Annotated in this window: 52 protein-coding genes (2 of these 52 cut by a window edge); 18 read left to right on the plus strand and 34 right to left on the minus strand. The window is 70.5% G+C overall.

All coding sequences use genetic code 11. The annotated features are described in order from the left end of the window. Nucleotides 1–547: the 5' portion of a VOC family protein gene (locus AC1DS4_RS04900; protein WP_477615133.1), read on the minus strand. It extends 167 nt beyond the left edge of the window; 547 of the gene's 714 nt are visible here — the first part of the coding sequence; its start codon is at nt 545–547; the stop codon falls past the left edge of the window. Nucleotides 548–644: 97 nt separating this feature from the next. On the opposite strand from AC1DS4_RS04900, the gene AC1DS4_RS04905 reads away from it, so the two are divergent. The 3 genes from AC1DS4_RS04905 to AC1DS4_RS04915 all read left to right on the plus strand — a co-directional run bounded on the left by AC1DS4_RS04905 (nt 645) and on the right by AC1DS4_RS04915 (nt 3227). Further along, complete coding sequence (locus AC1DS4_RS04905; protein WP_477615132.1) at nt 645–1058, plus strand: MmcQ/YjbR family DNA-binding protein; 414 nt, start codon at nt 645–647, stop codon at nt 1056–1058. 40 nt (nt 1059–1098) lie between these two features. Continuing rightward, complete coding sequence (locus AC1DS4_RS04910) at nt 1099–2619, plus strand: 1,4-alpha-glucan branching protein domain-containing protein (protein WP_477615131.1); 1521 nt, start codon at nt 1099–1101, stop codon at nt 2617–2619. Nucleotides 2620–2795: 176 nt separating this feature from the next. Next, nucleotides 2796–3227, plus strand: a complete 432-nt coding sequence (locus tag AC1DS4_RS04915; protein ID WP_477624364.1) for a hypothetical protein — start codon at nt 2796–2798, stop codon at nt 3225–3227. Nucleotides 3228–3275: 48 nt separating this feature from the next. On the opposite strand, the gene AC1DS4_RS04920 is transcribed toward AC1DS4_RS04915, so the two are convergent. From AC1DS4_RS04920 to AC1DS4_RS04935, 4 genes are read right to left on the minus strand one after another with little or no spacing between them, the layout of a single operon-like run. Beyond that, complete coding sequence (locus AC1DS4_RS04920) at nt 3276–3950, minus strand: acyltransferase (RefSeq protein ID WP_477615129.1); 675 nt, start codon at nt 3948–3950, stop codon at nt 3276–3278. Between the two features lie 35 nt (nt 3951–3985). Beyond that, entirely contained in the window at nt 3986–4933 is a 948-nt protein-coding gene (locus AC1DS4_RS04925; RefSeq protein ID WP_477615128.1) for a class I SAM-dependent methyltransferase, read from the minus strand. A gap of 3 nt (nt 4934–4936) precedes the next feature. Continuing rightward, on the minus strand, nt 4937–5731 hold the full coding sequence (locus AC1DS4_RS04930) for an enoyl-CoA hydratase/isomerase family protein (RefSeq protein ID WP_477615127.1): 795 nt from the start codon (nt 5729–5731) through the stop codon (nt 4937–4939). Further along, complete coding sequence (locus AC1DS4_RS04935) at nt 5728–6216, minus strand: T3SS (YopN, CesT) and YbjN peptide-binding chaperone 1 (protein WP_477615126.1); 489 nt, start codon at nt 6214–6216, stop codon at nt 5728–5730. The genes AC1DS4_RS04930 and AC1DS4_RS04935 overlap by 4 nt, the downstream gene beginning before the upstream one ends. A gap of 115 nt (nt 6217–6331) precedes the next feature. Between AC1DS4_RS04935 and glgX the strand changes: the two genes are divergently transcribed. Beyond that, complete coding sequence (glgX, locus tag AC1DS4_RS04940) at nt 6332–8488, plus strand: glycogen debranching protein GlgX (RefSeq protein ID WP_477615125.1); 2157 nt, start codon at nt 6332–6334, stop codon at nt 8486–8488. A gap of 43 nt (nt 8489–8531) precedes the next feature. Here glgX and AC1DS4_RS04945 read toward each other — a convergent pair whose 3' ends face one another. The 8 genes from AC1DS4_RS04945 to AC1DS4_RS04980 all read right to left on the minus strand — a co-directional run bounded on the left by AC1DS4_RS04945 (nt 8532) and on the right by AC1DS4_RS04980 (nt 14465). Beyond that, entirely contained in the window at nt 8532–8720 is a 189-nt protein-coding gene (locus AC1DS4_RS04945; protein WP_477615124.1) for a hypothetical protein, read from the minus strand. Between the two features lie 100 nt (nt 8721–8820). Then, entirely contained in the window at nt 8821–9288 is a 468-nt protein-coding gene (locus AC1DS4_RS04950) for a methyltransferase family protein (protein ID WP_477615123.1), read from the minus strand. A 10-nt stretch (nt 9289–9298) separates the two neighbouring features. Then, a complete protein-coding gene (gene bioD, locus AC1DS4_RS04955) occupies nt 9299–10042 on the minus strand; it encodes a dethiobiotin synthase (RefSeq protein WP_477615122.1) in 744 nt (247 codons plus the stop codon). Then, nucleotides 10035–11159 (minus strand): 8-amino-7-oxononanoate synthase, encoded by a 1125-nt coding sequence (locus tag AC1DS4_RS04960; protein WP_477615121.1) that lies wholly within the window; start codon nt 11157–11159, stop codon nt 10035–10037. The genes bioD and AC1DS4_RS04960 overlap by 8 nt, the downstream gene beginning before the upstream one ends. Before the next feature lie 12 nt (nt 11160–11171). After that, on the minus strand, nt 11172–12521 hold the full coding sequence (locus AC1DS4_RS04965; protein ID WP_477615120.1) for an adenosylmethionine--8-amino-7-oxononanoate transaminase: 1350 nt from the start codon (nt 12519–12521) through the stop codon (nt 11172–11174). Continuing rightward, entirely contained in the window at nt 12514–12711 is a 198-nt protein-coding gene (gene bsaP, locus AC1DS4_RS04970) for a biotin synthase auxiliary protein BsaP (protein ID WP_477615119.1), read from the minus strand. The genes AC1DS4_RS04965 and bsaP overlap by 8 nt, the downstream gene beginning before the upstream one ends. 13 nt (nt 12712–12724) lie before the next feature. Continuing rightward, nucleotides 12725–13741, minus strand: a complete 1017-nt coding sequence (bioB, locus tag AC1DS4_RS04975) for a biotin synthase BioB (protein ID WP_477615118.1) — start codon at nt 13739–13741, stop codon at nt 12725–12727. 70 nt (nt 13742–13811) lie between these two features. Further along, nucleotides 13812–14465 (minus strand): TetR/AcrR family transcriptional regulator, encoded by a 654-nt coding sequence (locus AC1DS4_RS04980; protein ID WP_477615117.1) that lies wholly within the window; start codon nt 14463–14465, stop codon nt 13812–13814. A 59-nt stretch (nt 14466–14524) separates the two neighbouring features. Here AC1DS4_RS04980 and AC1DS4_RS04985 point away from each other — a divergent pair, with 59 nt between their 5' ends. From AC1DS4_RS04985 to AC1DS4_RS04995, 3 genes are read left to right on the plus strand one after another with little or no spacing between them, the layout of a single operon-like run. Continuing rightward, nucleotides 14525–15412 (plus strand): glutamate-cysteine ligase family protein, encoded by an 888-nt coding sequence (locus AC1DS4_RS04985; RefSeq protein WP_477632561.1) that lies wholly within the window; start codon nt 14525–14527, stop codon nt 15410–15412. Next, nucleotides 15409–16380 (plus strand): glutathione synthase, encoded by a 972-nt coding sequence (gene gshB, locus AC1DS4_RS04990; protein ID WP_477632560.1) that lies wholly within the window; start codon nt 15409–15411, stop codon nt 16378–16380. The genes AC1DS4_RS04985 and gshB overlap by 4 nt, the downstream gene beginning before the upstream one ends. Next, nucleotides 16377–16775: an MAPEG family protein gene (locus AC1DS4_RS04995; RefSeq protein ID WP_477632559.1), complete on the plus strand. Its 399-nt coding sequence runs from the start codon at nt 16377–16379 to the stop codon at nt 16773–16775. The genes gshB and AC1DS4_RS04995 overlap by 4 nt, the downstream gene beginning before the upstream one ends. 33 nt (nt 16776–16808) lie before the next feature. On the opposite strand, the gene AC1DS4_RS05000 is transcribed toward AC1DS4_RS04995, so the two are convergent. From AC1DS4_RS05000 to AC1DS4_RS05020, 5 genes are all read right to left on the minus strand, one after another. Continuing rightward, nucleotides 16809–17141: a hypothetical protein gene (locus AC1DS4_RS05000; RefSeq protein WP_477615113.1), complete on the minus strand. Its 333-nt coding sequence runs from the start codon at nt 17139–17141 to the stop codon at nt 16809–16811. A gap of 26 nt (nt 17142–17167) precedes the next feature. Continuing rightward, on the minus strand, nt 17168–17881 hold the full coding sequence (locus tag AC1DS4_RS05005) for a spermidine synthase (protein WP_477632558.1): 714 nt from the start codon (nt 17879–17881) through the stop codon (nt 17168–17170). An 87-nt stretch (nt 17882–17968) separates the two neighbouring features. Then, on the minus strand, nt 17969–18451 hold the full coding sequence (locus AC1DS4_RS05010; RefSeq protein ID WP_477632557.1) for an Hcp family type VI secretion system effector: 483 nt from the start codon (nt 18449–18451) through the stop codon (nt 17969–17971). A gap of 115 nt (nt 18452–18566) precedes the next feature. Next, nucleotides 18567–19145: a hypothetical protein gene (locus tag AC1DS4_RS05015; RefSeq protein ID WP_477615110.1), complete on the minus strand. Its 579-nt coding sequence runs from the start codon at nt 19143–19145 to the stop codon at nt 18567–18569. Between the two features lie 142 nt (nt 19146–19287). Further along, entirely contained in the window at nt 19288–20493 is a 1206-nt protein-coding gene (locus AC1DS4_RS05020; RefSeq protein ID WP_477632556.1) for a thioredoxin domain-containing protein, read from the minus strand. A gap of 203 nt (nt 20494–20696) precedes the next feature. Here AC1DS4_RS05020 and AC1DS4_RS05025 point away from each other — a divergent pair, with 203 nt between their 5' ends. Then, complete coding sequence (locus AC1DS4_RS05025; protein WP_477632555.1) at nt 20697–21305, plus strand: hypothetical protein; 609 nt, start codon at nt 20697–20699, stop codon at nt 21303–21305. A 294-nt stretch (nt 21306–21599) separates the two neighbouring features. On the opposite strand, the gene glgP is transcribed toward AC1DS4_RS05025, so the two are convergent. Further along, nucleotides 21600–24179 carry an alpha-glucan family phosphorylase gene (gene glgP / locus AC1DS4_RS05030; protein WP_477615107.1) on the minus strand — a complete coding sequence of 860 codons (2580 nt, stop codon included), beginning with the start codon at nt 24177–24179 and terminating at the stop codon, nt 21600–21602. Between the two features lie 131 nt (nt 24180–24310). Between glgP and AC1DS4_RS05035 the strand changes: the two genes are divergently transcribed. Genes AC1DS4_RS05035 through pgm form a run of 5 tightly spaced genes read left to right on the plus strand, consistent with a single transcriptional unit; the run spans nt 24311 to nt 33953 of the window. Further along, entirely contained in the window at nt 24311–26437 is a 2127-nt protein-coding gene (locus AC1DS4_RS05035; RefSeq protein ID WP_477632554.1) for an alpha-1,4-glucan--maltose-1-phosphate maltosyltransferase, read from the plus strand. Further along, nucleotides 26437–28146, plus strand: coding sequence for a maltose alpha-D-glucosyltransferase (treS, locus tag AC1DS4_RS05040; RefSeq protein WP_477615105.1), 1710 nt, complete (start codon nt 26437–26439; stop codon nt 28144–28146). The genes AC1DS4_RS05035 and treS overlap by 1 nt, the downstream gene beginning before the upstream one ends. Then, on the plus strand, nt 28139–29575 hold the full coding sequence (locus AC1DS4_RS05045; RefSeq protein WP_477632553.1) for a maltokinase N-terminal cap-like domain-containing protein: 1437 nt from the start codon (nt 28139–28141) through the stop codon (nt 29573–29575). Before treS ends, AC1DS4_RS05045 begins: the two co-directional genes overlap by 8 nt. Beyond that, on the plus strand, nt 29572–32313 hold the full coding sequence (gene glgB, locus AC1DS4_RS05050; RefSeq protein ID WP_477632552.1) for a 1,4-alpha-glucan branching protein GlgB: 2742 nt from the start codon (nt 29572–29574) through the stop codon (nt 32311–32313). The genes AC1DS4_RS05045 and glgB overlap by 4 nt, the downstream gene beginning before the upstream one ends. Further along, nucleotides 32310–33953 (plus strand): phosphoglucomutase (alpha-D-glucose-1,6-bisphosphate-dependent), encoded by a 1644-nt coding sequence (gene pgm / locus AC1DS4_RS05055; protein ID WP_477645999.1) that lies wholly within the window; start codon nt 32310–32312, stop codon nt 33951–33953. The genes glgB and pgm overlap by 4 nt, the downstream gene beginning before the upstream one ends. Before the next feature lie 295 nt (nt 33954–34248). Here the strand turns inward: pgm and AC1DS4_RS05060 are convergent, their stop codons facing one another. Genes AC1DS4_RS05060 through AC1DS4_RS05075 form a run of 4 tightly spaced genes read right to left on the minus strand, consistent with a single transcriptional unit; the run spans nt 34249 to nt 38308 of the window. Further along, nucleotides 34249–35559 (minus strand): ATP-grasp domain-containing protein, encoded by a 1311-nt coding sequence (locus AC1DS4_RS05060; protein WP_477615101.1) that lies wholly within the window; start codon nt 35557–35559, stop codon nt 34249–34251. A 44-nt stretch (nt 35560–35603) separates the two neighbouring features. Continuing rightward, entirely contained in the window at nt 35604–36602 is a 999-nt protein-coding gene (locus tag AC1DS4_RS05065) for a co-chaperone YbbN (RefSeq protein ID WP_477632550.1), read from the minus strand. 15 nt (nt 36603–36617) lie between these two features. Next, on the minus strand, nt 36618–37619 hold the full coding sequence (locus AC1DS4_RS05070; protein WP_477632549.1) for a DUF8094 domain-containing protein: 1002 nt from the start codon (nt 37617–37619) through the stop codon (nt 36618–36620). Continuing rightward, on the minus strand, nt 37616–38308 hold the full coding sequence (locus AC1DS4_RS05075) for a hypothetical protein (protein ID WP_477632548.1): 693 nt from the start codon (nt 38306–38308) through the stop codon (nt 37616–37618). The genes AC1DS4_RS05070 and AC1DS4_RS05075 overlap by 4 nt, the downstream gene beginning before the upstream one ends. 147 nt (nt 38309–38455) lie before the next feature. Between AC1DS4_RS05075 and AC1DS4_RS05080 the strand changes: the two genes are divergently transcribed. Beyond that, nucleotides 38456–39097 (plus strand): TetR/AcrR family transcriptional regulator, encoded by a 642-nt coding sequence (locus tag AC1DS4_RS05080; RefSeq protein ID WP_477615097.1) that lies wholly within the window; start codon nt 38456–38458, stop codon nt 39095–39097. Nucleotides 39098–39155: 58 nt separating this feature from the next. Here AC1DS4_RS05080 and AC1DS4_RS05085 read toward each other — a convergent pair whose 3' ends face one another. The 8 genes from AC1DS4_RS05085 to AC1DS4_RS05120 form a co-directional block, all read right to left on the minus strand. Further along, nucleotides 39156–40895, minus strand: a complete 1740-nt coding sequence (locus AC1DS4_RS05085) for an acyl-CoA mutase large subunit family protein (protein ID WP_477632547.1) — start codon at nt 40893–40895, stop codon at nt 39156–39158. Nucleotides 40896–41086: 191 nt separating this feature from the next. Further along, the gene (locus AC1DS4_RS05090; RefSeq protein WP_477615095.1) at nt 41087–41602 is read right to left on the minus strand and encodes a MarR family winged helix-turn-helix transcriptional regulator; all 516 of its coding nucleotides are present in this window, start codon (nt 41600–41602) and stop codon (nt 41087–41089) included. Between the two features lie 10 nt (nt 41603–41612). Then, nucleotides 41613–42356, minus strand: a complete 744-nt coding sequence (locus AC1DS4_RS05095) for an ABC transporter ATP-binding protein (protein ID WP_477632546.1) — start codon at nt 42354–42356, stop codon at nt 41613–41615. After that, nucleotides 42349–43224: an ABC transporter ATP-binding protein gene (locus AC1DS4_RS05100; protein WP_477632545.1), complete on the minus strand. Its 876-nt coding sequence runs from the start codon at nt 43222–43224 to the stop codon at nt 42349–42351. The genes AC1DS4_RS05095 and AC1DS4_RS05100 overlap by 8 nt, the downstream gene beginning before the upstream one ends. A gap of 20 nt (nt 43225–43244) precedes the next feature. After that, a complete protein-coding gene (locus AC1DS4_RS05105; protein WP_477632544.1) occupies nt 43245–46364 on the minus strand; it encodes an FtsX-like permease family protein in 3120 nt (1039 codons plus the stop codon). A gap of 177 nt (nt 46365–46541) precedes the next feature. Then, complete coding sequence (locus tag AC1DS4_RS05110) at nt 46542–46850, minus strand: thiamine-binding protein (RefSeq protein WP_477615091.1); 309 nt, start codon at nt 46848–46850, stop codon at nt 46542–46544. Nucleotides 46851–46914: 64 nt separating this feature from the next. After that, nucleotides 46915–47922, minus strand: a complete 1008-nt coding sequence (locus AC1DS4_RS05115; RefSeq protein ID WP_477632543.1) for a GNAT family N-acetyltransferase — start codon at nt 47920–47922, stop codon at nt 46915–46917. A gap of 71 nt (nt 47923–47993) precedes the next feature. Then, nucleotides 47994–49496, minus strand: a complete 1503-nt coding sequence (locus tag AC1DS4_RS05120; RefSeq protein WP_477632542.1) for a serine/threonine-protein kinase — start codon at nt 49494–49496, stop codon at nt 47994–47996. 102 nt (nt 49497–49598) lie between these two features. On the opposite strand from AC1DS4_RS05120, the gene AC1DS4_RS05125 reads away from it, so the two are divergent. Continuing rightward, the gene (locus AC1DS4_RS05125) at nt 49599–50066 is read left to right on the plus strand and encodes a group II truncated hemoglobin (protein ID WP_477632541.1); all 468 of its coding nucleotides are present in this window, start codon (nt 49599–49601) and stop codon (nt 50064–50066) included. A 68-nt stretch (nt 50067–50134) separates the two neighbouring features. On the opposite strand, the gene meaB is transcribed toward AC1DS4_RS05125, so the two are convergent. Together meaB and AC1DS4_RS05135 are read right to left on the minus strand one after the other, a co-directional pair. Next, nucleotides 50135–51097: a methylmalonyl Co-A mutase-associated GTPase MeaB gene (gene meaB / locus AC1DS4_RS05130; protein ID WP_477615087.1), complete on the minus strand. Its 963-nt coding sequence runs from the start codon at nt 51095–51097 to the stop codon at nt 50135–50137. After that, nucleotides 51098–52321 (minus strand): acetyl-CoA C-acetyltransferase, encoded by a 1224-nt coding sequence (locus tag AC1DS4_RS05135; RefSeq protein WP_477615086.1) that lies wholly within the window; start codon nt 52319–52321, stop codon nt 51098–51100. 272 nt (nt 52322–52593) lie between these two features. Here AC1DS4_RS05135 and AC1DS4_RS05140 point away from each other — a divergent pair, with 272 nt between their 5' ends. Genes AC1DS4_RS05140 through AC1DS4_RS05150 form a run of 3 tightly spaced genes read left to right on the plus strand, consistent with a single transcriptional unit; the run spans nt 52594 to nt 54405 of the window. Then, the gene (locus AC1DS4_RS05140; protein ID WP_477615085.1) at nt 52594–52866 is read left to right on the plus strand and encodes a hypothetical protein; all 273 of its coding nucleotides are present in this window, start codon (nt 52594–52596) and stop codon (nt 52864–52866) included. Continuing rightward, nucleotides 52866–53183 (plus strand): hypothetical protein, encoded by a 318-nt coding sequence (locus AC1DS4_RS05145; RefSeq protein WP_477632540.1) that lies wholly within the window; start codon nt 52866–52868, stop codon nt 53181–53183. Before AC1DS4_RS05140 ends, AC1DS4_RS05145 begins: the two co-directional genes overlap by 1 nt. A 10-nt stretch (nt 53184–53193) precedes the next feature. After that, entirely contained in the window at nt 53194–54405 is a 1212-nt protein-coding gene (locus AC1DS4_RS05150; protein ID WP_477632539.1) for a hypothetical protein, read from the plus strand. A gap of 92 nt (nt 54406–54497) precedes the next feature. Here the strand turns inward: AC1DS4_RS05150 and AC1DS4_RS05155 are convergent, their stop codons facing one another. Continuing rightward, a protein-coding gene (locus tag AC1DS4_RS05155; RefSeq protein ID WP_477632538.1) for a hypothetical protein crosses the window boundary here: on the minus strand, nt 54498–57671 show its 3' portion. The gene runs 639 nt beyond the window's last position; the window shows 3174 of its 3813 coding nt (coding positions 640–3813); its start codon lies off the right edge, out of view — the gene reads right to left on this strand; its stop codon occupies nt 54498–54500.

Genomic DNA, 57671 nt, shown 5'->3' on the forward strand with positions numbered 1-57671 from the left:
TCCTCGTGGGCTTGGGAGCCAGCGGCGGACCTCCCCAGGCGACCTTCGTCCCTCCCACGGGCGACTGGACGGCCGTCTCCCCGTCCTGGTCCCACACCAACGGCCAGCCGAGCACCTGGCTCCAGAACACGCCAACGTCGCGGGACCCTTCGCAGGCCAGCTCACCGAGGAAACCGCAGCCCGCGAGGAACGAGCTGTCCGGCGCGATGACGCAGAGCTCGTTGCCCTCAGGGTCCGCCAGGACCACGTGCCCCTCTTCGGGCAGCTGGCCGACGTCGAGGTGGTGGGCGCCGAGGCCGAGTGCCTCGTCGACGATTCGCTGCTGGTCGTCGGCGTCGACGCTCGTGAGGTGCAGGTGGATGCGGTTCTGCAGGGTCTTGACCGACGTGCTCGACACGAAGCGCAGGCCGACCTGGGTCTCGTCGGCCGCGAGGAACAAGCCCCCGCCGTACTCCTCCACCGGCCGCACGAGCAGCGAGCCCCAGAACTGCGCCAGTGCTGCGGGGTCGTGTGCGTCGAAGTCGACCCCGACGAGTCTGGAAGGCATTCCCGAACCGTGTCACGGGCGCGGGGCTCAGGCAAACGGTTTCCGGCGGTCCGGTCAGCGAGTGGGGTTGTCGGTGGCCCGGACTAGGGTCACGGCCGTGGGTGACGTCGACGTCGATCTCGACCCGGCCCTGGTGGCCCGGGTCGCCGCGATCTGTCTCGCCCTGCCCGAGGTGCACGAGCAGGACGCCTGGATCGGCGTGCGGTGGCGGATCCGTCAGCGCACCTTCGCCCACCTCGCCCACGTCGACCCCCGCGGCGGCTCGGTGTTCGGGCTGGCCGCGCGGCTGGGCAGTCCCGCCGACGTCATCACGTTCCGCTCCTCCGGAGAGGAGCTCGAGGCCCTGGTCCACTCGGGGCTGCCTTTCTACAAGCCGGACTGGAGTCCGCACGTCATCGGCATGGTGATCGACGACGACACCGACTGGGACGAGGTGGCCGAGCTGATGGCCGACAGCTACTGCCTCATGGCCCCGAAGAAGCTCGCCCGCCTCGTCCAGCCACCGCCCTGACCCGCCAGGCTCGCCGCCCGGTGCGGCAGACTGGTGGCTTGTGACTCCCCCCGTGCCGGGCGCGTTCTGCCTCGTCCTGCACTCCCACCTGCCCTGGCTTCCCGGCCATGGGGTCTGGCCACTGGGCGAGGAGTGGCTGTTCCAGGCCTGGGTGGAGTCCTACGTGCCTCTCGTCGCAGAGCTGGACTCCCTTGCGGCAGAGGGCCATCGCGACGTGCTGACCCTCGGCGTCACCCCCGTGCTCGCCGCCCAGCTCGACGATCCACGGATGCGCCGTGACGCCGCGACGTGGGCTGGACTGTGGGGCATGCGCGCCCGCGAGATGGGCTTCGACGTCGACCCGCACCGCCGGTCGACGGCGGAGCGGGAGTATGCCGGGGCGTCCGGCGCGGCGAGCCTGCTCGAGTCACGGTGGCGTGCGGGCGGGTCGCCGGTCCTGCGCGGCCTGCGTGACCAGGGAGTGGTGGAGCTGCTGGGCGGCCCGAGTGCGCACCCGTTCCTCCCCCTGCTCCTGCCCGAGCTCGCGGCGCTCGCGCTGCAGGCGGGCCTGGCCGACAGCGCCTGGCGGCTCGGCGAACGGCCTCGCGGGATCTGGTCACCCGAATGTGGCTGGCACCCGGCCCTCGCGCAACCGTTCACGGACGCCGGCGTCGGGCACTTCGTCGTCGACGAGCAGACCGTGCGCGACTCCGGCGGTCATCCCCACGCCGCGTGGCGGGTGGCCGGGACCGACATCGTGGCAATGCCCCGCAACCTCGAGGTCACCAACCTCATCTGGTCCTCGCGCAGCGGCTACCCGGCCTCACCGGTCTACCGCGACTTCCATGCGCGCGAGGAGTTCACCGGCATCAGGTTGTGGGCGATCACCGAGCCCGACGTGGACGTCGACCGCAAACGGCCCTACGACCCCGACGAGGCGCGCGACCAGCTGGACCATGACGTGGCGCACTTCGTCGACGCCGTCCGCGACCAGCTGCTGCACGCGCACGAGGTGCGCGGCGAGCCGGGACTGGTCGTCGCGGCATACGACACCGAGCTCTTCGGGCACTGGTGGCACGAGGGACCGGTGTTCCTGGGCAAGACGATCCGGGCCTTGCGGCGGGCCGGCATCACTGTGACCACGCTCGAGAAGGCCCTCGCCGGTGGCCACGTCGCGGGCGACCTCGACCTCGCGCCCGGCTCGTGGGGCGCCGGCAAGGACTACTCGGTGTGGGATGGCCCGGCCGTGCGCCAGATCGCGCACGAGAACGAATGGCTGCAGCGTCGCTGGCTCGACGTGCTCGGCCGCGAGCGCGCTGCAGGGCGGTTGCGCACGCGACGCCCCGACCTCGACCAGCTGCTCCAGACCCTGTGGCACGCGCTGTCGAGCGACTGGGCGTTCCTCGTCACCCGAGGGCAGTCCGTCGACTACGCCCGGCGTCGTGCCGACGAGCACCGACGCGACTTCCACATCCTGGCCCAGCTCGTCGAGGACGGCCGCCGTGCCCAGGCGGTCGACGAGGCCAGGCGACAAGGCCTGCGGGACAACGCCTTCCCCGCACTGGACGCCCGCCTCGGGTGAGTCCCGAGCACGTCGGGGCGAGGGCCGCCTCCCCCGTGTGTCCTAGGTGGTTCCCGCGATGCGAGGGCCCACACGATGCCATCCAATGGAGGAGGCCCGGCGCCCGCCGGTCACCACGTCCATCGAGAGGCCTGGTCATGTCGAAACAGCAACGCATGGCCGCTGCAGGGGCAGCCATGGCACTCGCAACCATCGGGCTCGGGGTCGGCTCCGCCCCGGCTGCCGAGCCGACGCCATTCACCATCACGGAGACCTTCGACGCGTCTGTCGAGGGTGACCCCACCTTTACCGCGACGGGAGGCCTCTGCGCGTCAGGCACCCTGTCCGACGACGTGCGGGTCTTCGCCGGCAACCCGGTGAAGCCCAAGGCGGCGCTGCTGATCCGGACGGTCTACACCTGTGCGGACGGCAGCGGCGAGTTCTACGCGCAGAAGCACGTCTTCATCGTGTTCGGCGAGACCGGACTCACCAACACCGGGCCGGTGAGCCTGATGGGGGGCACGGGGCGCTACGACAAGCTCAGCGGCCACGGCGTCGACGTCGGCGCCCAGGACTTCGAGTCGGGCACCGGCACGGGGGTCGTGACGGGCGTGCTCTCACTCGGGTGAGCTCTGTGGACGCGCGCCTCGCGCCTGGGCGGGGCGCGTGTCCGCTGCTCATTCGCGGGTCTTGACGACCCTGCCCGGTATGCCGGCGACGACCGAGCGCGCCGGGTACTCACCGCGCGCGACGGCGGAGGCCGCGACCACGCTCTGGTCGCCGATGTCGACGCCCCGGGTGACGACGACCTTGGTGCCGAGCCACACGTCGTCGCCGATGCGCACCGGCGTCTTGACGATGCCCTGGTCCTTGATCGGCACCTCCAGCGACGTCGTCACGTGGTCGAAGTCGCAGATGTAGACGTCGTCGCCGAACAGGCAGGCCTGCCCGATGGAGATGTCGATCCAGCAGTTGATCGTGTTGCGGATGCCGATGACCGACTTGGGGCCGATCCGCAGGGTGCCCTCGTGCGCCCGCAACCGGGCGTGCGCCCCGACGTGCGTGTAGGCGCCCACGACCAGCCGGCCGTAACCCTCGCGCACCTCGAACCGGACGTCCGGACCGATGAAGCACGGCCCCTCGAACCGCAGCGAGGGGTAGCGGGCACTCGCCCGCGCCATCCGCAGGTAGCTCAGCAGGTGATGGCGGGTGAAGGCTCGGTTGGCCATCGCCCAGCCCACCCAGCGGGCCCACGCGAGAGGTCGGGGCAGTCCGAACGGCCCGTGCTCGGAACGCTCGCCGTGGTCGGAGGGCGACATGTCCGCGTCGGCTGCCGAGGTCTCGTGGCTCATTCCGGATCGGTGCACGTCGCTGCGAGATCGAGCGGTCAGGGCTTCACGCCGGTGATACCGACGTTGTAGAAGAACCGCGCGGGCACGGCCTTGGCGAGGACCCGGTCGACCGCCGACAGCCGTTTCCAGGTGCCGTAGGCGAACATCGCCCAGCTCCATCCCAGCACGCCGGGCTTCACCGCCGCTTCGAAGGTCCGGATCGGCCAGCCGGCAAAGGCCGCAGTGAGCTCCTCGGTCTGGGTGCGCACCCCGATGGCACCCGCTCGCAGAGCCGTCCGGGCTAGCTCGTCCGGGTCGAACGTGTGCAGGTCGACGACCGCCTCGAGGGCGGCTGCGCGGGACGACTCGTCGAGGGCTTCCTGGTCCTTGGCCCACTTCTCACGCAGGGGTGAGAGCTGGGTGACGGCTTTGGTCGCGTGCCACGTGAGGCTTCCGAGCGTTCGGGCGTACCTGTCTCCCACCCTGGTCGGCTCGCCGGCGACAACGAACCGCCCGCCGGGCTTCAGCACCCGGAGGATCTCGCGGAACGCCGCCTCGACATCGGGAATGTGGTGGATCACGGCGTGGCCGACGACGATGTCGAACATGTTGTCGTCGTAGGGAATTCGCTCCGCGTCCGCGACCCTGCCCTCGACGGAGAATCCCAGCATCTCGGCGTTGGCCCGTGCGGCCTCGACCATCCCCGGCGACAGGTCGGTCACGTGCACGGCGTCGAGGATCCCGGCCTGCTTGAGGTTGAGCGAGAAGAATCCGGTGCCCGCCCCGAGCTCGAGCGCCGTGGCATAGGGCAGCGGGTCGGGCGAGCCGGTGATGGCCTCGAACCGGTCGCGGGCGTAGTCGATGCAGCGCTCGTCGAAGGAGATCGACCACTTGTCGTCGTAGGTCTGCGCCTCCCAGTCGTGGTAGAGCACCTGGGCCAGCTTGTTGTCGGCGTAGGCAGCGGCCACCTGCTCGGCCGTGGCCGCTCTGGTCGGGGGTGCCATCGCTCAGGCGCCCTCGAACTTCGCCTTGCCGGGGCCGTTCTCGACGAAGGACTTCATGCCGATCTCACGGTCCCTGGTCGCGAACAGCGAGCTGAACAGCATCCGCTCGATCTCCAGCCCGGTGTCGAGGTCGGTCTCGAGGCCACGGTCGATCGCCTCCTTCGCCGCGCGGATCGCGTAGGCGGGGCCTCCGACGTACGGAGCCAGCCGCGCCTTCGCGGCGGCATACACGTCCTCGGCCTCGACGACCTCGTCGACGAGCCCGATCGCGAGCGCCTCGTCGGCGGACACGAACCGGCCGGAGAAGACGATCTCCTTGGCCTTGGCCGGCCCGACGAGGCGAGCCAGCCGCTGGGTGCCGCCGGCACCGGGAATCACGCCGAGCAGGATCTCGGGCTGGCCGAGCTTGGCGTTCCTGGCAGCGACACGGAAGTCGCACGCGAGGGCCACCTCGCACCCGCCGCCGAGGGCGTAGCCCGTGATGGCGGCGACCGTCGGCTTGGGAATCCTGGCGATGGTGCGGGTGAAGTCCTGGAGTGAGCCGGAATGGTCGGCCATGTCCGTGTAGGACATCCGCTGCATCTCCTTGATGTCCGCGCCGGCAGCGAAGACCTTCTCGCCGCCATAGAGGATCACCCCGGAGACGTCGCGGCGCTGGCCGGCCTCGACGGCCGCCGCCGAGAGGGCGGTCTGCACCTCTGCGTTGAGCGCGTTCATCGGCGGACGGTTGATCCTGATCGTCGCGATGCCGCCCTCGACCTCGAGGGAGACGACGCTGGTGGAGGTGCCCTCGCTCATGCCGGGTCGCCCTCGGGAGCGGGCTGGCCGGCTCCGGGGCCGGAGTCGTCCCCGCCGCCCATGATCCGCTCGTGCCACATCTGCACGCCGGCCAGGACCAGCTGGATCGAGACGTTCACGAGGGCGGGCACGTTGCTGGCCTGGTCGACGATGTGCTCGCTGGTCACGACCAGGGTGTCGTTGGCGAGGCCGGCCTTGACGACGTTCATCTGCAGGGTGATCTCGTTGCAGGTGGCCAAACGCGTCAGCGGGTCGCTGGGAACGGTGTCGCTGATGGCCCACTGGCCGAAGACGCGCATGATCTGGAAGTCGCCCTCGGTGCACCGCACGAACAGCTGCTGCTCCTGCACGCTGAAGGCGACGTCGCCGTCGTTGTCCACGTTGGGCGCCAGTCCCTGGTCGATGAGGGCGTCCAGGACCCGACCGCGGAGCGGGTGCTCGTTGGCGGGGGGCGGGAAGTTGGGCAGCGAGGTGGGGTCGGTCATGCGAGGACCTCCCGGGGACACGACAGGGGGACGAGCGAGGCTCGGAGGGTCGAGGCGGAAGGCCGGATGAGGTCCGTCATGTGCCCAACCGTAACCACTGCCTAGGCTGAGGGCCATGTCGCACGCCCCGCGCCCGCGTGACCTTCCTCCCACCCTGGGCATGACCCTCGTCGAGGGCGGGGCGGAGTTCGCCGTCTATGCAGGTCACGCCGACTCGGTCGAGGTCTGCCTCTTCGACGCAGGCGACCAGGACGGCACCACGGAGCGTCGCGTGCCGCTCACCGAGCGCACCCACGGCATCTGGTTCGGCTTCCTCCCCGGCGTCGTGGCCGGTCAGCGCTACGGCCTGCGCGCCGACGGACCGTGGCGGCCCGCCGAGGGCTTGCGCTACAACCCCGCCAAGGTGCTCCTCGACCCCTACGCCCGCGCCATCGAGGGTGACGTGTCGTGGACGCCGGAGGTGTTCGCCCACCGCGTCGGCCACCGGCTCAAGGGCGACGACCTGGTCCTCAGCCCGCTGGACAGCGCCGGGTCGGTGCCGCGCTGCGTGGTCATCGACGAGGGCTTCGACTGGGGCGACGACTCCCCGCCGCACACGCCGCTCGCCGACACCGTGGTCTACGAGACCCACGTGCGCAGCCTGACCATGCAGCACCCCGAGGTGCCCGAGCACCTGCGAGGCACGTATGCCGGCCTGTGCCACCCCTCCGTCATCGCCCACCTCAAGGCGCTGGGAGCGACCGCGGTCGAGCTGCTGCCCGTGCACGCCTTCGCGTCCGAGCCCGAGGTGGTCCAGCGCGGGCTGACGAACTACTGGGGCTACAACACGCTGGGCTTCTTCGCCCCGCACTCGATGTACGCCTCGGCCACGGACCCTCAGGGCGCCCTCGACGAGTTCAAGGGCATGGTGCGGCTGCTGCACTCCGAGGGGATCGAGGTCATCCTCGACGTCGTCTACAACCACACCGCCGAGCAGGCCGGTCGCACCGGGGCGTCGCTGTCGTGGCGCGGGCTGGACAACCGCGCCTACTACCGGCTGGACGAGCGCGGACAGGACATCGACGTCACCGGCTGCGGCAACACCCTCGACCTGCGGCACGCGATGGTCTGCAAGATGGTCCTCGACTCCCTGCGGTACTGGGCCAACGAGTGCCATGTGGACGGCTTCCGGTTCGACCTCGCGGTGGCCCTGGGGCGCGGCCAGAACGACGACTACGACCCCAACCACCCGTTCCTCGTCGCGTTGCGCACCGACCCCGTGCTCTCCCGCGTCAAGCTGATCGCCGAACCCTGGGACGTGGGCATCCACGGCTGGCGGACCGGCCAGTTCCCGCCGCCGTTCGCCGAGTGGAACGACCGGTTCCGCGACTCGGTGCGCACCTTCTGGCTCGACGACCTCAAGGCACAGTCGGCGGGCCACCACCAGGGCCACGGGGTGCGCGAGCTCGCGACCCGCATGGCCGGGTCGCAGGACCTGTTCGGCTCCCGCGACCGCGGACCTGTCGCGTCGGTGAACTTCGTGGCGGCACACGACGGCTTCACGACGGTGGACCTGACTCGCTACAACTCGAAGCACAACGGCCCCAACGGCGAGGGGAACCGTGACGGCAGCGACAACAACCGGTCCTGGAACCACGGAGTCGAGGGACCCGAGACCGGCCCTGCCGAACCGGAGGTCGAGGAGGCCAGGCGCCGCTCGACGCGCAACCTGCTCGCAACGACGCTCCTCGCCACCGGCGTACCCATGCTCAACGCGGGCGACGAGTTCGGCCGCAGCCAGGGGGGCAACAACAACCCCTACTGCCAGGACAACGAGACGTCGTGGTTCGACTGGCGTCTGGAGGGCTGGCAGCAGGACCTCCTCGCCACCACGCGGTTCCTCACCCGCCTGCGTGCCGACCACCCCGTGCTGCGCCAACGCACCTTCTTCACCGGCCGCGAGGTGCACGAGGACGGGTCGACCGACCTGGCGTGGTTCGCAGCCGATGGCGAGCTGATGGAGAACGGGCGGTGGGAGGACCCCTCCACGCGCACCCTGCAGATGCTGCTCAACGGCGCCTGGGTCGGTCACGCGTCGGTGCTCGTGGTGCTCCACGGCGGCCGCGACCCCGAGAAGGTGACGCTCCCCGAAGTACCCGGCCTCACGGCATACCAGCTGTTGTGGGACTCGACCGACGAGCGGCCCGCCCCCCCGGCTCCACCGACCCCCCCGGGTCCCGTCGAGATCGGCCCGACCTGCATCCAGGTCTATCGCGCGACCGACGCCACCTGAGCGGATCCCGAGCCGTCCCGGGGACTGCGGCACCCGTGAGCGGTCAGTTCCAGGATCCCCCGTTGCCCCAGCCGGGCCCCGGACGCACGTTCGGCGGTTGGCCGTCCACGCGCTCGTCCTGCCACTCCCCGTTGTCACGACCCCGGACCCGGTTGACGGCGCCGAGGACCAGCACCGCGAGGAAGGCAGCGGCCCCCAGGCCGAACAAGGTGTACAGGATGACTGCGAACATTCGCCACGACCTCCCCGAGACGAACTGTCTGCCCGTCCCTCGTGAATCTACCTCCTGCTCGGCTGCGGGCGTAGGGAATCGGTGACGACCGCTGCCCCGGTCAGAGCCAGCGACGCACGCGCCGCGTGTAGTCGTCATAGGGGGCGCCGAACCGCTGGCGCAGGAAGCGCTCCTCGGGGCGGATCGCACCCCACAGGACTAGCAGCACCGCGGCCGGGAAGAGCATGAGCGCCCAGAAAGTGGGCACCAGCAACGCCACCGCGAGGTACAACGCGAGGAGGCCGACGTACAACGGGTTGCGGGACAGGCGGTACGGCCCCTCCTGGATCATTGCGTGCGTCGCCTGCCCCGGCAGCAGACCAGTCTCGTGACGGCCGAACAGCCAGAGGGACCAGCCGTTCCACACGACGAAGAACAGCAGCAGGGCCCAGCCCACGGGAACCCGCCACGCGCCGAGGTCGACCGGGTCTCCCCAGAGCGCGGTGGCCAGCCACCCCACGAGCAGGGGCGCGCCGATGGCGACCGGCGGCCAGAGCCGGAACGAGACTGTTTCGTCGGAGCCGCTCACGACGTGACGCCTAGGTCCTGAACAGCCAATGCGGCGCCTGGTCGCGGAACTCGTCGCTGGTCAACGCGCCGGCCCCCTCTGGCAGGCGCCCGAGGACCGGTGCGCCGGCAACCCGCGGCAGGTCGAACAGGTTCGTCTGCTCGGCAAGGTCTGGGTCGTCCGGGTAGGACCCCACCACGAGGCCCAGCAGCGGCAGGTCTCGGGCGGCGAGGGCTTCGGCAGTGAGGGCGGTGTGGTTCAGGGTGCCGAGTCCAGGGCTCACCACGAGGACGTAGCCGGCGCTGACTCCCTTGTAGCGCAGCGCTGTTCCCAGGTCGGCCAGGGTCCCTCCGCGACTGTCGAGGCGAACGAGGAGGCCACCGGCGCCCTCCACGAGCACGACATCGACCTCGTTGGCGATGGCGGAGATCGACCGTGAGTGCTCAGCGACGGGGGGCAGCGTGATCTCCTGCAGCCTGGCCGCCGTGTCCGGCGCCAGCGGCGCGTGCAGGCGCACGAACTCGTGGAGGGTGACACCCGGGTCGTCGCCGAGGAGTGCCTGCACGACCTGGAGGTCGCCGTCCTCGTCGGCGCTCACCCCCGTCTGCAAGGGCTTCACCACTGCCACCGCGGCGCCCCGTCTGCGTAGCATCACGGCGAGGGCGGCCGTCACCACGGTCTTGCCGACCCCCGTGCTGGTGCCCGTGACGAGCACGACCTTGGGCAGCGAGATCGGGTCGGACGCGATCGGCTCAGGCGAGATCGGCTCAGTCATGGGAGACCAGGGCACGAAGCACCTCGATGGCATGGTCGAGGACGTCGGGACCATGGTCGGCGTGAGCCGTCAGCCGGAGCCTCGAGCTGCCGTCCGGCGTCGAGGGCGGACGGAAACAACCGATGCGTATGCCGCGTTGCTCAGCGTGGGCGACCGCTGCGACCGCTTCGTCCGGTCCCGGCATGGTGACCGAGAGGACCGCTCCCGCAGGGGCGGCGACCCCGCAGGCCGCGGCGAGCAGCGCGGAGTTCGCCCGTGCGGCGGCAGGTAGACCGGAGTCGCGGGCCAGGACGTCGAGCGCTCCGAGCGCGGCGCCCGCGGCGGCCGGCGCGAGCCCCGTGTCGTAGATGAAGGGCCGTGCCGTGTTGACGAGGTGGTCGCGCACGGCATCGTGGGCCAGCACCGCCCCGCCTTGGGCTGCAAGCGATTTCGACAACGTCACCGTCACCACGACGTGCTCGCGGGCCATGAGGCCGGCCTGGGCGGCTCCGCCCTGACCGTGCTCCCCCACGACGCCGAGTCCGTGGGCATCGTCAACGACCAGCACAGCCCCGAGCTCCTCGGCGAGATCCGCGAGAGGGCCAAGTGGGGCGGCGTCGCCGAGGACCGAGTACACGGACTCCACCACGACGATCGCCCGGGGTTGCCTGCGGGCGGCGAGCAGCTCGCGCACGTGCGCGAGGTCGTTGTGGCGGCTGACGGCCACGGCGCCTCGGCTGAGGCGGGCACCGTCGATGAGGGAGGCGTGCGCGTGGGCGTCGCTGACGATGAGGGTCTCGGGGTCCGACAGCGACGTGAGCACCGCGAGGTTGGCGTGGTATCCCGTCGACAGCACGAGGGCCGAGGGCGCCCCAGTGAGGCGGCACAGGGCGCGCTCCAGCTCTTCGTGGACCTCCAGCGTGCCGGTGACCAGCCGTGACGCCCCGGCCCCACCGCCGTAGGTCTCGGCGGCGGCGACGGCACCCGCGATCACGGCCGGGTGCTGGCGCAGTCCCAGGTAGTCGTTGCCAGCGAGATCGACGAGCTCACCGGACTTGAACGGCCTGACCTCGCGGCGAAGTCCCTTGCGGTCACGCTCGTTGGACCGGTCGGCCAGCCAGTCGAGGAAGGTGCTCACGACGTCATCCTCTCAGCCGTGGACCGTGGCAACGGCCTGCACCATGGCGTCGCAGATGGTGCCCAGGTCCTCGGGAGTCGTGACGTAGGGCGGCATCGCGTAGACAAGATCGCGGAACGGTCGGATCCACACCCCTCGGTGCAACGCGGCCGCCGTGAGGTCGGCGACGCGGGCCGGCTCTCGCAGCTGGATCACGCCGACGCCGCCGAGGACGCGCACCTCGGCCACGGCATCGACGTCCTCGGCCGGCTTGAGGCCTGTGGTGAGTCCGGTTTCGAGACCGCGCACCTGGGTGCTGAAATCGTTGTCCTGCAAAAGGTTCAGACTGGCCAGCGCGACCGAGCAGGCCAACGGGTTGGCCATGAACGTGGGGCCATGCATGAGCGCACCTCCGGCCCGCTCGCTGCTCACGCCCTCGGCCACAGCCTCCGTGCACAGCACGGCCGCCAGGGACACGTAGCCGCCAGTCAGAGCCTTGCCCACGCACAGGATGTCCGGGACGACGTCAGCCCGCTCCATCGCGAAGAGGGTGCCCGTGCGCCCGAAGCCGGTGGCGATCTCGTCGAGGATCACCAGGGCCCCGTGCTCGCGCGCCAGCTCGGCAAGGACCTGCACCACGTGGGGGCTGTGGAACCGCATTCCCCCGGCGCCCTGGAGCAGTGGCTCCAGGATGACGGCGGCGACCTCGTGCGCGTGCGCGGCATACCGGCTGCGGGTCTCCCGCTCCCACGCCACCATCGCCGGGTCGTCTGCCGGCACATCGACACCGGCCGGGGGGACCGGTGCGAAGACGTGCTCCGGGAGGATGCCGGTGAACAGGGAGTGCATCCCTCCGACCGGGTCCGTCACCGACATCGGGGAGAAGGTGTCACCGTGGTAGCCACCGCGGATCGTGAAGAAGCGCGTGCGCCGCGAGCCGGCGCCGACGTGGAACTGGAGGGCCATCTTCATGGCCACCTCCACTGACACCGAGCCCGAGTCCGCGAAGAACACTCGCTGCAGGTCGGGCGGGGTCAAGGCCACCAGCCGCTCGGCCAACCTGACCGCGGGCGCATGGGTCAGGCCGCCGAACATCACGTGACTCATCCGCGAGAGCTGGACGCGCACCGCCGCGTCGAGCTGCGGCACGGCGTAGCCGTGGATGGCACACCACCACGACGACATCGCGTCGATGGCGTCCAGTCCCGAGCCGTCCGGCATACGCAACGACAGCCGCACGCCCGACGCCGACTCCACGAGGTACGGCGCGGAGGCCGTGCCGGCCGACGAGTAGGGGTGCCAGACGTGGTCGCGGTCGAACGCCATCAGACGGTCGAGGTCGGCCGTCCCGCCAGCCGTGCCGTCGGCCATCCCGTCAGCCACCACTGCGGGTCTCTCCGTGGACCGCGCACTGCGCGGACCAGCCCCGAGGGAGGACCTGCACCTTCATCCGTCGACGGCACTGACCACAGAACCGGGGCGGTTCCAGCGCGAGGGCACGGTCGCAGGCGGAGTGGTCCGCCTCCTCCCGCGCCCGGCCGCAGCGGCCGCACCAAGGGTCCTCGCCCGGCATACCCGTCCCGCTCTCAGAACGTCTCGCTCAACGCCTTGATCGGCATCTCGAGCTCCGCGAGCAGGCTGAGGTCTTCCTTCGGGTCCCGGCCGAGCGTGGTGAGGTAGTTGCCGACGATGACGGCGTTGATCCCGCCGAGCAGGCCGTCACGGGTGCCGAGGTCGCCCAGGGTGAGCTCGCGCCCGCCGGCGTAACGCAGGATGGTGCGCGGCAGCGCGAGACGGAACGCGGCAATCGTGCGCAAGGCGTCGCCCGAGTCCATGACCGGCAGGTCGCCGAAAGGGGTGCCGGGACGCGGGTTGAGGAAGTTGAGCGGCACCTCGTGCGGGGCCAGCTCGCCCAGCTGGGCGGCCAGCTCGGCGCGCTGCTCGAGCGTCTCGCCCATGCCGACGAGCCCGCCGCAGCAGAGCTCCATGCCGGACTCCTTCACCATGAGGCAGGTGTCCCACCGCTCCTCGAACGAGTGCGTGGTCACGACCTGCGGGAAGAACGAGCGCCCGGCCTCGAGGTTGTGGTTGTACCGGTGCACGCCCATGTCGACCAGGTCGTCCACCTGGTCCTGCCTGAGCATGCCCAGCGAGGCGGCCACCTGGATGTCGACCTCCGCCTTGATCGCCGCCACGCCCTGTCGCATCTGGGCCATCAGGCGCGCGTCCGGCCCGCGCACCGCGGCCACGATGCAGAACTCGCTCGCCCCCGTCTCACGGGTCTGGCGCGCCGCGCGCACCAGCTCGGGGATGTCGAGCCACACCGAGCGCACCGGCGAGCTGAACTGGCCGGACTGGCTGCAGAAGTGGCAGTCCTCGGGGCAACCGCCGGTCTTGATGGAGACGATGCCCTCGACCTCGACCTCGGGTCCGTTGAACTGGAGCCGGACCTCGTGGGCAAGGGCCAAGAGCTCCTCGAGCTGGTCGTCCGGCGTCCTCAGCACGTCGAGGATCTGGTCGTAGGACAGGGGCTCACCGCGCTCGAGCACCTGCTCACGGGCGACCTGGAGGATCTCGCTGGCAACCGACTCCTCAATTGTCATGAGCCAGAGTCTGTCTCATGTGGGCGAGTGTCGTCAGCCAGTCTCACGCGCCGAACGTGCATGGCGAAGGTCACGTCTGGCCGTCCCTGAGCAGTTGCTGGGTCGCGGTGGACAGGACCCACTCGTAGTACCTCCGCTGGCTCCACCTCCGCATCCGCCGCAGCGTGCGGAACACCCCGGGAGACGTGAGGGTGTACATGATGTCCGCGGCGTCCGCAGCGCCCAGGCCCGGTCGGAGCTCACCTCGGTCGTGGAACCGCTGCGCCAGCCGGAGGTTGAGCTCGTAGGCGGCCTCGTTGCCGCGGGTGACGGTGCGTGCCAGGCCGGGGTCGACGCCCGGCACGGAGTCGCCCATCAGGATGAGGTCGCCGGCCCGGTTCATCAGGTCGGTCGCGCCCTTGAGGTGAGCGGCCAGCGCCTCGCGCGGGTCGTCGATGGACCGCGCGGCAACCGCTTCGGGCCGGTCGACCGCCCGCACCCGGGACTCGTCACCCATCGTCAGCATGGCGATCGTGTGCCGGAGCAGGCCGAGCTTGGTGCCGAAGCCGTCATAGAGGGTTCGCTCTCCCACACCTGCGCGGTCGGCGACGTCCTTGAGCGTCGTCCCCTGGAACCCGCGCTCGACGAAGAGGTCCAGCGCTGCCTGGCGGATGCGAGCGCGTGTCTCCTCGGCCGCGGCCGTGCGGGCGGGCGAGCGGTAATGCCTCTTGACAGGTTCGGCCACGAGGGCCACTCTAACGGTAATTGACCGCAGTGCAACTGCGATGAAATGGAGAAGGACCGATGAGGGAAGCAGTGATTCGGGCGTTCAGCCCCACTCCCGGGCCGCGACGCATCGGCGTGGAGCTCGAGATGCACGTCCTCGGCACGCCCCGCATCGATGAGCAGCTCGCCGAACGCGGCCACCCGTCATACGAGCCCGGCGGCCAGCTCGAGCTGAGCCTGCCGCCGCAGACCTCCGTCGAGGCGCTGATCCGTGAGGTCGACTGGAGCCTGGGCAGCGTCGCCGACAGCGCCGAGGTCACTGAGGTGGCGCTGACCGGCGTGGACCCCTGGCGCTCCCTGGCGCAGGTTCCCCTCGCCCTGCCGACGCCGCGATACCTGGCGATGCAGGACCTGTTCGACCGCACCGGCGACTCGGGACGGCGGATGATGCGACTGACCGCCTCGTTGCAGGTCTGCGTGGACCTGGTGCCCGGCCCCGCCGGTCGCGAGCAGTGGCTGGTCGCCAACCTCGCCGGGCCGGCCTTGGTGGCGGCCTTCGGCGGCTCGCTCGAGCGCACCCGCATCTGGCAGGGGATCGACCCGGCCAGGACCGGCTACGACGGCCGCCACCTGGACGTGCACGACCACATCGGCGCGTATGCCGCGTTCGCCTGTGCCGCCGAGCGGTTGCCGATCCCGGAGGCAGAGGACGACCAGTACCACCTCGGAACGATCTTCCCGCCGGTTCGCCCCCGCGGCGGGTACCTCGAGCTCCGGTACCTCGACTCCCAGCGACCGACGACCGAGCTGCTGGGCACCATCTGGGCCCTGATGTATGACGAGCGGTTGCGTCGCAACGCGCTCGACCTGCTGCTCCCCACGCTTCCGACGTACTGGGACCAGTGGCAGGCGGCCGACCCGAGCCAGCTCCTGGACCTGGTCGGCGCTGGGGAGGTGGCGGCGTGAGGACCGTGTTCGTGGTCGACCCGCTCCACGGGCTCGACGCCTCCCTCGACACGAGCGTCGGACTGATGCACGCCGCACAGGAGCTCGGCGTGGAGGTGTTTGCCGCCGAGGCACGAGACCTCGAGATCGTCGACGGACGCGCCGTGGCCCGGGCTCGCGCGCTCAAGCTCGCGCCGTCCACCCCAGCGGCCGGGTGCCGCTGGACCGTTCCGGACCCGTGGTACGACGCCGGGCCCGAGGAGCTGGTGCGGTTGGAGGACGTGCGCGCAGTGTTCATGCGCCTGGAACCTCCGGTCGACCTGGACTTCCTCGCCGCGACCTACGTGCTCGACCACGTCGACCTCAGCGGCACGGCGATCGTCAACGCCCCGGGCGGCCTGCGAGCCTGCAGCGAACACCTGCTCGGGCTGTCCTTCCCGGACCTCGTGCCACCGACGGTCGTGACCGCGCACGGCGAGACGATCCGCTCCTTCCTGGCCGAGCACGGGCGCATCGTCGTGAAGCCGGTGGACGGGTTCAGCGGACGCGGTGTCTTCCTGCTGTCGCACCACGATCCCAACCTCGCGTCGATCATCGAGACCTCCACGTCCGGGGGAGCTCGAGCGGTGGTCGCGCAGCCCTACCTGGCGCAGGTCGAGGCCGGAAACAAGCGGATCTACGTGCTGGACGGCGTCGCTGTCGGTGCCAGCATCAGGCATCCGGTGCCGGGTGACTTCAGGATCGTCAGCCCGGACGGGCCGGCCGAGCTCACTCCTCGAGACCTCGAGATCGTCGACCGCCTGGCTCCCACCCTGCGCGCCCACGGCCTGCGTTGCGTCGGCCTCGACGTCATCGGCGACCACCTCATCGAGGTCAACGTCACCTCACCCGGGGCGCTGCGCAAGGCCGACGCCCTGCTGGGCACGACGTACTGCGCCGACCTGGTCTCACACGTCCTCACCCACACCTCATGGAAGGCACCGTCATGACCACAGCCATCGTCTGCTCAGCCATCCTGGCCGCCGCGATCTTCGTCCTCGGCTTCAACGTCTCCCTGAACCGTGGCTACGCAGCCAAGCGCGGCGGCAGCCAGATGCCGACTGATCCTTCAGACCCGCTGCTGATCGCCCAACGGGCGCACGGCAACGCGACCGAGTACGTCCCGACCCTCATCGCCCTCTTCTTGCTGGTGGGATGGCTCTCGCCCGGGCCCTGGGCGTACGGGCTCATCGTCGCCGCCACCGCGTCCCGCCTCCTGCACGCCTACTCGATGCTCAGGTCCACGACCCTGGCGTCGGAGTCCGCGCCACGCATGACGGGCGCGATGGGAACCTACGCGTTCGGGTTGGCCCTCGCGGTGACCGCCGGGGTCGCGGCGTTCTGACCGTCGCGGCGTCCTGACGGTCGCGGCGCCTTCTCAGAGCTGCAGGATCCTCGCCGAGACCTCGTATGCCGCGGCCACACCTTTCGCGTCATGCAGGTCCCCCGGCGCCTCCAGGGCTGCCAGTGCATGCGCGCGCACCGCCGAGCCTGGGTCCGGTGCAACGAGGTCGAGGCACAGTCCAGCGACCACGGCGTCGGCGTCGTGTTCGTCCAGACCATCGAGGGCGAGGCCGTTGTAGAGCAACGTCGCCGCCTCCAGGAACACCTCCCGAGCCATCTCGAGGTCTACCTCCGGCCGTGCCTGTGCGACTGCCTCTGCGGTTGCCAGGAGCTGGTCGAACGGCGGGTCCACCGCGCTGGGCTGCATGGCGCGAGCCTCTCAGGGTGCACTCCTCACGACAACCGAATAAGCCTTCGCGGGCGGACCGCCAGGTACACGGTGTTGGCCGACTCGCCGCCCGTGAGCGGGTTGGGGAACGACACCACATGGGCGTCGGCGCGCTCGAAGGCCTCGCCCATTCGCCGCACCACCTCGGGTTCGGGTGGCTCGTCGGACCACAGCGCGAACGCCCCGTCGTCGGCAAGCATCGCGCCCACCCGCGCGAAGCCCTCGACCGTGTAGAGGTCACCATGGTCGTCGCGCAACAGCCAGTCGGGGGCGTGGTCGATGTCTACGAGCACCGCGTCATAGGTGCGGTCGGCGCGGCCGGAACGCACCACGTCGAAGAAGTCGTCGGGCACCAGGCGTACGCGCGGATCGGCGGCCAGTCCGTGGGTGTCGGGCAGCAGGTCGCGCTCGTGCCACGAGATGACCATGGGAAGGGCCTCGACCACGGTCAGCTCGGCGAGCCGGTCGTCCTCGAGAGCGGCCACCGCGGTGTAGCCGAGCCCGAGCCCGCCCACCAGGACTGTCAGTGACGCGCCTGTCACGGCCGCGAGGCCGATCCGCGCCAGCTCCTGCTCGCCCGCGGTGAACTGGCTGGACATGAGGAAGTCGTCCCCCAGCTTGACCTCGTACACGTCCCGCTCCGTCACGCGGTCCCAGCGCTGGCGAAGGCTGATCTCACCCCAAGGGGTGTCGCCCCAGTCGAGCTCCTGGATCCTCACCCACCGAGACTAGTGCCGGGGTGGGCGTGCGGCAGTTGTCGGACCACGCGAGGGGAGGTGGGGCAGGACCAGGCGGTGGCGCCCTGGCTAGCCCGCCTTGTTCGTCTTGAGGTCGTACGTGAAGTGGATCCCAGCCTCCAGCGAGCCATCCGCCTTCTGCGGCTTGTACTCCAGGTCGACCTTTGCGAACGACATCCCGACGCTCTCCATCGTGGCGTCCCCTTCGGCACTGACGCTCGTGGAGACGCTCGTCACGAGGAGGTCTGTCAGCGTGATGACGAGGTACTCCTGCTGGCCCTTGCCGGCCTTGCGCACCGTGATCGTCGCGTCCTTGACGTGCTCACCCGTGGCGCACGCCTTCATCAGGAGCGGAGAGGCCTTGTCGACGTGGTGGGTGAAGGTGAGGTCCTGGAAGCTCGCCTTGCCTGCCCCGCCCCCTCCCCCGTGACCGGCGGTGCCGGACTGGGACACCCCCCACGACCACGACAGGACCTCGATCTCGTCCTTGTGCTTGGCATCGCGGGACTCACCCTTGATCGTGCCGATCCTGGCGAAGATCGAGCTGGCCATCACACCGTCTCCTTGGCTGGGCTCACGGACTACCCCAAGGTCGACCTGTCGGTGTTCGCTGTCAACCTCGGCGGGCAGCGTGACGCGGGCCCGGTCCTCGCTCCCTCCGGCCCTTTCAGTGCCCGGCGGGGCAGGTCTGGTCCAGCCACGTCAGGACCTCTGGCGCGGGGGGAGGCAGCTGGTCCAGCGGCTCCGCGCCGTCGAGAGTCCGCAGCTGCGCCACCAGTGCGAGGGCGTGATCAACCGGGCGGTTGGGGACGTCCTGATCGGCGTCGTCGACGATCTTGAGCTGCAGTCGCCCGGAGAACAGGGTGAGCTGGCCGTCGAGCACCACGGTCGGCACCGACAGCCGGGGCTCGAGCCGCGCACAGGGAAAGCCGGCCGGCAACCGCTCCCAATCCTGGGTGCTGACAAAAGCCGGGGGCACGCAGTAGCCCTCGCGCCCCGGGTCGCAGGGGCCGTAGTGGGCCTCAATATTGATCAGCGGTCCCTGGTTGTCGATCTTGACGATCCCGTCGAACCCGTAGCCCGCGGCCTTGGGCCCCAGGTAGTACGCGATCCGCCCCTCAGCGGCCAGTTCTGTGGCAAACCGGGACAACTGATCCGGAGGCGCGCCTGTCACCACATCCCCATCCACCCGGGATTCCTCGGCGGAAGGCGCCGTGCCACACGCACACAGGACCAGCGTCAGCACACCAATGACCGCAGGTGAGCCGTATCGCCAGGAGGGCCGGCGGGCACGGAGGCGTGCGACTGGCGTGCGAAGCATGGTGGCTCCCAGTGGTCGTTCAGATCTGTGGCGGGTGGGCGGGCGCTGGCCGTCGGGTCAGGCTTCTTCACCCGATGGAGGCGAGTGCCTGCCTCAGCTGCGCTGGGGTCGGTGCCGAGTTGTAGCTGACCTTCACGGCCCCGTCCTTTCCGACGAAGGCCATGGTCAGCTGCTTGGTCAGGCCAAGGGCGTTCCGCAGCGTGGGTGTGGGGTCGTTGGCGATCGGCAGCGTGACGCCCGGTGGGACCAGCGGGAGCCCTGGCTTGCCCCTCTCGCCCACCTGGACCGCGAGCACGGGAGGCGTCGTGCCGTTTGTTGTCATCTGTTGGAGGGTCTTGAGGGCGGACAGGCAGCCGGCGCAGGAGTCGGGCGAGTCCCAGTAGGTGTCTGAGTTGAAGAATGCGAGGACGTACGAGTGTCCGGCGTAGGTGGCCGAGGTCGCCCTTCCGGTGGTCAGCATCGCGAGGTTGAACGGCGGCACCTGCACAGTGCCCCCGGACGATGGTTTGCGCGCAGCGATGACCGTGGCACGTGAACCGGCCGGAGGAGTCGTGGAGAAGGTTGCCTTGTCCGGGCTCGGACGCTGCGTGAAGGTTGCTGCGTGCAGGCCCCCCGTCTCCAGCAGGACTCCCGTGTCCTTGTCGAACCAGTAGTCGGCGCTGGAACCGTCTTGCTGCTCAGTGGCGACCGTTGCGCACCGGTACCCGGCCGCGTCTCGCTTCAGGATGACTCGACCCCGACCAAGGGCGTGGCAGGTGGTACCCGTCGTCGGTCCCATCAGCTCCCGGGACAACAGACCCAAGCCAATCCATGCATCGGGGTGTTCGTTCACTGCCTCGTAGAGGACGTACTGCGGGCCCCCCATCGAGTCGAAGGTGAGCAGCCTCGTCCCGTCCCAGGTCTGCCTGACGACCTCCTCAGGGTCCTTGGCATTCGGGTCGTTGAACAAGGAGATGGTCACGGACGCCCCAAGCCCGGAGGCAGCGATGACCGTCATCTCGACTCGTCCCGAGGACTCACCGCCCTCGCCTCCTGCGTCCTGCACGAAGGTGACCTCGGCGACCGGCGTCGAAGGGGCCTTGGTGGCAGTGGTGGGCGCCTCGGCCCTCGCGGTAGCGCTCTTGGCGACCGGCGCGTTGGCGTCTGACCCTCCGCAGGCCGTCATGGTCGTCCCGATGAGGGCCAGCGTGAACGCCCCGCTGGCCAACCTCGCCCCTCGCCGCGCCCACAGGGTGGCGCTCGGTGGCGTTTCGTCGCGTGGTGTGGGAAGCATCTCGTCGCCTTTCATGGCCGGTGCGCTGCTTCAACGGTCCCGCCAGCAGCCGTTCCCGTCGTCCTCCTCAGGGACCGCCTTTCGTCAGTTGTGGGGCCACAGCTGTGGACCCCAGGGCGACCCCTGCGCCGCGGGGGCAGATGGGCGACGATTGGCCAATGGACCACGGCGACCGTGATATCCGAGTCGTGAGGCTTCTGGGCGTGGGGTTTGCACTCCTCTTCACCGCATCGGCGACCGCCTTGCTCGGGGACGTGGTTGGCGCGTTCGCGGATGCCGCTTCGTCGTTCACCTACTTCGACAGTTCGGTCGAACGGCTACGGCATGCTGCGGGCGGATACCTGCTGACACTCTCGGGCCTTCTCTTCATCGCCTTCGTCGTACGCATGACGCAGTCCCTCGACGCTCCTGGCTCCCCCAGCACCGAGAGCCTCGTGGCGCGCCTGGCTGCAACAGCCTTCGCAGCGCTCGCCGGTGTGGCTGCCGCGGCGTTCGCGACGGTCTCGCTCAGCGTCGAGTTCGGTCGACTCACCGGCGACCCGGGCATCGAACAGGGACGGGAGCTCCTACCCCAGCTGGGATATGTCGTGATGTTCGTCCCGGCGGCGCTCTGCGCGGGGGTCACCGTCCTCCTGCTCGCTCGACGTTCGGCGCGGACGAGGCAGCTGCCTCGATGGATGTGCGCTGCCGGGTACCTCGTCGCGACGGCGCAGCTCTTCAGTCTCTACACGGTGCCCCTGCTCCTCGTACCGCTGTGCGTGCTGGCCGCGGGCATGAGCCTTCGCCATTCGTCCGCGGGGACGCAGCGCTGACCGTCCTCGACCTCACGTGCAGCCGCAGGCTGCATGCGTGGGAGTGACATCGGCGCCCCCGATCGTCAGGGAGCTCGCTCCCGCGGGCGTGCCAGCGGGCCCGCCGAGGTGCGGCGGGCTGTGGGGCGGGGTCATGGTCGCCAGGGTGGGGATGGCTTTGACCTTGGGGCTGTGGTCTCGAGCTGATCCCAGACGTTGTCCGCAGGGGCCAGGCATGGGTATGCCGCGTGCGGACGTCCGCACGCGGCATACCTTGCTGCTGTTTGCCTGGCCGTTGACGACCTCAGGCGCGCCTCAGGCGTTGGCGACGAGACCGAGCTCGCTGGTGCTGGCCAGGCCCGAGTGCTTGGGGAGCACTCGGACGGTGTAGCCAAACGAGCCGGTGCGAGCCAGCGCGAGGTCGCCCGCGAACTGGTGACGGCCACCTTCGTAGGACTCGACGAGGACCAGCGACTGGGTGTCGACGTCACTCAGGTCGTCGCTGTCGTGGGCGTTGCCGTGCACGACCTGCACATCGACCTCGTCCGGCGTCAGGACGCCGAGCGAGACATAGGCGCGCACGTGGAGGGTCTCGCCGATCTGCGGGCTGTCCGAGACACCCGAGGACTCGACGTGGTCGACGTGGACGGTCGGCCAGGCCGCCTTGACCTTGGCCTTGTAGGCCGCCAGGTCGCGGGCACCGACGAAGGTCTTGCCGTTGAGCGACCACCCGGCTCGGGCGGCGGGCCCGTAGAGCTGCGTCGTGTAGTCGCGCACCATGCGGCTGGCCAGGACCTTGGGCCCGAGGGTCGACAGCGTGTGGGTGATCATCGAGATCCAGTTCTGCGGCAGGCCCTCGGCGTCGACGTCGTAGAACCTCGGGGCGACCGAGTTCTCGATCAGGTCGTAGAGCGCGGACGCCTCGATGTCGTCGCGGCGCTCGGGGTCGTCGACACCGTCAGCGGTCGGGATGGCCCAGCCGTTCTCGCCGTCGAACCACTCGTCCCACCAGCCGTCCAGAATGGACAGGTTGAGGCCACCGTTGAGGGCGGCCTTCATGCCCGAGGTGCCGCACGCCTCGAACGGGCGCAGCGGGTTGTTGAGCCAGACGTCGCAACCCGGGTAGAGGTACTGCGCCATGGCGATGTCGTAGTTCGGGAGGAACACGATGCGGTGGCGGATCTCCGGGTCGTCGGCGAAGCGCACCATCTGCTGGATGAGCTGCTTGCCGGTCTCGTCGGCGGGGTGGGACTTGCCGGCGATGACGAGCTGGATCGGGCGCTTGGGGTCCAGCAGCAGTCGCTTGAGGCGCGCGGGGTCGCGCAGCATCAGGGTGAGCCGCTTGTAGGTCGGCACGCGGCGGGCGAACCCGATCGTCAGCACGTCGGGGTCGAGGATGTCGTCGACCCAGCCGAGCTCGGCCGGGCTGGCGCCACGCTTGGTCCACGACGACTTGGTGCGGCGACGCGCCTCGACGACGAGCTGCTCGCGCATGTCGCGCTTGGTCGCCCAGATGGCGTCACGCGGGACGTCACCGATGCGATCCCAGGCGTTGTCGCGCTCGATGTCGGTGGTGCCGAGGTGCTTCGCGGCGACCTCGTAGACCTTGCGGTCCACCCAGGTGCCGGCGTGGACGCCGTTGGTGACACTGGAGATCGGGACCTCGTCGTCGTCGAAGCCCGGCCACAGCCCGTCGAACATCTCGCGGCTGACGACACCGTGCAGCTGGGACACACCGTTGGCGCGCTGGCCGAGGCGTAGGCCCATGACGGCCATGTTGAACATGCCGGGCTGACCACCCGGGTAGTCCTCCGCACCCAGGGTCAGCAGCCGCTCCACGGGCACGCCCTCGACGGCGCGGTCGCCACCGAAGTGACGCGTGATGAGCTCGGCGTCGAACCGGTCGATGCCGGCGGGGACCGGGGTGTGGGTCGTGAACACGGTTGCCGCGCGGACGGCCTCGAGGGCCTCGTCGAAGGTGAGCCCGGCCGACTGAGTCAGCTCGTGGATGCGCTCGACGCCGAGGAACCCGGCGTGCCCCTCGTTGGTGTGGTAGACGTCCGGCACCGGCGCTCCGGTCAGTCGCGACCACAGCCGAAGGGCACGGACGCCACCGATGCCGAGCAGCATCTCCTGCTGGAGTCGCTGCTCGCCGCCGCCACCGTAGAGGCGGTTGGTGATGTTGCGCGCAGCGTCGTCGTTCTCAGGGACGTCCGAGTCGAGCAGCAGCAGCGGGACGCGTCCGACCTGGGCGCGCCAGACGTGGGCGTGCAGCTCGCGACCACCGGGCAGGTCGAGGGTGATGACGCAGGGGGTGTCGTCGTCCTCGCGCAGGAGGCTCAGGGGCAGCTCGTCGGGGTCCAGGACCGGGTAGGTCTCCTGCTGCCAGCCGTCGCGGTTGAGGCTCTGCTTGAAGTAGCCGGTCTTGTAGAAGAGACCGACACCGACGATCGGGACACCGAGGTCGGAGGCCGTCTTCAGGTGGTCGCCCGCGAGGATGCCCAAGCCACCCGAGTACTGCGGCAGCACCTCGGTGATGCCGAACTCGGGGCTGAAGTAGCCGATCGCCTTGGGGGCTCCACCCTCGACCTCGCCCGCCCACGCCTGGAACCAGCGCGGCTCCGTCAGGTAGGTGTCGAGGTCTGCCTTGGCTGCCGAGACGGCCGCGACGAAGTCGGTGTCGCCCGCGAGGTCGGTGAGCTCCTGCGGGGACAGGGCCGAGAGCAGCCGAACCGGATCCTTGCGGACCTTGTTCCAGCGCTCAGGGTCGATGCGCTGGAACAGGTCTCGGGTGGGTGGGTGCCAGCACCACCGCAGGTTGCTGGCCAGATCGCCGAGAGCGGCAATGGGCGCGGGCAGAACTGTACGGACGCTGAAGCGTCGGATCGCCTTCACGTGGGGCATCCTAAGCCCTCCAGCCCAATCCCAATGACGCGTTCTTGCAGAACTTTCAAAAAGTTTCAGCAACCGGGCCATCTGGGATCTGGGGAGGTGCGCGGGGCCCCAGACCGAGTAGCGTCGGGCGCGTGACAGCGACGCCACGTGCAACCAGACCTGACACTCCCGCCGCATCCCCCGCCAAGGGCACCAGCAAACGGCAACCGGGCGCGAGCACTCCCACGACAGCCTCAGCCCAGGCGCCGACCACGACTCCCCCACAGACTCCCATCGGCCGCATCCCGGTCCAGGACGTCAGCCCCGTCGTCGACGGCGGCGCCCGCCCGGCCAAGGCCGTCGTGGGCGAGCAGTTCACGATCGGCGCCACCGTCTTCCGCGAGGGACACGACGCGGTCAACGCCTCCGTCGTCCTCGTCGCGCCCGACGGCTCAGAGCGCGTCACCGCGATGACCTCGACCAACCCCGGCCTCAACACCTGGGCTGCCGTCGTCGAGCCCGACACCGAGGGCTGGTGGACCTACCGCGTCGAGGGCTGGTCCGACCCCTACGGCACCTGGGACCACGATGCGTCGATCAAGGTCGCCGCCGAGATCGACACCGAGCTGATGCTCGAAGAAGGCGCCCGCACCCTCGAACGGGCCCTGTCCGAGGTCACGCGCACCAAGGAGCAGCAGGCCGTCCTCAAGGACGCGGTCACTGCCCTGCGCGACACCCGCCGCCCGCCCCTGGCCCGGCTGCACGCCGGCACCGACCCCTCGGTGCGCGCCGAGCTGGCCGCCCGCCCGCTGCGGGACTACGTGAGCCCGTCCACGGCATACCCGTTGCTCGTGGAGCGTGAGAGAGCCCTGTATGGCGCGTGGTACGAGATCTTCCCGCGGTCGGAAGGTGCCGTGCAGGACCCGGCGACCGGAAAGTGGAAGTCCGGCACCCTGCGCACGGCGGCCGAGCGGCTGCCCGCGATCGCTCGGATGGGCTTCGACGTTGTCTACCTCACGCCGATCCACCCGATCGGCACGACGGCGCGCAAGGGTCCGAACAACACCCTCGGCGCCGGCCCCGACGACCCGGGCAGTCCCTATGCCATCGGCTCCCCCGACGGCGGACACGATGCGATCCACCCCGACCTCGGGACATTCGCCGACTTCGACTACTTCGTGGCGCAGACGCACGAGCACGGCATGGAGGTGGCGATGGACATCGCGCTCCAGTGCTCCCCCGACCACCCGTACGTGAAGTCTCACCCGGAGTGGTTCACCACCCGGGCCGACGGCACCATCGCGTACGCCGAGAACCCGCCCAAGAAGTACCAGGACATCTACCCGCTCAACTTCGACAACGACCCGGTCGGGTCGTACGCCGAGATGCGCCGCATGGTCCAGGTGTGGATCGACCACGGGGTCAAGATCTTCCGGGTCGACAACCCGCACACCAAGCCGGTCGAGTTCTGGCAGTGGATCATCGCCGACGTGGGCCGCGACCACCCCGACGTGATCTGGCTGGCCGAGGCGTTCACCAAGCCCGCGATGATGCACTCGCTCGGCAAGGTCGGTTTCCAGCAGTCCTACACGTACTACACCTGGCGCAACCAGCGGTGGGAGCTCGAGGAGTACGTCAAGGAGCTCGCCGGCGACGCCGCGGCCTACATGCGGCCGTCGTTCTGGCCCACGACGCACGACATCCTCACGCCCTACATGCAGTTCGGCGGCCCCTCGGCCTGGAAGCTGCGCGCGGCCCTGGCCGCGACCCTGGTCCCCACCTACGGGATCTACGCCGGCTACGAGCTCATCGAGCACGTCGCCCGTCCCGGTGCAGAGGAGCAGATCGACAACGAGAAGTACCAGTACAAGAACCGGCACTGGGAGGACTACGAGCCCGGTGGGGCCAAGGAGGGGCAGTCCCTCGCGGGCTACCTGACGATGCTCAACCAGATCCGGCGCGAGCACCCGGCGCTGCACTGGCTGCGCAACATCACCTTCCACCACGTCGACGACGAGAACATCATGGCGTTCTCCAAGCGGAGGATCCTGCCCGACGGCACGGACGACACCATCGTGGTGGTCGCCAACCTCGACCCGCACAGCACGCGCGAGTCGGCCATGCATCTGGACATGCCCGCGCTCGGCCTCGACTACCACGACGGGATCGCAGCCCAGGACCTGGTGACCGGGGCGTCGTGGCACTGGGGGGAGCACGTCTACGTCAGACTCGGTCCCGAGACCGAGCCCGTCCACATCGTCGCAATCCGGAGGTTCTGATGCAGGGTCTCAACCTCGCCCAACCCGGTCTGAAGAACGACCCCGAGTGGTTCAAGACCGCGGTCTTCTACGAAGTCCTCGTCCGCGGTTTCGGGGACTCCAAGGGCTCGGGCTCCGGCGACTTCACCGGACTGATGGGCCGCCTCGACTACCTCGCCTGGCTGGGCGTCGACTGCCTGTGGCTGCCGCCCTTCTACGCCTCGCCCCTTCGTGACGGCGGCTACGACATCGCCGACTACACCGCCGTCCTCCCCGAGTTCGGCACGCTGCCTGACTTCCAGGAGCTCGTCTCCCAGGCCCATGCCCGGGGGATCAGGGTCATCACGGACTTCGTCATGAACCACACGAGCGACCAGCACCCCTGGTTCCAGGCGTCCCGGTCCGACCCCGAGGGTCCCTTCGGCGACTTCTACGTGTGGTCCGACACCGACGAGCCCTACTCGGACGCGCGCATCATCTTCATCGACACCGAGGTGTCGAACTGGACGTTCGACCCGGTGCGCCGGCAGTTCTTCTGGCACCGGTTCTTCGGCCACCAGCCCGACCTCAACTTCGAGAACCCCGCCGTCCACGAGGCGATGTTCGACGTCGTGCGGTTCTGGATGGACATGGGCATCGACGGCTTCCGCCTCGACGCGGTCCCCTACCTCTACGAGGAGGAGGGCCACAACTGCGAGAACCACCCGAAGACCCACGAGTTCCTCGCCAAGCTCCGCAAGATGGTCGACACGGAGTACCCCGGTCGGATCCTGCTCGCCGAGGCCAACCAGCCCCCGGCCGACGTGGTCGACTACTTCGGCACCGAGGAGGAGCCGGAGTGCCAGATGTGCTTCCACTTCCCCGTCATGCCGATGCTCTACTACTCGCTGCGTGAGGAGAAGGCCGCCCCGATCATCGACGTGCTGGCCGACACCCCCGAGATCCCGCCCGGCACCCAGTGGGGCACGTTCCTGCGCAACCACGACGAGCTCACCCTCGAGATGGTGACCCCGGAGCAGCGCGCCGCGATGTACGGCTGGTACGCACCCGACCCCCGGATGCGCGCGAACGTCGGCATCCGGCGTCGGCTGTCCCCCCTGCTCGACAACAGCAGGGCCGAGATCGAGCTCATCCACGCGCTGCTGCTGTCCCTGCCGGGTTCGCCGTGCCTCTACTACGGCGACGAGATCGGCATGGGCGACAACATCTGGCTCAACGACCGTGATGCCGTCCGCACGCCGATGCAGTGGACGCCCGACCGCAACTCCGGATTCTCCTCGGCCGATCCCGGCAAGCTCTACCTGCCGGTCGTGTCGTCGCTCGTCTACCACTACAACAACGTGAACGTCGAGGCCCAGATGGCCAGCAGCTCCTCGCTGCTGCACTGGGTGCGCGCCATGCTCGAGATCCGCAAGCGTCACCCCGTGTTCGGTCGAGGCGACTTCGAGGTCTGCCCGTCCGACAACGACGGCGTGCTGTCGTTCCTGCGCGTCGAGTGGGACCACGTGGACGGAACCGACTCCGAGGCCGTGCTCTGCGTCAACAACCTCTCGAGCCGGCCCCAGGCGACGACGATCCGGGTGCCCGACGAGTTCAAGGGCGCACACCTCGCTGATCTGTTTGGCGGGCAAGGCTTTCCGAAGATCACCGACGACGGCACCATCACCCTGACCCTTGGTTCCCGTGACTTCTTCTGGCTCCGCCTGGTGCCAGGTGCAGCGCATGGCTGAGATCCACGACGCAACCCTCTCCCCGACCAAGATCGAGCTGGTCGGTCCGTGGATGGCGCGCCAGCGCTGGTATGCCGCGAAGGGTCGGCTGCCGGTGCTGCGCAAGGTCTGGTCGTGGCGGCTCGACGACCCCGCAGGCGCAGTGGGCATCGAGACGTTGCTCCTCGTCGACGAGGGCGGGTCCACGCCGGTGCTCTACCAGGTGCCACTCACCTACCGCGGCGCCCCGCTCGAGGGCGGCCAGCACGCGTTGGTCGGCACGTTGGAACACAGCGTCCTCGGCACCCGCTGGGTCTACGACGGCACCCACGACCCCGTGTACGCCGCCCAGCTGCTCGCCCTGATCCTCGAACAGGCCGCGCCGCAGGCGGGGGGCGTCTCCGACACCCCCGAGCCGGCCGTGGTGTCGAGGCGTCACCCGTCCTGGACGTCCGAGACCGTGCTCACGTCGTCAAAGGTGCTGTCCGGTGAACAGTCGAACACCTCCATCGTGTTCGACTGCGCGGACGCTGACGGAACGCCGAAGCCGTTGATCTGCAAGGTGTTCCGCATGTTGCATGCCGGGGAGAACCCCGACGTCACCGTGCAGGGCGCGCTCTCCGAGGCCGGCTCGACGAGGGTCCCCACCATGGTCGGCACGGTCAGCGCCACCTGGCCGGGGGTCAACGAAGGCGACGAGCCGGCATACGGACACCTGGCGTTTGCGCAGGAGTTCTTCCCGGGCACGGAGGATGCCTGGCGCGTCGCGCTGAGGGCGGTGGCCGCCCACGAGGACTTCACCGAGGCGGCCCACCAGCTCGGTGCCGCCACCGCGGAGGTGCACGCCCGCCTCGCCGAGGTGCTCCCGACCGAACCCGTGACCCCCGAGGCGATCGCCGCGGTCGCAGCCGGCATGCGCGGACGCTACATCGCGGCAGCCTCCGAGGTCCCGGCGCTGGCCGCCCACGAGCACCGCATCGCAGACGTCTTCGACCGGGCCGTCAACGCGAGCTGGCCTGCGCTGCAACGCATCCACGGCGACTACCACCTCGGGCAGGTGCTCAAGGTGGCCGAGCGCGGCTGGGTGCTCCTCGACTTCGAGGGCGAGCCCCTGCGGCCCCTGGCCGAGCGCAGCCTGCCCGACCTCGCCGTGCGCGACATCGCCGGCATGCTTCGCTCGTTCGACTACGCGGCTGGCTCGTGGGAGCAGTCCCACCCCGCCGGCAGCGCCCGCGACTGGGCGGCCAGCGCCCAGCAAGCCTTCCTCGACGGGTATGCCGCGCAGTGCGGTCGCGATCCCCGCGAGGACGCGGCGCTGCTCATCGCGTTCCAGCTGGACAAAGCCCTCTACGAGGTCGTCTACGAGGCCAGGAACAGGCCCACCTGGCTGACCATCCCCACGGCTGCCGTGGTCCGACTGCTCGACGACGCGAGAAAGGACCTGACATGAGTCCACGGTTCGGCAAGAAGAAGCAGAAGTCCGGCTCCACCGACGAGGTGACTACGGAGGAGGCGTCGCAGGAGTCGACGACGACCGAGGAGTCCGTCGCCCCCGAGCCCACGACGACCGAGGAGTCCCTCGCCCACGAGTCCTCGGACGAGGCGCAGGGCCCTGACGCCGCGGATACCCCGGCCGAAGCCGGGTCGGCCGCGGCCGAGGAGCCCACCCGCACGTGGTTCGGCCTGCCCGACCCCGCCGAGGCGATTGCTGCCGAGACGCCCGCCGCGGCGACCCCGCCCGCGGAGGCCGCCGCCTCGGGCGCCCCCTCGGCCGAAGGCCCCACGGTCGATGAGCCTGATGCCCATGAGCCTGCTGCCGATGAGCCTGCTGGCGAGGTGCCTGCTGGCGATGAGCCTGCTGCCGGTATGCCTGCCGTCGAGGTGCCTGCTGGCCCACCGGCCGAGACGCCGACCAGCCGCTCGGCTGCCCGCCGCTCCGCCTCGCGCCAGGCCGTCGAGCCGCCCGTCGAGCGCGAACCCGAGCCGGTGCCCGTCCCCACGACACCCGCCGAAGCGATCAGGGCACTGGCCGACGGGCGGCACCAGCAGCCGCACGACCTGCTCGGCCACCACCTGGAGGACGACGGGCTGCTCGTGCGTGCCTACAAGCCGTTCGCCTCCGTGGTCGCCGTGCGTTTCCAGGACGGCGAACGGATCGAGCTCGCCCACGAGTCCGACGGGGTGTGGGGCGGCATCCGCCCCGGAGCCACCGAGACCCAGGACTACCGCCTGATCGTGGCCTACGGCGACGGCATCGAGCACGAGATGGACGACCCCTACCGGTTCGCCCCCACGCTCGGGCCGATCGACCTCCACCTCATCGGTGAGGGCCGGCACGAGCAGCTGTGGACCGTGCTCGGCGCCCACGTGCGCGAGTACCCGGGCCCCATGGGCACCGTGGTCGGCACCTCGTTCGCCGTGTGGGCTCCACGCGCCCAGGCCGTGCACGTCGCCGGCGACTTCAACGGCTGGGACACGCGCAGCCACTCGATGCGGCTGCTCGGCGAGTCCGGGGTGTGGGAGCTGTTCATCCCCGGTGTCGGCGACGGCACCCTCTACAAGTTCCTGGTGCGCGGCGCCGACGGCAAGGTCCGCGAGAAGGCCGACCCGATGGCCCGCGCCACGGAGCCGCCGCCTGGTCGGGCCTCGTCGGTCGTGCAGTCCCGCTACAGCTGGAGCGACGACGAGTGGATGACGCAGCGCGCCGAGAACGACGTCCACACCGCGCCCATGAGCGTCTATGAGGTGCACCTCGGGTCGTGGCGCAGCAACCACGGCTACGTCGCCCTCGCGGAGCACCTGGTCAACTACGTCGCTGACCTTGGCTTCACGCACGTCGAGTTCATGCCTGTGATGGAGCACCCCTACCCGCCGTCGTGGGGCTACCACGTGACGAGCTACTACGCCCCGAGCGCGCGGTTCGGCCGACCGGACGAGTTCCGTTACCTCGTCGACCGGCTGCACCAGGCTGGGATCGGCGTCATCCTCGACTGGGTGCCCGGGCACTTCGCCACCGACCCGTGGGCGCTGGCCCGGTTCGACGGGCTGCCGCTCTACGAGCACCCGGATCCGCGCAAGGGCTGGCACACGGAGTGGGGTTCCTACATCTTCGACTTCGGCCGGATGCAGGTGCGCAACTTCCTCGTGGCCAACGCGGTCTACTGGATGGAGGAGTTCCACGTCGACGGTCTGCGGGTCGACGGCGTCGCCTCGATGCTCTACCTCGACTACGCCCGCAAGGACGGCGAGTGGGTCCCCAACATCCACGGGGGACGCGAGAACCTCGAGGCGGTCGACCTGCTCCAGGAGGCCAACGCCACGGCATACAAGCGCGTGCCGGGGATCGTGATGATCGCCGAGGAGTCCACCTCCTGGCCGGGCGTCACCAAGCCCACCAGCACGGGCGGACTCGGGTTCGGGCTGAAGTGGAACATGGGCTGGATGAACGACTCCTTGAAGTACCTCAAGGAGGACCCGATCCACCGGCAGTACCACCACCACCTGCTGACCTTCTCCCTCATGTACGCGTTCAGCGAGAACTACCTCCTCCCGATCAGCCACGACGAGGTCGTCCACGGCAAGGGCTCCCTGCTCCGCAAGGTCCCGGGCAGTCGCTACGACCAGCTGGCAACGGTGCGGGCCTTCCTCGCCTACATCTGGAGCCACCCGGGCAAGCAGCTGCTCTTCATGGGCACCGAGTTCGCCCAGGAGGCCGAGTGGGCCGACGGCCGGCAGCTCGACTGGTGGCTGCTCGACCACGCGGCGCACTACCGCGTGCACAACCTGGTCAAGGAGCTCAACCGCGTCTACCGCGACAACGAGGCCCTGTGGGCGCTGGACTCCGACCCCGCCGGTTTCGAGTGGCTCAACGCGGATGACAACGCCTGGAACACGTACTCCTACCTGCGATTCGGCACCCAGGACCGTCAGGGGGCCGTCGTCGCGGTCGCGGTGAACTTCGGTGGCCTGCCGAGGGACCCGCTGCGGATCGGCGTCCCGCGGGCCGGTGACTGGAAGGTCATCCTCGACACGAGCGGCTACGACGAGTTCGGCACGCCGAGCCAGGCAGAGGTCGTCGTGACGGCACAGGAGCACGGCGCCAACGGCCAGCCCTACTCCGTCGAGGTCAGGGTCGCATCCCTCTCGGCGGTGTACCTGGCCCCGGTCGACACGGCGGCAGACCGATGAACCACCCGCGCGCAGGTCAGCCGGCCCAGCCCTCCGACCTCGTCGACGTCGCCCATCTCGTCACGGCCTACTACACCCTGGTGCCCGACCCGGAGGACATCGACCAGCAGGTCGCCTTCGGCACGTCGGGCCACCGTGGGTCGAGCCTGAAGACGGCGTTCAACGAGGCGCACATCCTCGCCACGACCCAGGCCATCTGCGACTACCGCAAGTCCCAGGGCTACGACGGCCCGCTGTTCATCGGGCGCGACACCCACGGCCTCTCGGAGCCCGCCTGGGCATCGGCCCTCGAGGTGCTGGCGGCCAACGACGTGATCGTCCTGGTTGACGACCGAGACGGCTACACCCCGACCCCGGCCGTCAGCCATGCCATCATCCGCGCCAACGAGGGCCGCACGAGCGGCGCCGTCCTGGCCGACGGCATCGTGGTCACCCCCTCCCACAACCCGCCGGCCGACGGAGGGTTCAAGTACAACCCGCCCCACGGCGGCCCTGCCGACAGCGACGCCACCAAGGTGATCGCGGCGCGTGCCAACGAGCTGATCGCCGGCGGCCTCGAGGATGTCCGTCGCATCCCGTTCAGCAGGGCCCGTGCCCATGCCCAGCCCTACGACTTCCTGGGCAGCTACGTCGACGACCTGCCGAACGTGATTGACCTCCCACGGATCAAGGACGCCGGCGTACGCATCGGCGCTGACCCGCTCGGCGGCGCGGCGGTGCACTACTGGGGTGAGATCGCGGAGCGCCACGGACTCAACCTCACCGTGGTGAACCCCCTGGTCGACCCGACGTGGCGCTTCATGACCCTGGACTGGGACGGCAAGATCCGGATGGACTGCTCCTCCCCCTACGCCATGGCCTCGCTGATCTCGCGCAAGGACGACTACGACATCGCCACGGGCAACGACGCCGACTCCGACCGGCACGGCATCGTCACCCCCGACGGCGGGCTGATGAACCCCAACCACTTCCTCGCCGTCGCGATCCAGTACCTCTTCGGGGGTGCGCGCCCCGACTGGCCGGCCGACGCGGCCATCGGCAAGACCCTGGTGTCGTCCTCGATGATCGACCGGGTGGCCGCCGACGKCGGCGGGCGGCTCGTCGAGGTGCCGGTGGGCTTCAAGTGGTTCGTGCCCGGCCTCATCGACGGAAGCTTCGGCTTCGGCGGTGAGGAGTCCGCGGGAGCGTCCTTCCTGCGCCGGGACGGCAAGGCCTGGACCACCGACAAGGACGGCATCATCCTGGCGCTGCTCGCCTCCGAGATCCTCGCCGTGACCGGCCAGAGCCCCAGCCAGCACTACCGCGAGCTGACCGCGAAGCACGGTGACCCGGCATACGCACGGATCGATGCTGCTGCAACGCGTGAACAGAAGGCCAAGCTCGCGGCCCTCTCGCCCGGCGACGTGGCTGCGGACTCCCTTGCGGGGGAACCGATCACGGCCAAGCTGACGCAGGCACCCGGCAACGACGCGGCCATCGGTGGCCTCAAGGTCACGACGGAGAGCGCCTGGTTCGCGGCGCGCCCATCAGGGACCGAGGACGTCTACAAGATCTATGCCGAGTCGTTCAAGGGCGCCGACCACCTGGCCCAGGTGCAGGCCGAGGCCAAGGAAGTCGTCGGCGCGGCCCTCGGTGCCTGACCGAAAGGTGAGGGCAGGCTGAGAACGATCGCCCTCCCACAGCCCATCCCACCTGGTCGCTGTCCGCTGGTTCGCTGTGAGTTCCTGTGCCGGGGAACAGAATTCGGCCCGCGCCGGTTGGGACCTACATGACGCCCTCGAACGACGCACGCCAGCCCGGGCCTCGCAGCTTCCCCCGCCGAGGCGACACCGGCCCCAACCTCGTCACCCTCGACCGACTGCGCGGCTTGCGCCGCCCCCGGTTGATGCAGCCCGAAGCACGCCGCCAGCAGCTCCCGCAGGAGTGCCGCGCCTGCTAGTCCGCCACGGCAGGTGCGGGGCCGCTCACGACGGTCTCGTCGACGGCCGAGCTGCCAGACCCCAGGCGTGACTGCTCGTCCTTGACCCACATCCGGGTGAGACCGCCGAAGTGTCCCTCGAACTTGTCCCACTCGTGCTGGGGATAGGTCGTCTGGATGGTCTCGGTCAGCAGGCTGCGGAAGTCGGGTGAGTCGACCCACTCGAGCACCATGTCGTCGATGTTCGGGAGGGCGACCTCGCAGAACTCCCGGTAGCGCTCGGTGTCGAAGTGGTCGTCGGCCAACCCCTGGTATGCCGCGAGCTTGGCCCCGTAGTCGAGCGCGTCGTCGTCGGCGATCTCGAACCACGGCCCGGTGTCGACCTGGGTGCGCGCCTTGCGGCCGGTGGCGACGCAGAACACCGACCACTTCAGCAGCGCCTTCATGGCCCACGGGAAGTAGTAGTGCAGCGAGGTCACCGCCACGTCGGGACACGCGTTGGCGTAGTCGATCGGGTAGACGACGCCGTCCTTGACCAGCATCTCGCAGGAGTTGAACTCCCACCGGAAGAACGCGTTCACCGTCTGGGCGATGGTGACCGCCTCGGTGCCCACGCCCTCGCCCAGGAAGCCGTGCTGCACGGCATACCTGTTGTGCATCGGCTCGTCGGGCTGGAACTTCATCACCATCGTCTCGGGCCCGATGGTGAGGGCTCTCGCGAACACCTCGAAGTCCTTCACGGACGCCTGCAGGTGCATCAGCATCTCGCCGGAGTCGTCGTAGGCACTGTGCAGGTCCTCGACGTTCTTGACCTGGGACACGCCGCGCCAGCCACCGCCGTCGAACGGCTTCATGAACAGCGGGTAGCCGATCTCCTCAGCGATCGCGTCGAGGTCGAACTCCTTGTTGTACCGGGCCGCGGTGAAGGCCCAGCGCGCGTTGTCGATCGGGTTCTTGTAGGGCACCAGCACGGTCTCGGGGACGTTCATCCCCAGGCGCAGCAGCGCGCAGTAGGCCGAGTGCTTCTCCATGGACTGGAACGTGAACGGGCTGTTGAGCAGGTAGACGTCGTCCATCAGCGCGGCCTTCTTGAGCCACTCTCGCGGGTGGTAGTACCAGTAGGCCAGTCGGTCGATCACGAGGTCCTGCCGTGGTTTGTCACGCAGGTTGAACGGCTCGATCGTCATGCGTTCGGTGTTGACGTGGTGGCTCGTCCCGTCGGGCCCCTTCAGGACGCCCAGCCGACCCGCGAGGGTCTCGAACGCGCGCGGCCAGTCACCTTCCGCGCCCAGCAACAGTCCGATGAGGTGTTCCTGCGTCTTTGCCATGCACCCCATCCTGTCGGCTCAGCAGGCGCACCGAAAGTGGAGCCTCAGAACAAGGCGCTCATCAGGGACGTTCGTGCCTTGCGGACGCGCTCGTCGTGCGAGCCGACCACGGCGAAGAGCTGGAGGAGGTGGTTCTTCGCCTGCTCCCGCTCCTCACCGGCGGTTGCCCGCACGAGGTCGATGAGCCGCAGGAACGCGTCCTCCACGTGCCCACCGAGGACGTCGAGGTCTGCGACCAGGCCCTGCGCGGCGACATCCGTGGGGTGCTCGGCGGCCGCTGCGCGGGCGCCTTGCAGGTCCGCACCCTCGGTGCGCTGCAGGAGGCCGACCTGGGCGAGCCCCAGCTCAGCCTCGGCGTCGGCGGGGTTCTGCTTCAGCGCCTGCTGGTATGCCGCCGCGGCACCGTCGAGGTCGCCGCGCTCGATGGCGTCGTAGGCCTCCTGGTGCAGGGGCGGGAGCTGCTCCTCGACCTCGCCGCCTTCGGCAGGCTCGCCCGCGCCGGCGATGTCGACGCGACCCGCCACACCGTGCTGCACCGCCAGGCCGAGGAACTCGTCGAGCACCGGTCGAAGGGCCTGCTCCGGCTGGATCCCGGCGAACAACGGCACGGGCTGGCCCTGGATCAGCCCCATGGTGACCGGGACGCTCTGCACCTGGAAGGCCCGCAGCAGGGTGGGGTTCTGCTCGACGTTGACGCTGACGACCTGGAACCGGCCTTCGTAGCTGCCCGCGATCCTGACCACGGTGTCGAGGTAGTCGCGCGACTCGGGGATCTGGGCAGCCCAGAGGACCAGCAGCATCGGGACACCCACTGAGGCGTTGGCGACCTCCTGGAAGTTGGTGTCCGTGCCCTCGACGACGACGCCTGCCCGACCGGCGACCCCCGTGGGAGCCGGCGTCCCGGTGGCGTCGGACGCACCTGCACCACCCGCCGCGGTCGCCCCGGGGGGCGCGGTGGAGGCGGCCGACGGGGTTTGACCCCGCAGTGCGGTGAGGTCGACGGCGCCCCGGAGGCCACCTGTGGTCAACGGCTGATCACTCATGGCGGTGATTGTCCCTCACGCGCCCTTGGCCGAGAACAGCACCTCGTCGACGGCGACGAGCTGCGCCTTCCCCTCGGCCGGCACGGTGAACACGACGGTCTCGTAGGACTTGAGCTCGGCGCTCTTGGTGAGGGTCTTCTTGCGCACGAGTCGTTGGAAGTCGGCGCTGGGCGTGAGCGACTTGCCGCCGGGGCGCAGCGTGATCGTGTCAGTGCGTTCCAGCAGGCCGAAGACGAGGGCTCCGCCCCCGCGCAACGCGATGGCGACCGTGCTGTCCGGCTCGACGGTGTGCGTCTGCTTGAGGGTGGCCAGCTTCCCGAAGGTCTTGGCCTGTTCGGCCGCGTGGGCCCGGATCGCCGTGGAGAACGGTTCCGCGGCGTCGACATGGGGGTCGGCGACCGGCTTGGGGAAGGCGAGACTCGCGGCATACCCCTTGAGCAGGTCGGCGGGCTGCACCGCGAGCCTGGTGGCCGGGGTGACCATCGGCGAACCCGTGGTCAGCGAGTCGAGAGCCGCCACCGTGGCGCCGGGCTGCATGGGCGCGGCGGCGCTGAGCCGGAACGGCGTCCTGGCGTCCGGCGAGACCAGGAGGTTCAGGACCGCGCCGTTCTCCGCCGTGGTCGTCTGGGCGAGGATCAGGCGGGGCCAGCCCGCGCCCCGCGAGACCCCGAGGACCTTCGGCGGCTCGGTGCGCCTCATCGGTGCGGCGGTCGGCGTGGCACCCGTCTGGAGTCGGCTGGCGGCGTTGGCGACCGCGAGGGCGCTGCCCGTGAGCGCCTCCGCGCGGAGCGTCGCGGCATCGGCCGGCTTCGCCGCGCCCGCGTCGGCGGCCTTGGTGAGGACCCGGCTGGCGATGGCTTCGGCACTCTGCGCCGAGATCGGCGCCGTGGCGGCGGCCTGCGAGGGCGCGTCGTGCACCCCCACCATGCCGGAACCGGCACCACAGCCCGCGAGCACCAGGCTCAGGGTCACGCCCAGGGCGCCGATGAGCGCAGCGCGGGGGGTCGAGCCGCTCATGCGCGCACCTCCTCGGTGGGCGCGTCGGTCCCGTCGCCTTCGGTCGGGGCTGGGGTCGAGTTCTCGGTCGGCCCCTCGGTCGGGCTCTGGGTGCGACGCGGCCGGTTCTGCCACAGTCCAGCTCCACCAGCCGCGGCGGCCAGGAGGCCGACGAGCGTGACGAGCAGCGCCTGGAAGAACCAGGTCCGGCGCTCGACGGTGACCGTCAGCGAGCTGAGGTCGACCGGCTTGCCATCAGGTGCGGCGATGACGACCGACTCGGGGGCTCCGGCCTGGTCGACCGTGAGTCGCACCCTGCCCTCGCCGGTGGCGGTCTGGCGCCAGATGTCGGCCGTGTCGAGCTGGGGCGCAGCGCCGGCGCCGGACCGCGACTGCACCAGGCTCCAGTCCCTCACGTGGGCCCCGCTGACCGAGGTGTGGTCGGCGGCACCGACGATCGCCTTGGCGTCCGTGGGGCTCGTCCGGCCCATCCAGATCTGCGTCCCCGAGGGGCCAACGGCCGTGATGCTCACCGGGCGGTCGACGCGGTTGAGCACCGACGGTTCGATGACGACGACAGCGCCCTTGGGGGGAACGGACCGGAGCACGGCGCTCCCGGAGGACCCGAGGTGGACGGTGAACCAGGCTCCGACGACCAGGAGCACGAGTCCGATCACGGTCACCGCGGCGAAGAGCGCGCGTTTGGCCACAACCGACACAGTAGAAATCCTTACGTGAGTGGGCCGACACGCGGGAGCTCCCCGCAGTCGGCAATCACACCACCATGACCCAGGTTGGTCCATGACGACAAATCCCCAACGCCTGAAATCACGTCGTCGGTGGCATGATCGCCCGTGATGACCTCACGTTCACGGCACGACCGAAGTCGCCGCCCCGGGCGCCCCCGTGAGGAGGCGACCGAGCAGGCGATCACCGCGGCGGCGCGACAGGTGCTCGCCGACAAGGGCGTGGCCCGGATGTCGATGGAGCACGTTGCCGCCAAGGCGGGTGTGGCCAAGAGCACGCTCTACCGGCGCTGGCCCTCGAAGGTCGAGCTCGCCGTGCACGCCGTGGCCGCGACCTTTGACGAGATCGAGATCGAGGACAACGGCTCGCTGGCGGCCGACATGCGCGCCGGCATCGGCGAGGCAGCGCGGCTGCTGCGCGACCCCTCCACCGGTGGTGCGTATGCCGCGTTGCTGGCCGAGTCGGCCCGTGACCCCGAGGGGGTCGGCCAGAAGGTGCGGGAGTCCCTGTCGACGCGCTTGCACGCCCTGGTGGCGACGTCCGTCGAGCGCGCGATCGGCCGCGGCGAGATCCGACAGGACATGATCGACGTCGACTTGCTCGCCGACGTGGTCGTCGGCTCGGTCATGCACCGCGCCCTGGCGACGGGTGAGCCCGACGAGGCCTTCATCGACGGCCTCATCGCCCTGCTGGCCGACGTGGCCTACGCGCGGCTGCGGCGCGAGCAGCGCGAGCCCGCCGGGGAGCCCTGACCCGACGCTCCCGATCCGGCGCGCGGCACAAGGCCGCCACGCGGCATACCCCGGTCGGTCAGAAGCGGGCGGGCTCGCGGTAGACGCCCCACTCGTCGCGCAGCGCGTCGCAGATCTCGCCCAGCGTCGCCTCGGCGCGCGCCGCATCGAGCATGGCGGGCACCATGTTTCCGCTGGTGCGGGCCACCTCGACCATGTGCTGCACGGCAGCGCGCACGGCGTCCTCGTCGCGGTCCGTCTTGCGCGTCTTGAGAGTGGCGACCTGCTCGCGCTCGACCTCGTGGCTGACGCGCAGGATCTCGAGCTCGTGGGTGACCGAGGCGGTGTGGCAGTTGACGCCGACGACCTTCTTGTCTCCCTTCTCCAGCGACACCTGGTACTGGAAGGCGGCCTCGGCGATCTCGGACATGAACCAGCCGTCCTCGATGCCGTGCAGGATGCCGGAGGTCATCGGGCCGACCGCGTGGTCGACGCCACCCTCGGCGTTGCGGGGCTTGCCGAGCTCACCCATCGCCCTGATCTTGTCGAAGATGGCTTCGGCTTCGGCCTCGATCTTGTCGGTGAGGGCCTCGACGTACCAGCTGCCCCCGAGCGGGTCGGCGACGTTGACGACGCCGGTCTCCTCCATGATCACCTGCTGGGTGCGCAGGGCGATCTCGGCAGCCTGCTCGCTGGGCAGCGCCAAGGTCTCGTCGAGCGCGTTGGTGTGGAGGCTGTTGGTGCCACCCAGGACAGCCGCGAGCGCCTCGACGGCGGTCCGGACCACGTTGTTGTAGGGCTGCTGCGCCGTGAGCGACACCCCGGCGGTCTGGGTGTGGAACCGCAGCCACTGGGCCTTGTCGGTCTTCGCGCCGTAGGTGTCGCGCAACCAGCGGGCCCAGATCCGGCGCGCGGCACGGAACTTCGCGATCTCCTCGAAGAAGTCCAGGTGGCTGTCGAAGAAGAACGACAACCCGGGGGCGAAGGTGTCGATGTCGAGGCCACGCGACAGGCCCAGCTCGACGTAGCCGAACCCGTCGGCGAGGGTGAACGCGAGCTCCTGCGCAGCCGTGGAACCGGCCTCGCGGATGTGGTAGCCCGAGACCGACAGCGGCTTGTAGTCGGGGATGTTCTCGGCGCAGTACTCCATCAGGTCGCCGATCAGGCGCAGGTGCGGCTCGGGGGCGAACAGCCACTCCTTCTGGGCGATGTACTCCTTGAAGATGTCGGTCTGCAGCGTTCCGTTGAGGACGCCCAGGTCGACACCCTGGCGCTCGGCGGCGACGAGGTACATGCAGAACACGGGGACGGCCGGACCGCTGATCGTCATCGACGTGGTGATGTCCTCGAGCGGCAGCTCGTTGAACAGCACCTCCATGTCCTTGGCGGAGTCGATCGCGACGCCGCAGTGGCCGACCTCGCCGAGGCTCATCGGGTCGTCGGAGTCGCGCCCCATCAGGGTGGGCATGTCGAAGGCCACCGACAGGCCACCACCCCCGCGCTCCAGGATCATCTTGTAGCGCTCATTGGTCTGCACCGCGTTGCCGAAGCCGGCGAACTGCCGGATCGTCCAGGTGCGGCCGCGGTAGCCCGTCGGGTAGAGACCTCGCGTGAAGGGGTACTCCCCCGGCCAGCCGATCCGCTCGGGCACCTCGGAGCCGTCGGTCGGCCCGTAGACGGGCTCCACGGGCATCTGCGAGAGCGTGGTGAAGTCTGCGTCGCGCACCTGCCCCTTGGCCTGGGCTGCGTCGTAGCGGGCCTGCCAGCGGGCAGCGCCGTCGCTCGTCGCGGGGGTGGTGGGTGCGGGGTTCTCGGGCATGGCGCCAATTTACTAGGACGTCCTAGTAAATGTCACGCCAGAGCTCCCCCACCCACCCCCGCCCCACCCTTTATCGGGTCTAGGGACAAACGTCGGCTTCACCCCAGAACCGTTTCGGGGTGAAGTCGACCCAAGTCCCTAGACCCGATAAAGGTGGGGGTGGGTGGCTCGGGGTATGCCGGGGGGCTGGGTCAGGCGTCGAAGTCGGCGGCGCCGACGCGCACCTTGCGGAGCAGGTCGAACAGCTGTTCGTGCTCGGCGGCGGTCAGCATGCCGAGACCGAACTTCTCCTTGACCAGGTCAGCGGTCGCGGCCTCCATGGCCTCGCGTCCTGCCGGCGTGATCACGGCGAGGGTGCCTCGACCGTCATCGGGGTTGGGCAGGCGTTCGACGAAACCCTGGGCGTCGAGGCGCTGGATGATGTTGGTGGCGCTGGTCGGGTGGACCATCAGGCGCTGGCCGATCTTGCTCATGCCCAACCGGCCGTCGCGGCTGAACGCGAGCAGCACCAGCGCCTCGTAGCGGGCGAACGTCAGGCCGTGCCTGCCGACCAGGGCGTCGTAGTCCGTGATCAGCAGCTGCTGGACGCGCATGATCGACGTCGCGCTCGCCATCGCCAACGGCTGGGAGGTGCGCCCCCAGCGTCTGGTCCACAGCTGGGCCGCGCGCGTGATCGGGTCGAACGGCAGGCGAATGGGCTTCGGCACGCGCAGCAGGCTAGCCCGCAGGGAGTCGGACGGTCTCGAGCTGTCCATCATCGAGGCGGATCTCGCCGTCGGCCTCCTCGGCGGCCTCGGGGTCGTGCGTGGCCATGATGACGATCGCGCCTCGCCGAGCCTCGGCCCGCAACAGCGCCAGGACGCGTTCACGGTTGTCGTGGTCGAGCTCGGAGGTGGGCTCGTCGGCGAGGAGCACCGTGCCGCGCAGGGCAAGGCCACGAGCGACGGCCACCCGCTGCTGCTGGCCACCGCTGAGCTCCTCGGCCAGGTGGCTGCCGGACTCGTGCAGGCCGACCGACTCCAGTGCCTCCTGAGCCCGACGCCCGGCCTGGTCGGAGCGCACCCCACGGGCCAGCAACGGCAGTGCGACGTTCTCCTGGGCCGAGAGGAGCACAGCGAGGGCGCTTCCCTGCGGGATGACCTCGATGCCGAGTCGCGCCGCTTGAGCCCGGTCTCGGACGACGTCGTCGCCGAGGCGCACCGTGCCCTCGCTGGCCACAGCGCCACCGATGGCCCACAGCAGCGAGGACTTCCCAGCGCCACTGTGACCGGTGACCGCGATGAACTCCCCGGCATAAGCCTCCAGGTCCGCGCCTGCGACGGCGACCGTGGACCCGTAGCGCACGGTGACGCCCTCGACCCTCAGGGGCGGCGACTCGACGCGCCCGTGGGCTCGGTCACCCCCCAGCCGGCCGTCGTCGATCGACCCGCTGTCCGTGGACCACTCGCGCCGGTCACCCACCCGTCTCACCCCTGCCTTCCGGAATCAGCGTCCAGACACCGTCGACCTCGTGCACGCGCACCAGGGCGCCCGGGGGGAACGCCTCCACGGCTGCGGGCGGCAGGGGCAGCGAGCCGTCCGCGGACACCACGGCATACTCCTCGCCGGAACGGCCCTCGCCCCCGACGCGGCCGTCGCGGATGGTGACCGTCCGCGGCAGCCGCGCGGCCACCTCGGGGTCGTGGGTCACGACCACCACGGTGGTCCCCCACTCCTGGTTGACCCGGTGCACCGTGTCGAGCACGAGGTCGCGGGACGAGTGGTGCAGCTGGGAGGTCGGCTCGTCGCCCAGCAGCAGGCCCGGCCTGCTTGCGAGTGCCACGGCCAGGGCGGCGAGCTGCAGCTGACCGGGCGGCAGGGAGTCCAGCGGTGCGGTCGCGGCGTGGCCCAGACCCACGAGCTCCAGCACCTCTCCGGGAGGCGGCACGTCGCGGCCGGCCCTGCGCGCGGAGGTCTGGGCGAACTCGACGTTCTGGCGGGCACTGAGATAGGGCAGGAGGTTGCGGGCAGCGCCCTGCAGGACCAGCCCCACCTCCGCGGCCCGGAACCGGTCGAGGTCGGCTTCGGTCATCGTCGACAGCTCGTGATCGCCGACCAGCACGCGCCCTGCGCTGGGCCGCATGAGCCCGCCGAACAACGTCAGGAGGGTCGACTTACCGGCGCCGGACGGCCCCAGCAGCCCCACCACCTCTCCGGGGTGGACCGTGAGGTCGACGCCGGACAGGGCGGCCACGTCATGGCCCTCGGCGCGGTAGATGTGGACGAGGCCGCGCGTGGTCACCCGCAGCCCCCGAGTGGCCACCCCGGTCCTGTCGCTCGTGGCGGTCACAGGGACTCCGTTCGTGGCGGTCACAGGGACTCCCGGATCCGGTTCAGGGTGATCCTGCGACCCGCTCCCACTGCGGCCAGCCAGCCGACGGCGACGAGCACCGCTGCGGCCACGACGGCGGCACCGACGATCGCCACCGTGGCCGGCTCCAGCTCCAGGGCCGGCACGGGGTCGGCTGAGCTGTCGAACAGTGGGACCAGTGGCATGGCGACGAACGAGCTCACCGTGCCGCAGACGACCCCCACCACGGTGCCGACCAGGACGAGCACCACTTGCTCGCGCACCAGGGATCTCCGCAGGGCCTTGAGCGGGACGCCGGACATGTGGAGGGCAGCCAGGTCACGGGCGACCACGCGCCAGCCCGTGACCGTCATCACGAGGACCACCAGGGCCGCGAGGAGCACCCCCATCGCACCGGTGAAGGCAGCCAGTCGCAGGCCCTGGGCGGAGGCGGACTCGTCGAGACGGTCCTTGGCCGCGGTCACACTGTGCCTTGCGAGGATGCCCACCCCTTGCGCGCGGAGGCCTTGGGCCACGGCGTCGGCCCTTGCGGGGTCGGCGACCCAGACGGACAGGGTTCCGCTGTCGGGAAGGCGGCCGCCCAGCCGGGCCAGCGTCTCGTAGTCCACCAGGACTCCCTGCTTGCCCAGGACCGGCAGGGTGGAGACCGTCTGCTGGGCGGCGGCCGTGAGCGGTGCACCGTTGATGCCGATGGCATCGAAGCCCTCCGCGGTCCCGCCAGGCGGCACGGGGCCGGCCAGCAGCCCCGGCAGGACCGCTGGGACGTCGGCGTGGGAGAGCTCGAGCGCAAAGCCGGTGCTGACGAGCTCCAGGGCGAGCGTGTCGCCGGCGGCCGGCACCTGCTTCAGGACGTCGCGGCTGCTCGTGGCCGGCGCGACGAACGGGTTCCACTGGGTGGGGGCCGCGACGTCGAGCGACTTCCCGTCAAGGCCGAGCCCCGTGATGCTCAGCGTGCCGCTGACCTCGCTGACCTGCTGGTCGGTCTTGCGGAACTCCAGCCCGTCGAGCCGGCACCCGTCCGGGCAGAGCAGCAGGGCGTTGAGCGCTCGGGAGCCCTTGCCCTGCAACGGGATCTGCCCGATGACCCGGGTGAGCCGCTGACCCTGCGGTGTCGTCACGGAGATGCGCAGCTCCGAGGGCTCCTCGGACCCCGGGCCCACGCCGGGTGGCAGCGGGCTGCCGGACTGGCCGCTGGGCCGCTGGCTCGTCTCACCCTCGGGCGTGGTGAGGTCCCAGGCGACGCGTCCAGTGACCCGGGTGCCGACGAGGTGCACGGGCGCAACGTCGGGAGGTGCCAGCTCGCCGAGTCGGTAGGACTCGCCCGGCGGGGCGAACGACGTCTCCTCGAAGTCCTTGGTGACCACCGCCATCGTCGCGGTGGCGCCCCGGTCGGTCCACCGGACGATGGCCACCGGACTCGCCTCGGCCCCGGTCGGGTCGATCGCCCGCACGGTGGCCAAGAGGCTGGCGGGGTTGCGGCTGTCGGTGTCGATGACGGCCGGTGCGCCCGTCTGCACCTGGGCACGAGCTGTCCAGTTGCGATCACCCACGACGAGCGCATTGGCGGCGAACACGGTCAGCGCAACCGCGACGCTGACCACCGTGACCACCTTGCGCAGCGTGGGTCGACGTTCGAGACCGAAAGCGGTGAGGGCGGGACCGATCCGCCCACGCCGCAGGTTGGCACGACCGCTGGCGGCCGCGACCGGGACCGCCAGCCGTGAGGCGACCAGCCCGGCGGCCAGGGCGATCAGCGTCGGCGTCACGAGGGCCAGCGGACCCTCGAGCGAGCCGGTGGCCAGACCGATGAGCCCGAAAGCGGCGAGCGCGACAGCGAGGACGTCCACGACGCCGAACGCGCGGACGCGTTCGCGCGACACCCGCCGGAGCAGGGCCGACACGGTCTGCTGCTGGACCGGCCTGGCCGCCAGCCAGATCGCCACGGCGCACACGACCGCCGACGCAGCCAGGGCTACCACCGAGGACCACGGCACCTCGAACGGGACCCCGTCGGGCAGGAGGAACCACCGGACGAGGGTCGTCAGGAAGAGCGCCAGGAGGAATCCGACGGGCAGCCCGAGGGCGACTGTCACGGCGAGCTCCCCCATGACGATCCGGCCGGCGCCCTCCCTGCTGCGGCCGCGCAGTCGTGCCAGGGCCACCTCGGGGCGTCGCTGCTCCACCGCTGCCTGGGCGACCAGCAGCAGGATGGCGGCCGCCAGCAGCCCGAGCTGTGCCATGAGGAGCGGAACGATGACCTGCAGCTGGTGCTGGCCCACCCGGATCCCGTCGATGATCGAGGGCAGCTGGGTCTCGACGAGCGCGCCGTCGATCCCCTGCCCCGCGACGCGGTTGCCGCCCCTGGCTGCGAGGACGTCGGAGATCTGCTGCAGGTTGCCCAACGTGAACAGGTCCCGGCGCAGCGGGAGGGTCAGCGAAGCCTGCGCCACGCTCCAGTCCTTGGTGAACGTCGCCTCGGGTGTCACGAAGTCGTCGATGGCCGGCACCTGCTCGGTCCCCACGTCGACCAGCGATCCGGACTTGCCGTCGAGCTGGGTCCGGAGCCAGTAGGCCTCGTCGGGGACCACCTCGTAGGCCCCGACCACGGTGAGGGTGGTGGTGGGCTTGACGCCCTGGCCGAGACCCGGCACCGAGGTCTGGAAGGTCTTGCCCAGAGGCCACTTCCACGCGGCCAGGTCCTTGGCGGACACGAGGACCTCACCGACCGCCTTGGGGCAGGCACCCGTCGTGATGGTGAGGTGCTCACAGACGCGGTCCCGCGCGACGAGGTCGCCCGGCGACGGCTTCAGCCCGGCCCTCGGCACGATGTCGATGGCGTCCGACAGCTGGCCGATGGGCTCGCCGTAGAGCACCCGCACCGACGCGGGGACGTTGCCTGCGAGGTCGGCACTCCCGAAGTCGGGGTTCGCCGTTCCTCGGCCGCTCCGGACCACGAGGGCCGTGTCGGCGACGCTCGCCGCGTTGATGCTCGTCCGCAGCAGCGACTGCTCGAGCGCCCGCTGGTACAACGGCGCGAAGACTGCACACGTGGCGATCAGGGCCGACAGCAGGACGAGGACGACCGCCTGGGCCCGGCGATATCTGATCGCAGCCCACATGCCGTCAGTGCCTCCATGCTTCCGCGCGTCCCGGTGAGTTCCCTTGGGCACCGGCAGGTCTCGCCCGCGTCCCGTTCGACCCTAAAGGGGATTCATCCGGCAGGGGAGCACATTCCGGCAACGATCGACGCGCAAGCGGGCCGACTGCCGCAGGGTTTTGCGGAGGGAGCGCCCCGGCTACTTCTGGGCGTCGATGGCTGCCTCGAGGCGGTCGAGCTTGGCGGTGAGCTCACCGGCATACCCGTCCCGGATGTCGGCCTTGAGCACGAGGCTCACCCGCGGCCCGAACGCGGCCACGGCGTCGACCGCACCCTTGACCACGGCCATCACCTCGTCCCACTCCCCCTCCACCTCGGTGAACATCGAGGAGGTGCGGTGTGGCAGGCCCGACTCCCGCACGACGGTGACGGCGGCGGCGACCGCCTCACTCACCGAACCGGCGGAGTCGGCGGGCACGGACGGGGCGACGGAGAAGGCAACCAGCATGACCCCACCGTATGCCGCGTGGCCGGCACCGCGGCATGCGCCCTGTCCGGGTGCCGGACGCCGCTCAGGCCTCGCGGAGCAGGAAGGCCGGGGCCACCTCGACGGCACGGAAGCCGAGGCTCTCGTTGATCGACACCATGTAGCCGTTCTGCTCGGCGTTGCACGTCACGATGCGCGTGCGTTCCGGGCCGATCCGGGTCTGCAGCTCCTTGAGGCCGCGCGCCTTCATCGCCATGCCCAGGTGGTGCCCCCGGTGCTCGGCCGTGACGAGCGTGCCCCACTGCCAGACGTTGGGAAGGTCCTCGGGCGGGATGACGAGGTCGCTGAACCCGACCACCTCGCCGGCATCCGTGACGGCGAGGGTCGAGATCTTGCGACGACCCATGCGCCGGCGCTGGTCCTCGTGGATGCGGACCAGCTCGGGCGTGAGCGACTCGGGCTCGAACTCGAGCTCACCACCGGGCGCCTCGACGGCGAGCTGGTTGTGGGCCGCGCACATCGACGGCAGCAGCTCATCGGGGACCGGGTCGTCGAACGTCACGATGCGGTAGCCCTCGTGGTGCCGAGCGGCCTCGTTCATCACGGCGTCGAGGTCGATGTCCTCGACCGGCAACGTCCGCACCCTGCGGATCTCGGTGTTGGCGAGGGCGAAGCCGTTCTTCTCGGCGAACCGGCGGTAGGGGTGGTCCTCGCGACGGTCGAACGGGTAGGAGGTCTCCATCACCAGGTCGGTGCGGTGGTCCGCACGGCAGATCGCGATGAGCTCGGCGAGGACCGCTGAGCCGATGCCCCGGCCACGCCGCTGCGGCTCGACCCACGGCATCAGCCAGGACAGGTGGGTGTTGTCGTTGGTCGCGGAGAACGCGATGCCGGCGCCGACGATCTCCTCGCCGTCGACGGCGACAACACAGTCCTTGCGTTCGGAGGGGTCCTCTTCGGTGAGGTCGATGCGCATCTCGTCCAGCCCCCACGTCGTGGCGTAGGGACGGTCGAAGCGCTCGGCAGCCTCGCCGATCTCGTGGAAACGGACAAGCTCCGTCTCGTCGAGAGGGTTGAGTCTGCGGATCTCCATCCCTCGACGGTAGGCCCGCGGACTCGTGGCCCGCCAATGGTTTTCCGGGCGTGGCGGTCAGGGCGCAGGGGTCACTGCAGGGTGTCGCTGTCGATCAGCCAGGAGTCGCCGTCCCTCACGACCGTCAGCCTGTGGGTCTCGTCGCTCTTGCTGTCGTCCTGCCTGGTGAAGGTCAGCGATGCCGTCACCACGCCGGTGTCGGCGTTGGACTGCACGTCACCGACGTCGACCGACTTGATGCCGCTCCAGAACGCCTCGTAGCCCGCCCGACCCTTGGAGTCCTGCTGCATCTTCGGCGTCAGCTGGGCGAACGTGTCGTCCCGCTTGCCCTGCTTCGTGACGTCCCGGTAGTAGGACTCGATGAAGCGGGTCAGCTGCGCGTCGGACTTCGGTGGAGCGGTCGTGGTCGTCGACGTCTTGCTGGTCGTGGAGCTGGACGAGCTCGACGAGGAGCTCGACGGCGTCTCGGTCTGGGTCTGGGTCGACGTGACGGTGGTCGTCCTGCCCGTGTTGGGGGTCTGGCTGCCGAAACCGTCGGTGAGCGCGTAGGCGATGCCGAGCCCGATCAGGGCGAGGACCAGCAGGGCAACCACCCAGCCCAGTGCGCGGGGACGCTCGTCCCCGCGCGGCTCGGCCTCCCGGGGCGGGTATGCCGTGGGCGGCGGCAGGGGCGGCGTCTCCAGTCGCTGGGTGGTCTCGAGGGGTGCGGCCAGCACCTCCGTGGCCCCGGCGGCGGCAGCCCCCGCTCCAGGGAGGACGGCTCCCGCGGGCAGGGCCATGGTGGTGTCGCCGGCCGCGATCCGGCCCAGCCGTTCGGAGGCGGTGGCCATGTCCCAGCGTTGTGAGGTGTCGTGGTCCATCATGGCCGCGATGGCGCCACCCAGCGGGCCGGCCTGCTCCATCGGGCGGGCCTCACCGCGCGCGATGGCCTGCAGGGTGGCGAGCGGGTTGGCCTGCGACTCGTAGGGCGGCTGGCCCTCCACCGCGTAGTACAGCGTCGCCCCGAGGGCCCAGACGTCCGTGGCGGGAGTCGGGTCGCCCCCTCGCGCGAGCTCGGGTGAGAGGTAGCCGGGCGTGCCGGTCATGAACCCCGTCTGGGTGAGCTGGTCGTCCGTGTGCGCGCGGGCGATCCCGAAGTCGCTGATCTTGGGAGTGCCCACGTTGTCAATCAGGATGTTGCCCGGCTTGATGTCCCGGTGCACGATCCCCCGCTCGTGCGCACGAGCGAGGGCACTCGCCACCGCGGACCCGATCGCCGCGACCCGCGTGGGCGGCAGCGCGCCGACCTCGTGGATCTTCTCGGCCAGGCTCTGCCCCTCGACGTACTCCATGACCAGCCAGTGCGAGTCGTTCTCGTCCACGACGTCGAAGACCCCGACGGCGTGGGCGTCGTTGAGGGAGGCGGCGATCCGGGCCTCGCGCATGGCCCGTGCCGCCGCCGCGGGCTCGCCCGGGAGCGCACCGATCTGCTTGATGGCCACCTCGCGGCCCAGCACGGTGTCGCGTGCCAGCCAGACCGTGCCCATTCCACCTCTGCCGATGGAACGGAGCACCTCGTAGCGTCCGGCAATCACCTGGGGCTGCACTCTGGTCCTTTCGGGTCGGGTCCGGGCTTCACCCTATTCGCCACGGGTGCACCTTGACACTCCACGTGACCCTCGTGCGAGGCTGCCGGGATGCGGCCGAGCCTGTACGAGTTCGCCGGGGGCGACGAGGCCTTCCTCGCCCTGGCCCGCGCGCACCACGAGCGCTGCCTCGCCGATCCGCTGCTCAACCACCCGTTCAGCAAGGAAGACCTCAACCACCAGCACGTCGAGCGGCTCGCCGCCTACTGGGCCGAGGTGCTCGGGGGCCCACCACGGTTCTCGGAGCAGCTGAGCGACCAGTCGTCGATGCTGCGGATGCATGCCGGCAACGGCCCGGGGATGCTCGAGCTCGGGCCGCTGTTCGTGGAGTGCTTCGTCGCGGCCGCCGACGACGTGGGACTCCCCGGTGACCCCGAGTTCCGGTCGGCCCTGCGGGCCTACATGGAGTGGGCCGTCGCCGACGTCAACGAGTTCCACGACGAGGACGCGACCGTGCCCGACGGCCTGGGTATGCCGCGCTGGGACTGGGACGGCCTGGTCACCTCCGGCCGCGACTGACCCCGGGCCCGTTGTCCGGACGATCCGCCGTCACAGGACCCGGCGGTCCCTGAACGGCGGGAGGCGACTCAGGCGAGGGCGTCGACGATCTGGTCGGCCGCGGCATACGGGTCGGTCGTGCCGTCCACGACGGCGGCGGCGAGCTCGTCGACGCCGTTGCCGTGCCGCAGGTCGCCCATCTTGGCGCGCAGGGCCTGGAGCGCGATCGACTCGATCTCGTCGCCGGCACGACGGATGCGTCGCTCACGCAGCGCGCCGGACCCCTCCATCCAGGCCGTGTGCTTCTCGATCGCCTCGATGACCTCGTCGACGCCCTGACCTTGCTGCGCAACGGTCTTCAGCACGGGCGGGCGCCAGAGGTTCGGTTCGGTGCGGTCGCCCAGGGAGATCATGTGGCGGATGTCGCGCACGGTGGCGTCGGCCCCGTCGCGGTCGGCCTTGTTGACGACGAAGATGTCGCCGATCTCGAGGATGCCCGCCTTGGCCGCCTGGATGCCGTCACCCATGCCGGGCGCGAGCAGCACGATGGTCGTGTCCGCGAGTCCCGCGACCTCCACCTCGGACTGACCCACCCCGACGGTCTCGACCAGGATCACGTCGCACCCGGCGGCGTCGAGCACGCGCAGCGCCTGCGGCGTCGTCCACGAGAGCCCACCCAGGTGGCCTCGACTGGCCATCGAGCGGATGTAGACGTCGGGGTCGAGAGCGTGGTCCTGCATGCGCACCCGGTCGCCGAGGAGCGCGCCGCCGGAGAACGGCGACGAGGGGTCGACGGCGAGGATGCCGATTCGCTTGCCCTGGGTGCGAAGGGCGCCGACGAGCGCATTGGTGGACGTGGACTTGCCCACGCCAGGACTGCCGGTGATGCCGATGATGTGGGCCTTGCCGGTGTGTGGCGCGAGTGCTGCCATCACCTCACGCAGGGCCGGGTGACCGTCCTCGACGAGGGAGATCAGCCGCGCGACGGCACGAGGCGACCCTGCCCTGGCCGATTCGACCAGGGCAGGGACGTCGACGGTGCGGGGGGCCACTCAGGCCTTGGCGTCGGTGGTGGCGTCGCTCTTGGGCACGCGCACGATGAGGGCGTCACCCTGGCCACCGCCGCCACACAAGGCGGCCGCGCCGACGCCGCCGCCGCGGCGGCCCAGCTCCAGCGCGAGGTGCAGGGCGATCCGGGCGCCGGACATGCCGATCGGGTGTCCGAGGGCGATCGCGCCACCGTTGACGTTGACCTTGTCCACGTCGATGCCGAGCTCCTTGGCCGAGGCCAGCCCAACCGCGGCGAACGCCTCGTTGATCTCGACGAGGTCGAGGTCGGCGGGCGTGATGCCCTCGCGCTCGCACGCCTTGGCGATGGCGCGCGCGGGCTGCTGCTGGAGGGTGGAGTCAGGGCCCGCAACGACCCCGTGGGCGCCGATCTCGGCGATCCAGGACAGGCCGAGCTCCTGGGCCTTGGTCTTGCTCATGACAACGACGGCGGCGGCGCCGTCGCTGATCTGGCTGGCCGTGCCTGCCGTGATGGTGCCGTCCTTGGAGAACGCCGGGCGGAGCTTGCCGAGGGTCTCGGTCGTCGTGTCGGCGCGGATGCCCTCGTCGGTCTTGAACTCCAGCGGGTCGCCCTTGCGCTGCGGGATGGAGACGGTGACGACCTCGTCGTCGAACAGCCCGTCCTTCCAGGCGCGCGCCGCGAGCTGGTGGCTGCGGGCGGCGAACTCGTCCTGCTGCTCCCGGGTGAACTCCTGGTCGCCGGTGTTGGCCTGCTCGGTGAGCAGCCCCATGGCCTGGTCGGTGAAGGCGTCCCACAGGCCGTCGAAGGCCATGTGGTCGCGCATCTGCACGTCGCCGTACTTGAAGCCCTCGCGGGACTTCTCCAGCAGGTGCGGGGCGTTGGTCATCGACTCCTGGCCGCCCGCGACGACCACGTCGAACTCACCGGCGCGGATCAGCTGGTCGGCCATCGCGATGGCGTTGATGCCGGACAGGCAGACCTTGTTGATGGTCAGCGCCGGGACGGACATGGGGATGCCGGCCTTGGCGGCGGCCTGCCGGGCGGGGATCTGGCCGGCGCCGGCCTGCAGGACCTGGCCCATGATCACGTAGTCGACCTGGTCGGGGCTCACGCCTGCCTTCTCCAGGGCGCCCTTGATGGCGAAGCCACCGAGGTCGGCGCCTGAGAAGTCCTTGAGCGAGCCGAGCAGGCGGCCCATGGGCGTGCGGGCACCCGCGACGATGACGGAAACGGGACGATCAGACATGGTGACAAGGCCTCCAGCGCCATTGGGGACTACCTGCGTTCACTCTAATGCGGCGCCCGGCGCCAGGACCCGCCAGGGCAGGTGGTCCTGACCACACTCCGGTATGCCGCGGGGTGGCCTCCCAGCGGGTCCCGGGTCCCCGGCGCAGGGCCGGATGAGCCCCGTCGAAACCTTGTCGCGACGGCGACCGGGGTCCATCCTTGGATGGGGGCCGTGCCCCCACCGGGAGCGGCGGCTGACTCAGCCGGCCGGCCGATCGTGAGGAGCGGGCAATGGGCGGACGTGTGGTGCGCAGACGGTTCTGGGCCGAGGTCGTCCTCGCGGGGATCGGCACCGTGCTGGCCGTCGTGACGGCCCTGGTGCCCGACTGGATCGAGCGGCTCGGCGGCGAGGGCGGAGACGCGGGCAGCGGCGGGACCGAGCGCGCGCTGGCCCTCGTCTTCCTCGCGGCAGCCGCCGTGCTGGCGGTCCTGGCCCGGGTGGAGTGGCGCCGCCCGATGGCTCCTGCGCTGGCCCGCAACGGCTCAGGGGGCGATCCGGACTGATGGCCACCAAGCGGCGAGCCGGCTCCACGGAGGCCACCCACGAGGGTGCCGACGCCCTCTCGGGCACGCATGTCCGTCCGCGCAGGAAGCGGGACAAGGCCCGCGAGGACGCCCTGGCCGGAGCCGAGGCGGCCGAGGGCCTGCCCGCCGGAGCCGAGCCCGACCTCGGCACACCGATGAGCGACAGGGACCTGGACCAGCGCGACCGGCAGCAGTCGGCCAAGCGCAAGAAGCCGGGGCCCAAGCCCCCCGAGACACCCCCGGCCACCCCCGTCGCTCCGGCGGCGTCCGCTCCCCCGCCGAGCGACCCGGACTGAGGGCCGACCCGTGGTGACGATCACCTCGAACCTCGCCCTCGACGACGCGGCCACCGGCACGCAGACCGGGACCGTCGGCGAGCCCACGCTCGGAGTGTCCTCCTCGACGCTCTTCGTGACGGGCAACTGGTTCGCCACGCGCTCGTCGGACCGCGGCGCGACCTGGTCGCTCCTCGACCCCTTCACCGAGTTCCCGGCCGACCGCGGCATGTTCTGCTGCGACCAGATCGTCACCTACCTGCCGGCCCAACGCCTGTGGGTGTGGCTGCTGCAGTACTCGAAATCGGGGCGCAGCAACATCTTTCGTCTCGCCGTCAGCCGGACCGCCGTCTCGGGGACGTGGCGCTGGTGGGACGTCGCGCCGGCTGATCTCGACCCGGCCTGGACCGACGTCTGGTTCGACTTCCCCGACCTGGCGGTCAGCACCAAGAACCTGTGGCTGACCTTCAACCAGTACGACGGCTCCGACCGGTGGGTGCGGGCGGGGATCATCAGGTATGCCCGTGCCGACCTGACCCGGACCGGGCCCCTCACGAGGCGGCACTGGTCGACCACCGGGGTCGGCTCGTTGCGCCTGGTCTCCGGAGCCGGTTCGTCGATGTGGTTCGCCGGGAACGACCAGGCGCGCCGGTCCCTGCGGCTCTTCCAGTGGCTGGACGACGCGGCCGATGTCACCACCTGGACGATCCCGGTCACGGCGTGGAACGACAGCGACTACCGCTCGCTCGGGCCGGACGGCCAGCCCTGGCTCAGCCGTTGCGATGACCGGATCACCGGCGCCTGGCGGGCTGGCGGCCGGCTCGGCTTCCTGTGGAGCGCCGGCCGGGGCCCGGGTCGGCCTCAGCCCTACATCCGTGGGGTGACGCTCGACGAGCAGTCGCTGGCCGTGGTGGCCGAGCCGGACCTCTGGAGCCAGAACGGCGCCTGGGCCTATCCGGCGGCGGCCCCCAACAAGCGGGGCGGCATCGGTCTCACCGCGTTCTTCGGCGGCCCGACCCAGCCGGCGCACGCGGTCGGCGTCCTCGACCAGCAGGCCAACACGTGGGCCACGAAGACGACGGCGACCTCGACCCACTCCCCGCAGGCGGGCAAGTGGGGCGACTACGTCGTCTGTCGCCCCCATCCCACGCGGACCACCTCGTGGGTCGCCAGCGGCTACACGTTGCAGGGTGGTCAGGACCGCCGCAACATCGAGCCTCGCGTCGTCGTCTTCCGCTCCTGAACCCGCGCCGTTTCGCCGACGGCGCGCCGACGGCGCGCCGAGGACGCGCAGGCGTCGGCAGGCGTTTGTCGGCAACCCCGCAGCCGGGGGCGTCAGGTGGGGCGGTTCTCGATGTGGACGATGCGCGCGGCGGCATACGGGCAGAAGCGGACGAGCTCCGAGACGGTGGTGGGCGGGACGACGGCACCCGGCGCGGTGGTGGGCGGCACGAACACCTCGCCGGCACCGATCGACCCGACGAAGGCGAGGAACAGCACCTGCTGCTTGTTCGGCACCGGCGTGAGGTCGACGTCGATGGACACCGCTCGCGGCATCCGTGCGTCCACTGCCGTCGGCACGGTCCGCCAGGTGACCCCGCCCCCGCCCGTCGCGAGGTTCCAGCCGCCCGGTACCGCCTGAGCCGTCCCGGCCGCAGCCGCAGTGAGGAAGGGCAGGAGCGTGGTCACCGAGAGGGCCAACAGGTCCGAGGGGGTCGCGCCCACGCGCCACAGCAGGACGACGAAGCCCTGGTTGGCTCGCAGCCCGATGGCATCCCGGTGGTGGACGAGGACGTCGACGGTCGACGGTTCGCGGAACACGGTCCAGAGGTCGTTGACGACGTTGCGGGGCACGAGGTCCAGCAGGTCGGCCTCCGTCGCGGTCACGTTGGCCGCGCGCGGCGTCTGCCACGGCGCGCGGTAGACCGCCCGCGGATCCGCCGTGTCCGTGGTCACCGTGCCGTCGGCCTTGACGCGCACCCCGCCCACCACGTCGGCCCAGACAGCTGCGTCGATCTGCGGTACGGCCGACTTTGCCGGCGCCATCTGGGTGCGGTGCAGCGCCACGAGCCGCCCGAGCGCGTCGGAGAACTGGCCGTTGGCGACGACGCTGGGATGCAGCCACCGGAAGGCCGTCTGGAAGGTCCACACGTCGTAGGCCGGCGCGTTGATTGCCGTGATGGCCGGGGCGGGCAGGAAGACCGGGGTGGCCGCGACCGGCCACCTCGGCCGCACGGTGATGTCCGGGCTCGCCGCGAGCGACGCCGGCAGCGCGGGCGGCGCCGCGAGTGGGTCGGTGTGGACGGTCAGCGGGTTGCGCCGGTCGTCGAACCGGTGCGAACGGATCCACGTCTGCGGCACCGCGTCCCGCGCCAGGTCGACCTCCCACACTCCGCGTGACTGGACACCCGCCCGCAGCAGCCGTGGCGCCGACAGCGCACCGCCCCGGTCGCGCCAGATGTCGAGGTCCTGCACGGTCGCCTGGGGTAGCCCGTTGACGTAGGGAACCCACGTGTGGGCACCGGTGGCGTTGTTGGTGCGCGTGCCCCGCCACACCCCGGTGACGGTGCCGGCATACACCGTGTTTCCTGTCGCGTCGCCGGGGTCGACGACGACGGAGAAGACCGGGTCGCGGGGACCGCTGTTGACGGCCCCGCCCGCATCCAGCTGGCGGCGCAACGTGGTGCGCTTGAAGCGGTTGTCGGCGTTGTTGAAGAACCACAGGGTCTCGTCGGGGCCACCGACCACGCCGGTCGTCGCCACGTAGAAGTCCTGGGTGCCGGGCACGGCCGCGACGTCGGTCAACGTCGTGGTGCGTGGGATCGCGACGGCGGCGTTGGTGATCGACCACGTCGTGGAGGCCCAGGTTCCCGGCGGGGCCTCGGTGAAGCGGACGATGCCGCCGGTGTAGAGGACGAGCAGCTGGGTGGGTGACACCCACGTGAGGGTGACGATCGTGCCGAGAGATGGGGCAGTGAGACCGATCCCCATCTGAGCGGCGTTGGCCGCGCCGTTGACCCCGGGGCGGCCGTCGGCCGCAACGCCGTTGGGGTAGGGAATGGCCCGCCAGGTGTTCGGTCCGACACCGACCCCGAGGTCGTCGGTGAGCCACACGCGGTACGTGCCGATCGCCAGCCGCCCAGTGGGCGGGTTGGCACCGACCGGCGGGACGCGCACCGTCGCGGCCCCCGAGTAGAAGCTGGACCAGTTGTTGGTGCCCTCGCCGCCGATGCCGAACACCCGGCTCGGCTCGCCGGGGTTCCGGGTCATCGGGTCGACGAAGGCGGTGGTCGACGTGCAGTACCACCGGGCGAGGTTGAACTGTCTTACCAGGAGGTGCGAGGCGGTCGGGTGGAAGGCGACACCGCCGCCGTCCCCGGTGAACGGCTCGTCCCAGACCGAGTCGCCGATGCGCACCTGGCTGCCGTTGTCCTGGCACCCGGTGGCCACGAGGTGTCCGTTGACCGGGTGGCTGCGGACGAACACCGGTTGGAGCGAGGCGAGGCCGGTGTTGCAGGCCGCGAAGGTGCCGACGCGACCCGAGCGGTCGGAGACGAAGACCCCGCCGTCGGTCGCTGCCCAGACCTGACGGCGCGGCGGGGCGTTGCCGGTGAGGACGAGCCGGTGCACGTCGCCGTGGACGTTGTTGCCGATGGCCCCGGCCGCGGTCGCTCCGTCACCACCGGGCAGGGCGGCCGCCGAGGAGACGCCCACCGTGGCCTGGAGGACGAACGGCGGTGCCGCTACGCCGGATGCGGCCACGTCGAAGCAGTAGAGGCTGGCGCCCCAGTCGCCGTCGGCCGGGCCGTAGGAGAAGGAGCTGCCACCGAAGTAGACGCGCTGGACCGCCCCGACGACGTCGACGGCGATGCACTGGTCGTAGTCGCGCTGGGTCCCCCACAGCGTCGCCGGGACCCCGCCGGCGCCGCCCGGGGTGCCGACGTCGTCGGCCGTCGGGGCAGCCACGGTCGCGTCGGCCACCCGCCACAGGGCGGGGTTGCCGCCGGTCTCGCCGATCGCATAGACCGTGTTGCCCGTGGCGGCGAGGCTCACGTGACCGGTGATCGCAACCGGGTTCGTCAGCGCCAGGGGCGTCACCGCAGCGCCGAGGTTGTCGCTGAAGGCCAGGCCCTGGCCCGAGACCGCGAGCACGAGCCGCCCGCCGGGCAGCCAGACCGCGTCCGAGATCGCCGCACCGGGAAAGGCCGTGGTCACCGCCGCCAGGCGCTGCCAGACATACCCGTCGCGGACCGGGTTTCCACCACCCGCCGGCAACGACTGCCGCCGCCCCAGGAACGCGCCGTTGGTCGTGCAGGCGATGACGACGTCCTGGGTGGCGCCGGCCGTGGCCAGGCCCGGGGTGCTCGCCGGGCTCCGGACGAGCTTGAAGATGCCCAGCCCCTCGAGAGCGGCGATGCCGGTGTCGGGCTCCCACGGCTCGGCCTGACCGGCTGGGAAGGTCGGGCCGATCGCCGCGAGGACACCGACCCCGTCGATCGTCGTCTCCCC

It is taken from the genome of Pedococcus sp. P3_C7, from assembly GCF_056402615.1.

Coding starts and splice junctions, on each gene's coding strand:
- AC1DS4_RS04915 (WP_477624364.1), top strand. CDS start 2,796: ATGGCACTCGCAACCATCGGGCTCGGGGTCGGCTCCGCCCCGGCTGCC.
- AC1DS4_RS04920 (WP_477615129.1), bottom strand. CDS start 3,950: ATGAGCCACGAGACCTCGGCAGCCGACGCGGACATGTCGCCCTCCGAC.
- AC1DS4_RS04925 (WP_477615128.1), bottom strand. CDS start 4,933: ATGGCACCCCCGACCAGAGCGGCCACGGCCGAGCAGGTGGCCGCTGCC.
- AC1DS4_RS04930 (WP_477615127.1), bottom strand. CDS start 5,731: ATGAGCGAGGGCACCTCCACCAGCGTCGTCTCCCTCGAGGTCGAGGGC.
- AC1DS4_RS04935 (WP_477615126.1), bottom strand. CDS start 6,216: ATGACCGACCCCACCTCGCTGCCCAACTTCCCGCCCCCCGCCAACGAG.
- glgX (WP_477615125.1), top strand. CDS start 6,332: ATGTCGCACGCCCCGCGCCCGCGTGACCTTCCTCCCACCCTGGGCATG.
- AC1DS4_RS04945 (WP_477615124.1), bottom strand. CDS start 8,720: ATGTTCGCAGTCATCCTGTACACCTTGTTCGGCCTGGGGGCCGCTGCC.
- bioD (WP_477615122.1), bottom strand. CDS start 10,042: ATGACTGAGCCGATCTCGCCTGAGCCGATCGCGTCCGACCCGATCTCG.
- bsaP (WP_477615119.1), bottom strand. CDS start 12,711: ATGCCGGGCGAGGACCCTTGGTGCGGCCGCTGCGGCCGGGCGCGGGAG.
- bioB (WP_477615118.1), bottom strand. CDS start 13,741: ATGACAATTGAGGAGTCGGTTGCCAGCGAGATCCTCCAGGTCGCCCGT.
- AC1DS4_RS04985 (WP_477632561.1), top strand. CDS start 14,525: ATGAGGGAAGCAGTGATTCGGGCGTTCAGCCCCACTCCCGGGCCGCGA.
- AC1DS4_RS04995 (WP_477632559.1), top strand. CDS start 16,377: ATGACCACAGCCATCGTCTGCTCAGCCATCCTGGCCGCCGCGATCTTC.
- AC1DS4_RS05000 (WP_477615113.1), bottom strand. CDS start 17,141: ATGCAGCCCAGCGCGGTGGACCCGCCGTTCGACCAGCTCCTGGCAACC.
- AC1DS4_RS05010 (WP_477632557.1), bottom strand. CDS start 18,451: ATGGCCAGCTCGATCTTCGCCAGGATCGGCACGATCAAGGGTGAGTCC.
- AC1DS4_RS05020 (WP_477632556.1), bottom strand. CDS start 20,493: ATGCTTCCCACACCACGCGACGAAACGCCACCGAGCGCCACCCTGTGG.
- treS (WP_477615105.1), top strand. CDS start 26,437: ATGCAGGGTCTCAACCTCGCCCAACCCGGTCTGAAGAACGACCCCGAG.
- AC1DS4_RS05045 (WP_477632553.1), top strand. CDS start 28,139: ATGGCTGAGATCCACGACGCAACCCTCTCCCCGACCAAGATCGAGCTG.
- glgB (WP_477632552.1), top strand. CDS start 29,572: ATGAGTCCACGGTTCGGCAAGAAGAAGCAGAAGTCCGGCTCCACCGAC.
- AC1DS4_RS05060 (WP_477615101.1), bottom strand. CDS start 35,559: ATGGCAAAGACGCAGGAACACCTCATCGGACTGTTGCTGGGCGCGGAA.
- AC1DS4_RS05065 (WP_477632550.1), bottom strand. CDS start 36,602: ATGAGTGATCAGCCGTTGACCACAGGTGGCCTCCGGGGCGCCGTCGAC.
- AC1DS4_RS05070 (WP_477632549.1), bottom strand. CDS start 37,619: ATGAGCGGCTCGACCCCCCGCGCTGCGCTCATCGGCGCCCTGGGCGTG.
- AC1DS4_RS05080 (WP_477615097.1), top strand. CDS start 38,456: ATGACCTCACGTTCACGGCACGACCGAAGTCGCCGCCCCGGGCGCCCC.
- AC1DS4_RS05085 (WP_477632547.1), bottom strand. CDS start 40,895: ATGCCCGAGAACCCCGCACCCACCACCCCCGCGACGAGCGACGGCGCT.
- AC1DS4_RS05105 (WP_477632544.1), bottom strand. CDS start 46,364: ATGTGGGCTGCGATCAGATATCGCCGGGCCCAGGCGGTCGTCCTCGTC.
- AC1DS4_RS05110 (WP_477615091.1), bottom strand. CDS start 46,850: ATGCTGGTTGCCTTCTCCGTCGCCCCGTCCGTGCCCGCCGACTCCGCC.
- AC1DS4_RS05115 (WP_477632543.1), bottom strand. CDS start 47,922: ATGGAGATCCGCAGACTCAACCCTCTCGACGAGACGGAGCTTGTCCGT.
- AC1DS4_RS05125 (WP_477632541.1), top strand. CDS start 49,599: ATGCGGCCGAGCCTGTACGAGTTCGCCGGGGGCGACGAGGCCTTCCTC.
- AC1DS4_RS05135 (WP_477615086.1), bottom strand. CDS start 52,321: ATGTCTGATCGTCCCGTTTCCGTCATCGTCGCGGGTGCCCGCACGCCC.
- AC1DS4_RS05140 (WP_477615085.1), top strand. CDS start 52,594: ATGGGCGGACGTGTGGTGCGCAGACGGTTCTGGGCCGAGGTCGTCCTC.
- AC1DS4_RS05145 (WP_477632540.1), top strand. CDS start 52,866: ATGGCCACCAAGCGGCGAGCCGGCTCCACGGAGGCCACCCACGAGGGT.